A 45,914-nucleotide genomic window follows, 5' to 3' on the forward strand; every position below is an offset into this window, starting at 1 on the left:
CCCTTGTCCCCTTGTTCCCTCTTCCTCCGACTCCCGACTTCTACCTGCGGTACGCGGCGATGATACAGTTTCAAGCTGCTACTGTCGGGTAAAGCCCAAGTTTTTTGTAAATTGAAATCAGGGGACTGTTCCACGTACTGCACCATAGCACTTTGAGCATCTGGAACCGAACCTTGTTCGCCTGTTTTCGTGACAAACCAATCGAGCGATCGCCCGTCTTGGACAATTTGCTGTTGGCGCGTCCCTACTTGCCGTCCATAAACCTGAAAATTTCGTAATGCTCCAAAATAATTTAAGCTGTGTTGATTGACTTCTAACGTTGAAGGCAATACACCCAAATTGGATCTAATATTAGGCGCGGTTTGGACGATCTCTTCAATAACTTGAGCATGGGGATATTCTGAACCCATGTAAGCATAATGTGTGGCATTAGGACTGAGAATTGAAGCAACACGGCTACCTAATATTCCTCCTATAGGAAACAAATTTAACCCCGTGACTAACACTGCTAAACCCACCGTACTCCAGCGAACTTGCTGTCCCCAGCGCCCGCGCCAGCACGTCATCCCATAGGCAAGCAATAGCGCGACTCCAGGTAAATAAGGCACGACATAGCGGCTATCTTTATTAATGTTGAGCGAACAAAGCAGATAAGCTCCGATGAGGAAGATTGCAAGCCATATGAGGGAGTCGGGCTTCAGGTGAGGTTCTCTCCGCATCGGAGCCGCGTAGCCGGGAGTCGAATTCTTCTTTTGACTTTTGACTTTTAACTTTTGACTTTTATAAAGTAACAGTCCTACGATTGGTAAGAGCAACAGTACCCAAGAAATATGCTCGGGGAGTAGTTTCGAGTAGTAAGTCCAAGCATCAAGGGTATTGAGGGCTGGATCGCCTTCAGCTAGGGCAGAATCTATTGTTGCTCGTTTTCCCCCAGTTAGAATCAGCAACCAATTTGTCTGATACCACGGCATAAACACGATCGCCGATAGCAGTAGAGCGATCGCAAATTGGCAGATCCGCCCAATATGAGGTTTGCGAATCGTTTCAACCCCAGTCCAGACGATCGGCACGAACAGAAAAAACAACGCTGTCTGCTTGACTAACAATGCTAAACCTAGAGAAATGCCAAATGCGATCGCCCAAAACCAACTTGAAATTCGGAATTCGGAATTCGGAATTCGGAATTTGTTTTGACTTTTGACTTTTGAATTTTGACTCTTCCACACTGTCAGACACCAAAAACACAGTGTCACGACAGCCGTAAGGGGATAATCGAGTAAAAAGTCTAGGCGTAACTTATATAATCCTGGGATGAGTTGACATATGCCAGCTGCCCATAATCCGACTTCGGCGCTAAATAGTTGTATCCCTAGTCCGTAGACGGAAACAAGCAGGATGGCACTGAAAAATGAATTTACCAACGTAGCGCGATCGCCGCCAGTGCCAAAAATCAGTTGGGTAATAGCCGCAGCAATCTGCGTTAAGGGAGGGACTTTTGTGGAAAGCTGCCAAAAGTCAGTCCACCAATCGCTACTGAACCACTGAGGCTGTTGTAGTGCTTGCCAGTAATTCAACGAACTCGTAAGATATTCCGCCCGATCCCAATCTGGAACAGAACGATCGCAAGCAAACCAGATGCGATCGATCGCTACTCCCGCTAACCATATCAGCAGGAGAATGAGTAAATGGTGCTGTTTGAATTTAGCTAACACGAAATCAATAGGTTGAGCCTAATTTCTTCCTCATTTTGACATGGGGAATGCCAGCTTCTTCAAATACTGCTCCTTCTGGCTCAAAACCTAATTTTTGATGCAATCCCTGGATGTATTCTTGGGAGTGGATGACGACTTCTTGCATCTTTTTTTGGGCTGCCAGCTCGATCGCTTTTTCCATGATTAATTTACCAATGCCTTTCCCTCTAACAATTGGCAAGACCGCTAGCCTCTCAATTTTTGCCGTGCGATCGTCTAAATACCTAATTCTAGCAGTGCCGATTGGTTGGTCATTGATGTATGCAACGATCTGATCTGAGGTTTCATCTTTGCCATCAAAATCTAATTCTGGCTCTATTCTCTGTTCTAATTGAAAAACTGCCGCTCTCACCGATCGCATGGCTGAAAAATCTTCGGGTAATTCAGCAACTTTAATTGTTAAATTAATATCAAAATTCCTTGACATCTACTCAAGATAATTTCATTTACTACAGATTATCTTCAATAACTTTGTGTCTTTGCGACTTTGCGCGATCGATTTATTTTAAGCAAATAACGATGCGATCGCACAGGTAAAACCAGGTAATAAAGGTGAATTTAACTCATCTCCACTCATCAAAGTGGCAACTAAATTTAAAACCGCTTGTTCGCGCCGATAAACTTCAACCTGTTGCTTGCGCCAATCTACAATCCAATACTCTCTGACTCCTCTGGCTGAATAAAGCTTAAGTTTCAATTCGCGATCGCGCTTCTCATTTTCACTACCAGAAGATAGCACTTCTACAACTAATTCCGGTGCAGCAGTTAAATGTCCAGCTTCATCCAATAAGACAGATAATCTGTCGTTGCTAGCCCAAACCACATCGGGAATCACAGCATCAGTATCGGAAAAAATTACTCCAGGGGCAGGTACAACTTCTCCCAATCCTGTATTTTGCGACCATAGACCCAATGCAATAATAATTCTGGCACAAGCTTTTTGATGTTTCCAATGTGGCGCTCTGGTCACAAATAACTCTCCATCGATAATTTCGTAGCGATTGCCGTTATCTGGAAACAACTCTAAATCGGCAGTTGTCCAAATGACTCTATCGGTTATGGGTAAATTCATGATGGCAAAATTGGAAATTACAATTTGGGACAGGGCGGGTTGATTGATATTGTTGAATGGAAACAGAAATTTTTGGTGAACTTACAATTTGGGACAGGGCGGGTTTAGCAATATTGTTGAATGGAAACAGAAATTTTTGGTGAACCCGCCCCTACGATTATTTGGACACATCCACAATCGATTTATTCTGCACCTTCGATGGGGGCAAAACCCTGACGCTGAACGTTTTCCGTAACTGTACGCGGCTCCAAAAATTGTAATAAATAATCGGGACCACCAGCTTTGGAACCAACTCCAGACATTTTAAAGCCGCCAAAGGGTTGTCTGGCAACGATCGCACCTGTAATCGTGCGGTTGATATACAAGTTACCAACTTCAAATTGTTCCTGTGCCATCTGGATATGAGATGGGGTACGAGAATACAGTCCCCCCGTTAAAGCGTAGTCAGTACCGTTAGCAACGGCGATCGCCTCTTCAAAGTTCTTCACCCGAATCACCGCTACCACGGGACCAAAAATCTCTTCTTGGGCGATCGTGGCGGTGGGAGGCACTTCGGTAAAAATCGTAGGATTGACAAAATAGCCGTTATCTGGAGCAGGAATTTCTAACGCGACTTTTGCTTCTTGTCGCCCTTGCTCGATATACTCGCGGATACGTGCTTGCGCGTTACCGTCAATCACGGGACCAACCTGAGTGCTGGGTAATTCCGTTGCACCGATGTTGAGCGATCGCGTCGCTTCTACTAAGCGGTGAATGAAAGTATCGTAGACTGAATCTAAAACAATGACTCTTGATGCAGCCGAACACTTTTGTCCGCTGTAACCGAAAGCCGATTGCACCACACCCACCACGGCTTGGTCTAGATCGGCACTTTCATCGACAATCATCCCATTCTTACCACCCATCTCGGCAATGACGCGCTTCAGATGCTTTTGTCCTGGTTGAACTTTTGCCGCTTCAGCATAAATCCGACAACCCACTTCGCGGGAACCTGTAAATGCGATCAGATGGGTATCGGGATGGTTGACTAGGTGCGCCCCAACTTTAGAACCTTTGCCAGGGACAAATTGATAGACACCTTTGGGAAATCCGGCTTCAACCAAAATTTCCGTTAATTTTGCCGCAATGACTGAAGATGTTTCCGCAGGCTTGAGGAGAGTACAGTTTCCTGCTACCAAGGCGGCTACAGTCATACCAGTGGCGATCGCTAAAGGAAAATTCCAGGGAGAAATCACCACCGCAATTCCCCTCGGTTGGTAAAGGTAACGGTTTGTTTCTCCTGCTACGTCGTAGTTGTAACCTGCATCCAATCTTTCCATTTCCGCCGCATAATAACGACAAAAATCGATCGCCTCCGATACTTCTGCATCGGCTTCTTTGACGGGTTTACCAACTTCTAGCACGATCCAAGCCGATAGTTCGGCGCGGCGTTGTTCCATCAAATCGCCAGCTTTACGCAAAATACTTGCCCGTTGTTTGGCTGGGGTATTTTTCCACCCAGGAAACGCCGCCTTCGCCGCTTGCATTGCCTGTTCTGCTTGTTCGACGCTGAGGAGTCCAACTTTTCCCACCACCTCGCTGAAATTTGACGGATTCACAGAATCAATAATTTCTTCTGTAGAAACGTACTCGCCATTTACTAGAGGCAAATAGGTTTTGCCAAATAACTGTCGCACTTGTTGAAAAGCCTGTTGTGACATCTCTCTCGCCTCGACTGCGGCGTAGTCTGTATCTGCTGCTGGATGAAATGGTTTTTGTAGAGACGTTACATGTAACGTCTCTACATTTTTAACCATCGGTGGCGCGATCAATTCCTCAATCGGACGTTCTTCCAAATTTTGACGTAGGAAGGAACTATTTGCGGTATTTTCCAACAAACGGCGAATCAAATAAGCCATTCCAGGTAAAAGTTCGCCGTAGGGACAGTACACCCTTACCCGATAACCGCGATCGCTCAACGCTTTTGCCAGTTTATCGCCCATGCCATACAGCACTTGCATTTCAAAGCGACGACGAGGAATGTTGAGAGTTTCAGCGATCGCGATCGCATGGGCTTGCGATCGCACGTTGTGGCTACCTATTGCCGAATAGACGTATTCGTGATTTTCTAACAACAACTGGGTAATTTTTTCAAAATTAAGATCTGTGGCTGCTTTGTCATTAAATACGGGTTGCTGCCAGTGCTTTTGTTCGGCTTTAATTGTTTCCTGATCCCAGTAAGCACCTTTAACCAGTCTTACGGTTAAGGGATAGCCTCGCTGTTTTACCCAAGCGATTAAATCTTGCGTATCTCGTTCGCTATCGCGCAAATATGCTTGAACTGTGACACCAACATCTGTACGACTGCGAAATTCTTCTTCTTGAAGGACTTGTTTTAAAATAGAAAAAATCAGGTCTTTATAAGCGTATTGTTCCATATCAAAATGGATCGATACGCCTAATTCTTGGGCTTTTCTTAATACAGTACGAATGCGATCGCTAACTCTTGCCGCACTACCTGCCGCATCCAACGGATCGAACTGAGAGTAAAACGCCGTCAGCTTTACCGACACTTGTACCTGTGATAAAGCTTCCCCATCAGCTTCATCAATCTGTGCGACTGGCTTCCAATTCTTGCTAGCTGCTGCCAGCTGTGCCATTAAATCTAAATAGCGTTCTAAATATGACTGCGCTTCCGCTTCGGTAATGACTGCTTCACCCAAAATATCGATGGTGAACGCCATTTTTTCCTTGCGCAGCCGTTCGATTGTCTTTAATGTCTGCTGGATATTTTCTCCAGCAATATATTTATGCGCTAATGTTTCTACAGCTGTAGATACAGTCGTCGCTGCTACCTGTCCCGGCATAGAATCTGGGTTAGCAAAATTGAGCATTCCTTTCAAGGCAGTCGGAAGTTCTACCGACTCATCGCCAAGGTATTCTTGTAAATGGCGGGCAATTTCTGGCTTACTCCGTAAAGCAGGTAAACAGTCAATAAAACGAAATAGCTGCACCCGCAACCCAGGATTACTCATTGCCCAGGCGAGTAACTTGTCATCCCAGCGCATTTGGTCGCGAATTGAGGCAAAAAACGAACGATTTTCTCGCGTCGCCGCTAGCAATTGTTTGGCGATTTCTTGCGTTTTTGGTTCGTAGGTGGTTGGTTGTGCTTGTAATACCACAGATGGCAGACTCCCTGTTTAAGGCATTGAGGCAATTCAATTTCGATCTACGTGCGATAACTTGAAGGCGATCGCTCCCCTATTGAAAGGTTTTCACTCCCTCTTAACTTGATTTGTAGCATAAATAACCGTTTGCAGTTGTGAGTCATTATGTTCGGTCTATTAACCAGACATTTATATTTGTAGCCCTTGATAAGTTACGTTTTAATAACTATATTTTGACAGCAAATAAATTTTGACTGTCTTAAGGGTTAGCAACTGAAAACTAGAAATAAAAAGTAAAAGCTAAGAAGATGGGAAACCGTCCAAATGGAACAGCGCAACAAATATTTATTCTTGTCAGAATGGGAGTTGAAACTCATTAAGGGAAAATGCTATGACTGCTACGCTGTCTGCACCCCAAGCGATTGAGTCTTGGTTGGGTCAAGAAGCAGAAGACCTCCTCACGTACAAAGCTAAGGTTCCCAAAGATTTGTTACATCTGCCAAGCCCAGACATGGTAGACCGAATTTTCAGCATTAGCGATCGCAATCCGCAAGTATTGCGCAGCCTTCAACAACTCTACTCACACGGGCGATTGGCAAATACGGGTTATCTTTCAATTTTGCCAGTAGACCAAGGAATCGAACACTCCGCAGGGGCTTCGTTTGCACCCAATCCGATGTATTTCGATCCAGAGAATATCGTTAAATTGGCAATGGCAGCCGAGTGTAACGCTGTTGCTACCACGTTGGGCGTTTTGGGTATAGTGTCTCGCAAGTACGCCCACAAAATCCCCTTCATTGTCAAAATCAATCACAACGAGTTACTCACTTTTCCCAATCAATTCGATCAAGTTTTGTTCGGTTCGGTCGAGCAAGCTTGGAATTTAGGAGCTGTAGCAGTTGGGGCTACAATATACTTCGGTTCGGAAAACTCCACGCGCCAAATTCAAGAAATTAGCCGTGCTTTTGCCCGCGCCCACGAATTAGGAATGGCAACTATTTTGTGGTGCTATTTGCGTAACAACGCCTTTAAACAAGACAAAGATTATCATCTAGCTGGCGACCTCACCGGACAGGCAAACCACCTGGGTGTCACGATTGAAGCCGATATTATCAAACAAAAACTGCCAGAACTCGATCGCGGTTACGAAGCTGTTGCTAAAGCTAGCGGCAAAAGCTACGGCAAAACCAACGAAAGAATCTACACCGATTTAACGAGCGATCATCCAATCGATCTCACCCGCTACCAAGTTCTCAATTGTTACAGCGGACGAGTGGGATTAATTAACTCTGGTGGTGCTTCTGGTAAAAATGATTTTGCTGAAGCTATTCGTACGGCTGTAATTAACAAACGGGCTGGCGGTTCTGGCTTAATCTCCGGTCGCAAAACCTTCCAACGCCCCTTTGAAGAGGGAGTCAAGTTATTCCACGCGATTCAAGATGTTTACCTCTCTCCAGAAGTAACTATTGCTTGATGCTGTAGAAGTAGGACTTTGGATAGTTTTATCCAAAGTCCCAATTTGTCTTAATTGCCTTGTTTTTGCGGGTCTTCTTCATCCATAACCTGAGCCAGCATCCAAGGAACTGGCAAAGTTTCCCAGCGCGATTGAGAACGCTTGGGTAAAGCTAGCTGGCGATCGCGATTTCGTTTGGTCAAACGAGGACTTTTCATACTCTCATCCTCCAATTTTACAAATCGTAAGATTTACTGAGTTTAAGGAGAAATTAAGTTGCTCCTACTGCCCAGCATGACAAACCTGCATGAAAATCATTTAAATTCTGCATGAGAATCTTCTCATTAAATCGGTGCAGCGTTATTTGTTGTACGGCAGTTTTGACTCGCTCGAAAGGTAGCTTGGTAGTTAGGCGAGATGCCGGAGATTGCAGAAGTTCAACCCTTCGAGTGAAGTGAGTAACTTTACTAGAGCCAGTGTATGAGGAAGCACTTCTATTTCATCATCCAACTACAGGCAGAAGTCGTTTAAGAAAGCAGCAGAAAGGAGTCGTAGGGGCGGGTTTTGTCCTCAGATTCCTTACCCAAGTGGGAAATCTTTAGCTAAACGCGCCCGTACACAAATTAGCCGTCGCAAATCTGACGCTAAACGCGCCCGTACACAAATCAAAATTCTTAGCAGTAAAAGACACAAATTCAGACGTTTACTTTAAGATATGCTTAACTGAATTGGAGTTTTGCAATCGGTAGTGACAATGAAACTGGCAGCACGAGTGGGTAAGGTAACGCCTTCTTTGACCTTGGCAATTTCCGCCAAAGCCAAAGCCATGAAAGCTGAAGGAATAGATGTTTGTAGCTTCAGCGCCGGAGAACCAGACTTTGATACTCCAGAACACATCAAAGCAGCCGCAAAAAAAGCCTTAGATGAAGGTAAGACGAGATATGGTGCGGCGGCTGGGGAACCCAAGTTAAGACAGGCGATCGCTCGCAAGCTGAAAACAGATAATGGTCTAGACTACCAAGCTGAAAATATCATCGTTACCAACGGTGGCAAACACGGTTTATACAATTTAATGATGGCGCTGATTGACGTGGGAGACGAGGTAATTATTCCCGCCCCCTACTGGCTGAGCTATCCTGAAATGGTCATTCTCGCTGGCGGAACACCCGTGATCGTCCAGACGGATGCTAGCTGTAAAATTACTCCAGACCAGTTGCGTGCTAGCATTACGCCTCAAACTAAGCTATTTGTTCTCAACTCTCCTTCTAACCCTACAGGTGTCGTCTATACGCCAGAAGAATTGCAGGCACTCGCGGAGGTTGTAGTTGAGAAGGATATTTTAGTTGTCTCGGATGAAATTTACGAGAAATTACTATATACAGATGTAAAACACGTCAGTATCGGTTCTCTAGGTAAAGAAATCTTTGACCGTACCATTATCAGTCATGGCTTTGCTAAAGCTTACTCAATGACGGGTTGGCGTGTCGGCTATTTAGCGGGTGCGGTAGAGTTAATTAAAGCTGCGAGTACGATTCAAGGTCATAGTACGTCTAACGTGTGTACCTTCGCTCAATTTGGCGCGATCGCGGCTTTAGAGAGTTCTCAAGAATGCGTCGAACAAATGCGTCAAGCTTTTGCTAAAAGGCGAGAAGTCATGATGCAAAGATTAGATGCAATTCCAGAAGTGACTTATGCCAAGCCCGATGGAGCATTTTACATTTTTGTCGATATCAGTAAAACTGAGAAGACATCAATGGATTTTTGTCAAGAACTTTTAGAGTCGTACCAAGTTGCGGCAATACCTGGAATTGCCTTTGGATCGGGCGATCGCATTCGTCTTTCTTATGCTACCGATATGACATCAATTGAAAAAGGCATGGATCGATTAGACAAATACATCCGCTCTTTGTTTTAGCCACTACTTTTAGGCACGTACCAAAATTTATCTTGGCACTAAATTAGATTGCCTTCAGCCCCCCTTTTTAAGGGGGGTTGGGGGGATCGAGATCTGAGACTTTCTCGTACATAACTCTTATCAAGTATTTCATCCTCATTACCCAACTGGAGCCGGTGAGGAATTTTTACTAACACCTGCCAACGGGGGTTATAGATACTAGGCAGACAACCACCTAATACTATCTCCCCTCTTCTTGCTGCCTCACTATCTTTTGGACTCGGCATTCCATAAATTATTGGCAAAACTTTGACTTTTATACCGCTGCTATTTTCAGGGTGAAAAGCTACTGAAGCGTGCGTAAAAAATAGCATAGTTCCAAATACTAGCAAACCCATATTAACTACTTTATTTCTCACTATCAAAATTTCTGAATAAGTATTATAAATAACAATTTGTAGTAGGGGGCGTTAGCTTTTGGCGTAACGCACCCTACCAATACTATAAAACTATAGACTTGGCTTGGATTTATGCCACTCTGTAGCTTGTTCGTAAGCGTGAGCCACTTGAAATAATTGGTCTTCCCGCAACACATTTCCAATCAATTGCATCCCAATCGGCATTCCTTTCTCGTCAAAACCGCAGGGAATACTCAATCCTGGCAAACCTGCCAAATTTACCGTAATTGTCATCAAATCGGTTAAATACATACTTAGCGGATCGTCAGTTTTTTCCCCTGCTTTAAATGCTGTCATGGGAACTGTGGGGGTAACTAACACATCCACTTGCCCAAAAGCAGTTTCAAAGTCTTGTTTAATTAAAGTACGAACTTTTTGCGCCTTTAAGTAATAAGCATCGTAGTATCCAGCAGATAAGGCATACGTTCCTACCATAATCCGACGCTTGACTTCCTTTCCAAAACCCATTGCCCTAGTCCGAGCGTACATATCAATTAGATTCTCAGCATCAGGAACGCGCAAACCATATTTTACGCCATCGTAACGTGCCAAATTAGCTGAAGCTTCGCTAGGGGCAATGATGTAATAAGTTGGCAAACCATAGCGGAAACGCGGACAGGAAACTTCTTTAATTTCCGCGCCGAGTTGCTTTAATTGCTCGATCGCTTTATTAACAGCTTGTTCTACAGCCGGATCTAAACCCTCAGCAAAAGTTTCTCTCACGATCCCAATTCGCATCGATTTGAGATCGGGTTTGAGAAATTGGGTGTAGTCAGGGATTTCGACCTTCAAACTCGTAGAATCTTTCGGATCGTAACCCGCGATCGCGCCTAATAAAATTGCCGCATCTTCTACCGTGCGCCCAAAAGGTCCAATTTGATCCAAAGAGGAAGCAAAAGCCACCAAACCATAACGCGACACTAATCCATAAGTTGGCTTCATGCCCACAACACCGCAAAAAGATGCAGGTTGGCGGATCGAACCACCTGTATCGGAACCCAGGGAAACGACGCACTCATGCGCCGCTACAGCCGCCGCCGAACCCCCAGAAGAACCGCCAGGAACCCGTTCCAAGTCCCAAGGATTAGCCGTGAGTTGAAATGCGGAGTTTTCGGTGGAACTCCCCATCGCAAACTCGTCTAAGTTGGTTTTTCCCACTGTCACCGCCCCAGCATCCGCTAATTTTTGCGTTACCGTTGATTCGTAGGGCGGGACGAAGTTTTCTAAAATCTTGGAGGCGCAAGTCGTGGGAATCCCCTTGGTACACATATTGTCCTTCACACCCACGGGAATCCCAGCCAATAACCCAATCTCTTCTCCAGCCGCAATTTTGGCATCCACGGCTTTCGCTTGTTCCAGTGCTTTATCCGCTGTCACGCACAAAAAGCTGTGGATCTTTGGTTCTAGTGCTTGAATCCGATCCAGCACCTCTTGCGTAATTTCCACCGCCGAGCGTTCTTTCTTCACTAGTTGTCCGTGCAACTCGCGGATGATGGATGCCATCTCTCGCTTCCTCTTTGCTTCACAGTCCAAACTATAAGTATAGAGCGTCTGAGCGGAAACTAGGGGCTAATTTTATAGAGACGCGATCGCGTCTCTATAACTCTTTCACCGAGTCCGAAATATGTCCTGGGAAGAAATCTATGCCGACTGCTGATTTCAATAAGTAAGCAAATAATAAAATTACGCCGCTAATGACTAAGTTAGCTCCCAAAAGGAGCATAACAACCGCAATCGCATTACCGATTCTGGCAAGTCTTTCAGGTATATATTGCCGATTGCGTTTTCGACGATCTTTACCAACAAATAGAACTAAATAAAATCGAGAAAATATCAGATCGATATTAAATCTAAAATCTACAATTTTGGGTGAGGGTTGAGGGATTGCTTGAGTTAAAACATTTATTATACCTTGGAGCTGCTCTGTATTAAAACTTGCCAAAATATTTGGTTCGATCTGCTGTAAATAGTATTCTGGAGTTCTAGTTCGATAATTAGGCAGATTAACTTGCTCTTTAATAGGTGAGTCTTTCACAAATACCTCTAAATATGGATTGAAATATATTCTTAAAATTGAGAAATCAAATAAAAATCCAGAGATTTATTGTTTCGATTAATTCTCATTCGCTTAATTTAGGAATAATCCTTCGGCTAATATTCTGCCTATGCCTAGACCTACCGAAGTAAAGATTGCCAAAAACCAAAAGGCGAAATGTTTATTTAACCCCGCAGATAGTAACGCATGTTTTACTTGAGCTAAGGTCAAAATTAATCCTAATGCCATAATCCAAGTCATAGCTAAACCAAATGCCCAAGGCGGAATTCCTGCCCAAGGAATGCTTTGAGGCCAAGTCATAGCAAAAGCTCCAACCCAAACCAGTAAAACAATCCAAGCTACAGCCAAAGCAACAGCATCAAAACCAACCCAAGCTAAATGCACGGTAATGACTTGCGTGCCTGTCCAAGTAAACCAGTTCGCATTACAATCGGATAATAGCCAACCAGTGCCTATGTATCCAAGCAATAATACTAGTAAATAGAGCCTTGAAATTCCATTTAACCGCGATACTTTTACGTTCATTTCAAATTAAATTCAAAGGTTTTGCGCGCTTACTTGTTCTGATAAATGAAAAATGACAAATGACAGCCATAACGGTAGATATAATGAACCATTTAGAATCTGCGATATTATAAGTATTCCTATAGTTGTAGCGATCGCAAATCAGAAAAATTACTGATAAATAGGCGATCGCAATAAAGAGACGATAAAGTAGTAAAACTAAAAAATATTGATGACAGCTTCTGTTGTGAATTTGCATGTTTACGTCCAAGGCAAAGGCTTACCGATCCTCTGCTTGCACGGTCATCCTGGTTCTGGTTTGAGTATGTCCGTGTTTACTCAACACCTATGCCAACGCTTTCAAACAATAGCCCCCGACTTGCGAGGATACGGCAATAGTCGCACGCAGACTGATTTTGCCATGACCGATCACCTGTGTGACTTGGAAGCACTCCTCGATCGCTATCAAATTAGTGAATGTTTAGTTTTAGGTTGGTCTTTGGGTGGAATTTTAGCGATGGAATTAGCTTTAAGGCTTCCAGAACGAGTTAAGGGACTCATTTTAATCGCTACAGCTGCTCGTCCTCGCGGCAGTCATCCAGCAATTAGCTGGCAAGATAATTTGTATACTGGCTTAGCGGCGATCGCAAATGCTTTACAACCTGGCGATCGGTGGCATATAGATACTTTTGGTAAGCGCTCGCTTTTTCGCTACCTGGTTCAACAGCACACTCCCGCTACTTACGAATACATTGCTAAATATGCTGTGTCAGCGTATTTGCAAACTTCTTCTCCTGCCCAACGCGCTCTCTTTACGGCGCTTAAATCTGGTTACAATCGCCTTCAGGATTTATCGCAGATTCAGTGTCCTAGTTTAATTATGGCGGGAGCAGCCGACCGTCATATTACTCCAGAATCGAGTCAAGAAACTGCACAACATTTACCCAATTCTGAATGGATTTGTTACCCGAATACCGCACATTTGTTTCCTTGGGAAATTCCCGATCGCGTTTTGAGCGATATTGATAAGTGGTTGGTATTACATTCATTGATTTAATTCATGTAGAGATACAAAAATCCCCATCTCTCGAACTATAAAAATCTTTTTAACACCTCAACTGTAGCTAGTCCTGTTTTTCCCCAACTAAATTGACTGGCTCTGGTTAAACTTGAATTAGACAGCCGCGATCGCAGTTGACGATCGGTAACTATACTTTCCATAGCAGCAGTAATCTCCTCAATGTTGTAGGGATTCACTAATAAAGCCGCATCGCCTGTTACTTCTGGTAAAGAGGAAAGATTGGACGTAATTACAGGAGTACCGCAAGCCATCGCTTCGAGTACGGGTAAGCCAAATCCTTCCCACAAACTGGGAAAAACTAATGCGATCGCCCGATTGAGTAAAATTGGTAGTTGTTCGTAGGGAATGTAATCTAGAAACTTGACGCGATCGGCAATTCCTAATTCTATACTTTGTGCTTCTAGCTTTGGAGTATAGCGGCGATCGCCCGTTCCAGCTAGTAGTAAATCGCAATTTTGGCAACTCGACATTTTTGCAAAAGCTGCAATTAATCGATGTAAGTTTTTGTGCGGATCGTGACGACCAATATAAATAAAGTAAGGACGAGTTTCATTCTGCTGAGCTAAGTTGAGCCAGCGGAAATGGTTTGCATCATATGCTAAGGGTATGGGAGTAATTTTAGCGGCTGGGATGTGGAAAAAGTCAATAATATCTGAGGCTGTCGCAGTGGAGTTACAAATAACGTGCTGTGCTTGGCTGAGAACTTGGGGGATGTAATAGCGGTGATAGGGAGTTAAGGGTGAAAGTCTGGGAAAGCGCAAGGGGATGAGATCGTGAACTGTGACGATGTAGTGACAGCGCGTGTAAAGGGGTGCTTCTGGAACGGGAGAGAATAATAATTGCGATCGCAATTGGCGATAAATTTGCGGTAGTTGCAATTGCGTCCAGAATAAACGCCGCAAATGTCCGACTGTCCCTTGTTCTGGGGTTAAGTTAGCAGGAATGGGATAATATGTGTCTTGAGTCTGCGGTGTGGGTAGAAGACGAGCAGCAACAGGCGAAATTAGGAAGGTAGGATCGAGCGATCGCAAGTACGGAATTAAATTCAGAGCGTAAGTTGTAATTCCTGTCGGTTTATTGATGAGAAAAGATAAGTTAATTAGCATTCGCTGACAATACACTTGCTCAGACTTGCTCTACCCAAATCGGATTGCTCAGATACCATTGAATTGTCTTTAACAACCCACTATCAAAGTTCTCTTTTGGTTGCCAGCCTAATTCTCTAGAGATTTTGCTGCAATCTATAGCATACCTTCTGTCGTGTCCGAGACGGTCTTTGACAAAGGTAATTAAAGAGGAGTGACGAAAATTAGGTTTGGGAGCCAAATCGTCAAGAATAGCGCAAATTTTCTCAACGACTGCGATGTTAGTTTGTTCGTTTTTCCCCCCAATATTATAAGTTTCTCCTACGCGACTATGTTGTAAAACTAGATAGAGAGCTTCGCAGTGATCTGTAACATACAACCAATCTCGAATATTTTGCCCATCTCCATATATTGGTAAAGGTTGACCGTGTAAAGCGTTGAGAATGATTAAGGGGATTAGTTTTTCGGGAAACTGACGTGGACCGTAGTTATTCGAGCAATTAGTAATTAGAGTGGGAAAACCATAGGTATGACAGTAAGCTCGGACGAGATGATCTGAGCTGGCTTTTGACGCAGCGTAGGGACTATTTGGCGCGTAAGGGGTATCTTCTCGAAATGGCGGAGCTTTTGGTTCTAAAGAGCCGTAGACTTCATCTGTAGAGACGTGTAAGAAACGGAATTGCTCTTGTTTGTATGCAGATAGTTTGTCCCAATAGGCTTTGCTAGCTTCTAACAGTTGGAATGTTCCTACTATATTAGTTTGAATAAAATTTAAAGGAGTTTGAATCGAGCGATCGACATGGGTTTCAGCCGCAAAGTTAATAATTGCATCTGGCTGGTATTGGTCTAATAAATGAGATAATAGCTCGCGATCGCCGATATCTCCACGGATAAAATGATAATCGCGATCGTCCTGCAATTCGGCTAAATTTTGAGGATTGCTAGCATAAGTTAACTTATCTAAATTGACGATCCTTGCCCATTGCTTTTCTCTCGCTTCTAAAATGAAGTTAGAACCAATAAAACCCAAGCCACCAGTTACTAACAATGTTTGCATCTTCTTATAGGAGAGGTTAGCATCCATCATCGTGATGCGATCGCCAAGCCAACAATGATGCAGTTTAAACCAAATTCAATCGATACAGCCATTCTCAATTGGATAAGGTACATAGATCTGTAGGGGCGCACAGCTGTGCGCCCCTACGAATGCATTTAACCTACGTAGGAAACGCTATAACCAGAATATTTCTATACCAAGAGACTCCGGTAAGCCTTTAATGTTTCCCGTGCATTGTGCTGCCAAGAGTACTGTTTTGCTCTTGCTTTACCTTTCTGAATTAATTCATGTCGCAATTGAGAGTTATTAATAACTTCCCAAATTGCCTCGGCTAAGCTATTTGAATCGTTTGGGTCGATTAATATAGCTGCATCTCCCGCGATTTCTGGTAATGATGAAGTGTTAGAAGCGACTACCGGAGTGCCTAATGTCATAGCTTCTAGTACGGGTAAACCAAATCCCTCATAATAAGAAGGATAAACAAATACATCAGCTCTAGTATAAAATAGTGCCACTAATTCATCAGATAAATAGTCAAGATGGTAAATGTCTTGTTGATAAGGCGATGCCTCAATCGCCGCAAAAATGCTTTGATAATTCCATCCTTTGCGACCAATTAATACAAGATTGTGTTCGATCTTATATTTTTGTTTTAATTCATTAAATGCCACTATAATAGAAATGATATTTTTTCTAGGTTCTATGTTACTGACAAATAATAGATAAGGCTTGGAAAAATCGTAGTTAACTGACTGGCTGAGCTGTTCGAGATTTTGAGATGATAAGTAATTAGAACAGTAGCGACTTGCCAATGGTGTAACAAAAACTCGTTCGGCAGCAACATTGAGATATTGAATAATATCTTGCTTAGAACTTTCTGAGATGGTTAAAACTAAGTCCGTCCACCGCAGACATCGTTTGACTTTCTCTACATAACTTTTAGCGACTGCATTAACATATTGAGGATATTTAAGAAAAGCAACGTCATATATATTCATGACTTTGAAACTGCGATCGCAAGGATAAACCGAATAGTTAGTTCCGTGCAATATGTCTGGATTTCCCCAAGATTTTGCCAAGGATGACCAAATTGATTTGTAAGTAGGAAATAATAACAAATTAGAAACTCTAACTGGAATTGGTAGGAAATGAACTGAAGAATATTTCGTTAACACTTCAGGGACACTCCAATTACCGCGCAGCCAGTCTTTAATTCCAGGTTGATAGACAATACCTAACTCAAAATTTTCCTCTGCTTGCAGGGAGTAAAGCGATTGAATTAAGTTTGCTACCTGCAACCCGACTCCACTAGGTTGAGGAGTCATGGGAGTAGCATCAATGATGATTTTATGAACTGACACTGACAAAACGTAGATCGAAATAATTATTTCATTTTAGTCAGTTGTGCGGTCTATTGGTAAGCTTAGGCAACCCATTGCATATTCGTAAACATACCCACAAATTTCATTTGGAGTAACAATGAAGGAGTTGCCATCAACAATAGTAGGAAAACAATCCATTTTTGATTGAACAACCTGTAAAATTGCGTCCTAGATATAAGGTGAATCGTAGCTAGTACAAGCACTACATGTACGCAGAAAGTGTAGCGAACCATGCTCGTCATGGATAAGCTACTCATACCGCAAGCAGATAGATAAAACATGAGCCAGCCAGCTACATAAAATTCAGCTCTTTGTTTCCAACTCCCCTCTATCAAAAAAGGTGCTGCCTTCCGTTCGAGTAGAAAAACAATGAAAAAACTAATCAAAGCGAACGGTACTGAAATAGCATTAATTACACCAGGTAAATTCAAAATTTTAGGGTCAAGGAAAGCAAAATAACTTTCTGGCTTGAAAATGGCTAAATAGTTAGGTTTGACTCCCCATCCTATCGCTTGCGTTTGCATGTAGAAATTCCAAGCGCCAAACTTGAAATAGCAAAAGGCAAAGAATAAGAGAGAACCCAGAATAGAAACGGTGCTGACTAACAAATATTTGCTACTCTTTTGCCAAAACCGAAATGGTTTTGCTTGTCGATCTTTAGCGCTCAATAGCCAAAAATGAAATAGGGGATAGATGGCTATTGGTAGACCAACAACCCGTGTTGCAGTCATAACAAAGCCGTGTGTAGCAGCAAGAATCCAGGCAACGCGCTTTTTTGATGCAGTCCAGTAGAGAAAACCAAGCAACATCATTAAAAACAGCGATTCTGAGTAACCAGCGACTAAATAAAAAGCGGCTGGATGTACTAAAATTGCGATCGCACCGCAAAGGGATAGTCGATCGGAAATCCGCCAGCGTTGAAACAACAAAAATACATATGTCCAAAACCCCCAACAGGCTATCTGTGCGGCTAGTAGCAAAGCAGTTTGTGTGGGTAGATTGAAAATGTTCTTAATCGCCCCAGCAATGACAGGATAGCCAGGAAAAAATGCCACATTTGATAAATCTGGATTTTGCGGCGTGGGCGGAATTGTACTTCGATAGCCATGTTCGATGATATGCGTATACCAGTCACAATCCCATCGGCAAAGCTTAGAATAGCCCTCTACTAAATTTTGAGAATTTGAAAACAAACACCCGAAGAGAACTTGGATTAACGTAAATCCTAATCCTAAGCAGATAGCTTGGTAGATTTGCGGGTAACGTTTGAACCCAATGATATTTAGCACTGGCAATATCTTTTGATGTACGACAATTTATTCAGGCTTGCGAACAAACTCCTGTTGATTTGACGCAAAAGAATACATCTTGTGTCCCGTAAAGCTAAGTAGAGCTACGCAAGCAGCACTGACCAAACGGGCAGCAGTAGCATTCCAACCAGCATCGTCCATTAAAAGTTGTAACAATCCTAAATTTGCCAGCAAGCTGTTGAGGGCAACTGTGGCAAACACGGCATACTGAATTAGCCAGTTCTTCCAATAGATCCCGAAAACAAAGCGACGACTCAGCCAAAAATTAGTCGTCAATCCCATAAAATAGCTGACACACAAGGCTGAGACAGACCAAACGCCAGACTGAACGAGCAATGAAAAGATCGCGACATCAACGACTGTTGCGGCTCCACCTGTAAAGACATAGCCACCAAATTCTTTCAAGACTTTGAGTGTCTTTTGTTGGCGAGGTTTTTTCACCGTCTTATGTGTGGTGGTCTTAGCGGTGGCACTAGCTTCTTCTTGGTATTCGCTATCTGAATTAACCGACCAAAGATTGTGCTTGCCGGGACTCAAAACATTTTCTGCTGCTAGAATCCCCATCAATAAGCTATGGTCTTGATTGTTGTATTTAAATGCACCGTATCTTCCGACTAATTGAAGATTAGAAAATGGCTGCAAATACGACTGAATATCGCTTAGTGCTTGTTGATAGTTACCTGCATAAATGGGGTAAGTACGGGGTAAGCGAACGACAAATCCACCAGAAACTTTTTCGTGATGTAAAAGCCCAATTTTTCGCAGTTCTCGTTCTGCTCGCTCTAGCAATTCTGCTTCTGGTTGCTGCCACATCGGTTCGTCGTAGTTGCACCAATACTCGCAGCACAATGGTGTTTGATGCTGGTTTGGCAACATCTCAGGCGACCAGTTAGCAAAATTGGTGACTCGTCCTAATTGCACGCTTGGCTCGTTAATGTAAAGCCAGTTATCTGGGAATAAGTTATTGCCTTCAACGATTAAATAGACCAAAATTGTATTGCGAAACTTGAGAGACTTAGCAGCTGCGATCGCCTCTGATGGAGCAGGCGGATTCATTTGCTGCACCAACAGACTAATGGGTACGGAAGAAATTACACCACCGCAGTTGACTGTTGACTCCTCTCCCGTCTGGCGATTTCTTAAGGTGATTTGGGTAACTTGAGAGTTATCGTGGTGAACCTGGACGACTTCTGTATTTAACAACACGCTTTGATTGTGCTGGTGCAGGTATTCACCGATCTTTTCATACAATTGTCCCGAACCTAACCGAGGAAATTCAAAGCGATCGATTAGTGTTTTGACTTTGCCATCGTTACCCAATAAAGCACTTCGAGCTGCTTTCAATAAGGATAAGCCTTTAATCCGTTGTGCAGCCCAATCTGCACTAATTTCCGTACAGGGTATGCCCCAAAGTTTTTCCGTGTAAGCCTGAAAAAATATTTCAAATAGCCGCCGACCAAATCTACTTGTCACCCATTGGGCAAAATTGCGGGGATGGCGATTGGGAAATAACTGCGATTGAGCATATGAAACGAGAATCTTGACGCTCTCAATCGGTCCCATCGTCAGTAGAGCTTCTTTCGCTTTAAGCGGATAGCTGAAATACTTTCCCCCATAGTAGATGCGTGTCAAGCGATTGACAGTGACTCGATCTTTTCCTAAGACTTCACTCCAAAGTTTGAGTACGGGAGCGAGTTTGGTGAAAAAGCGATGCGGACCAAAATCTAGAATAAAGCCTTGATATTCAATACTTTTTGCTAATCCGCCTACCCTCGTATCTCTTTCTACTACTACGACTGGCTGACCTTTTTGAGTTAAGGTGTAAGCCGCTGCTAGTCCTGCTGGACCTGCTCCGAGAATATAGATTGGATTAGCTTTACTCATGTCACTCCACACTACACTAGACTACATATTTAAACTTTTATAAAGTTTCAGACAATATACCGTCATCGCGATCGCCTTGACAACCGCTATTTATTGTCAATATCTACAAATATGTCGAGTAGCTGAGCGTCAGCGTTAGCAAATCCACCAACTCTCTCTTACACCATTGTTTAGCATCAAGTATGCCTTTCCGTCTTTATAGATGGAACCCATAAAGCATCTCGCGATCGCATCTTTGGTTGTTTAAATATCGCAACTTCGCATACAGCACATATAAAAACAATATGACTTTTCTGGTCGATCGTTCAAAGCCTCACCACTAATAGCCTCCTCACAAAAATGTTTCATATCCAAGTTCTTATCAATAGTTTTAGACAGATCGATCAGACCTTTTGTTTCAACAATCTTAAAATTGTGCCTCTCTAAAATTTGGCACAAGTCACTGTAAAAGTATTCAATTTTATGTTCTGGATGAATATAACCTTTAGGACACTGTATTTGAGTTGCAGAACGATTGGGAGTATCCAGTGCCAGCTTGCCCCCTGGTTTCAACAACTTGTATGCTTGAGCAAACACTTTTTCAGCATCTTCTTGAGTTACGTGTTCGATCGATTGTCCCGACCAAATTAGATCGAAAGAACCTTCCTCAAATAAAGATAGGTCGCTCATGCTTGTATAGACATATTGAATCTCACAACTTTTGTATTTAATCTGTTGTGTCAACTCAGAAGCATTTAGCATCCTTTCATCGGGAGGTAAGTCGGCAATATATATTTTTTCTGGTAGATATGGATAACCAAAGCTTAACAAAGCACCACGAGCGTCACCCGTAGAAGCTCCTCCCAAGTCTAGAATAACTTTTGCTTCTGGAAGTACCGTTCTAATCAGTTTAAATCTAGCGTGATGAAGCTTGGCATTGAGTAGATGCCAATAGTCTTTACTACTCAATGGACGTAGTTGAAATTCAATAGAATCGACTAACATTCTCACTAAAGCAGTTCGACTCATACCCCTATCAAGCGCGTTCAACCAGTTTGCTAACCCCTCCGAGTCAATTTCGCGCTCAAAGATGATTTTATATGCCATTCTTAAATAGCTCTCATCAGAGAGCGTCTCCATTTCAGGCAAGCTTTCATGAGAGCAAGTTTGAGCGTTTAATTCGGGTTTAGCCAACTTTTTAACGATTGTTTTTACAGACTTGAGAGCTACTTTGGCAAAAATGTTTTTGGCATTCATCTTGCTAGCTTTTCGTTTTAAAATTTCAGATGATTCTTTCAAAGACCATCACCTTTTTTATCTACCTTAAGGCAGATATTATACTATTTTTTACTATGAAATGCTGACAATAAAAAACCCTAATTAGAGTAGCAATTACGCTACTCATATTCCGACCGAGCTTCTTATTGAACTCACAAAACTTTTGACGATCGCGAACTAATCCGCTCGGCGATCGCTACTGTTTTTTGTTGCTCTCCACGTTTAGAAAAAACAAAGTATGACTTTCTCGCAATCGATGTTTTTTCCATGTAAGCATCATACTTTTTATGTAAAACTTTTTCAACTTCTACTTCTCGGTGAAAACCATGCTGTTCAAATTGTTTTACCCACCAGTGCCAATCAGCCCAAATTAAATGTCCGTTAATCGGATAGCCGTCTTTATCGACGTGAAGCAGGTTAAAAGGCTTTTCTTCAGCAATATCTCGTTCCCACTCTTTAATATAAACAGGAAAAACTGTTCCAAAGATTGGATCTTCACCAAATGCCGGAATATTGCCAAATAAGTAACCGCCATCAACTAATATTCGATCTATGCGATCGAGATAGTCGTGTAGTTTGTTGGGGTTTAAGTGTTCAAATATATCCAAACCAAAAATGAGATCGTATTTTTCCGAAAGCTCTAGTTCTAACAAGTCTCCATGATGGATATTATTTTTGATGTCAGGAAAAGCTTTATCAATTGCCATCGAGCTAATTTCTATTCCTTCGCAATGGATGTTCATCTCATGCAAACATTGCAGAATAGTTCCATTAGCACAGCCTATTTCCAAAGCTCTTTTGGGTTGGAAGGCTGACATAATTTCAGCCATGACTTTCTTATCTTTATCAATTCTAAAACCCCATACACCCGGTTTTTCATAATAACCGTGTTTGAGAATCATGCTTTCTAGCCAATCAAAATCATTGAGGTTTTCTACAGAAAAGACCAAAGCATTATTAGGCTGTAAAAGATCTTCCACTGCGTAATAACGTTCTGGTCTGAGTTCCCGTAAATTTTGAATCCTAATATTATCTTTTAAAACTTTATTAATAAACTCATCCGACTGAACTAAGCTCATGAGTACGTCGGTTCTGCTGTAACCAGTTTGGAGAAGCTTAATGTAATGTTTTAACCCATCTTCATCAGCCTCTCGTCCTAAAAGTTTGCGATAAGCATCTACTAAAAATTCTCGGTCTGATAATGTTTCTGATTCTGAGGTGGAGCGTTTATTTGAAAGCGAATCAGAGATTTCCCCAATTTTTTTGCTAGCTTTGCTTGAGAGATTTAAGAGTTGACTCAGATAGCTCATGACTAAAATTTTCCTCCATCATTAGGACGATTTTATTTAACTTCTCAATAACTGCGGGAGGCGAAAACTTGTTTCGCTGTTGGCGCTGAGCAGTTATCACCTTTTCTCTTAACGGGTTATCTTTAACAAGAATCTTTGCCAGTGCTGCAATTTCAATCAAGTTTTCCTTATTGGTAAACATCAGCCCAGCTTTACCTAATGTCTCAGGAATAGCACTACTCTTATACGCCAGAATCGGCACGTCAAACCACATCGCCTCAACTAGAGGAACGCAAAATCCTTCATGTTCGCTCATCGACCAAAAGAGGTGAGCAGTACGATAAAAGGCTAAGAGTTGGGCATCGTTGACTTGCCCTGGAATCATCACGTAATTCGTGACGTGCAACCGATGCATCAAGCTCGTGACGTGGTGATAGTATGGATCGTTAATGTCACCGCCACCGATGAGAATCAATCTTGCCTCTCGATCCATTGTCAAGTAATGGGCAAAAGCTTCTAGAAGGTGGTCTTGGCGCTTGTGAGGCGAGACGCGCCCGACAAAGAGGAGATTAGTTTTCCCATCCTGTAACTGTTGCATTAACTGTGGATCTGCTGCCATATCCCATTTTTTTGGGTCTACGGGTATGGGCAGTACACCTGGTGCAGTAAATCCAGATTCCGCCAGTTCAGAGGCGTTATATGTGGAAACTCCAACTGAGAGGGGAAAATGTTGGGCAAGTTGGTTTAATTCAGCCCGACCTTGTTCTAACAGTTGGGCAACGTCGGGGCGATACGACCGGAAAAACTCAGCAGGCGTGATGTTGTGGTAAATCAGACACTTAGAACTAGGATGAGCGATCGCATATTCTGTGACTTCGCAGCCAATCGAGTGATGATAAATCAATCCAGCCTGTTGACCGATACTTTTAGCATGGGGTCTTTTGGCTTCATGGGTGGCGCGTGGGTCTAAATGTTCGGCAAAAATCTCCGACTTGTAACCAAGGGCTTGTAAATAGTTTCTAATCCACCTAGCATGGTTAGAAATGGCATCTCCGTAAGAAAAACCAGCCATCAGTTGATGAATTTCTTTTAGTTGTCTCTGTTGCGGTTGTGGGGAAGTGGCTGGAATAGCTGTCAGTCCTAAAATAGTTTCGTAGCGATCGATGACTCCATCCCAACTCGCATTTTTTCTAGCATAGTTTTGACCGTTTGCACCGTATTCTGCTAGCTGTTCCATTCCAGCGCGATCGATTTGGGCAAACATCTCTGCCCATTCAATTTCTGTTGCTGCTAGCCAACCTCCCCGCGCACTCTTGACAGCACTTGCAGTTGCCAAGCAATCTTGATGTACGACTACGGGTCGTCCGTAAAACCAAGCTTCCATCATGACGCGAGAGTAACTCTCATTCCGACTGGGTTGAAATAAAGCTAAGCAATTTGCCAGCAGTGCTTCTTTCTCGCTTTCTGACACCAAACCAAGATCGGTTAACTCTGGCGCAGCATCGTGAAATGATGTTTCTCCCGAACCAGCTAAAATTAATTGCAAACTAGAGTCTGGATACTTCTGCTTGAAAATAGCATAAGCTCTGACTAAGAAATCTGTATTTTTTGTTGCATCTCGGCGACCGAGATAGAGAATATAGCGATCTTTTTTGAGTGCTAAATTGCCAATATGACTTAGAGTTGGATCGTCATGCTGTCCGACTTCTATTCCCTCCCCAACGACATAACTTTTAGGAATAATCCCAGCACCGTATAGCTTTTTAGCAAGTTGCTCTTCACCTTCGCTATTAAATAATAACCCGCGTGCTAGGTGAAACATCTGCTCGACTTGCGGCAAATAAGCATATGCTTCGTCATGCAAACAGGGTTGTAAAAAAGCGCGATCGGCAACAAGTGACAGTCCATTTAAAATTGGACCGTATAGATAGGGTATGAATAAAAATGCTTGATATTGATGGTGATGAGTTTTGAGAAAGTGTAGTAGTTGAGGAGAACTGATACTCTCCGTGCAAAATATTGTGGCATCATCTAAGCTGACTGGACTGACTCCTGGCTTGAACTGCGCAGGCGGTACTCTCAGCATGAGATGATTGACTTGATTGAAAGCATCGTGGTCGGTGCGGACGACCTTGAACCGACGAATTGCAATCCCTTCCTCTTGACTCAATCCAGGCTTATGATGATTCTCTGCCCAGTTGCGATCGAAGGCTTGGCAGCAAGTCGTGATAATTTCAACTTTGTGTCCTCGTCGCACTAAACGAGAGGCGATCTGCCAAGCCTGTTGTTCTGCGCCGCCTTTTAAAGCTTTACCAAACCAAGGGATTACAATCGCCAGTGGCTTCATACTTTATATCCAATAAGGGCATAATCACGGGGACCAAAAAACCAGTTATGCAGGATTCGCATTTCTGGCTCTTCGCGATCGAAAGGACTAGATTCTACTGGGTTTAAGTGTAGGAGTTGGACGTTATGCAAGCCTTGATAGGTAAACAAGAATTGCATACTTTCTGGGTAAAGGGGTCTTTGGTGAGTCGGATCGGAATAAAAGTCACAAGCACCTACGAGTAAATTTTGCGGATTTGGCGTTTCAAAAATAGCGATTCCATTTGGTTGTAAAACTCGCAAGACTTCTGTAATTAAATTGAGCAACTGCGCAAAAGACAAGTGTTCGATAATATGAAAACCAGTCACGGCTCCCAAGCTATTTTCTGGTAGCGATCGCAGGTAAGTAATGACATCGGACTCGATCGCCTCCAGTCCCCTAGACTGACATTGTTCGATCGTGACTCGGTTAATATCGAGTCCTTTTGCCGTATATCCATTGTCGCGTAACAGTTCTAGCCATTCACCCCGTCCGCAGCCTACATCTAGAATTGGTGCGTCTGGCGTGCCTACGTTGGCTGCGGCAATCTTCGGCAAGTAAACTTTGAGTTTATTCGTAATGTCTTCCCGCGAGCCGCGAAATTGTTCTTCAAAAGCAGCATAAAAGGCATCTAACGAGTGCTGGTTTTCATCGAAAAAGCTGGTCAAATGCTCTTGACTAAAAGCTCCTGGTAGGCGTTGACGTGCTTCTTCGAGAAACAGAGTAATCAATCGCTTCTGCTGTGCTAAATCATTTTTGAGATAGCTATCGTTTCGGTTGTGACGGTCTTCGATCGCCAGCAAGTGAGCGTCCATGCTACTAATACGAATACCAATACCATTCAATCCTTCTTCAGTCAACTTGAGGCGATCGCTAAATTGCTCTAAGTTGAATTCGCTCGCATGGATGCGAGCGCTATTTTGACTGACCCGCTCCTCGCTGGCGTTTAAGCGTTCTCGGTTTTGCTTGACTTGCTCTTGAGTGGCATGAATCTGAGTTACTTGCTCTTGGGTGACGCTATTGAGCCGCTCTCTAATCCGAGCCAGCTGCGATTCACTCGAACCGAGGCGATCGCCTAATTGAGCTATCCGTGCTTCTGTAGAACTGAGGCGATCGCTCATACTACTCATTTGGATTTTCAACTCAGCTACTTGTTCGCTCAGCCGTTGCTCGATCGCCGCGACTTCTCTTAATCCTTGACTGAGAGAAAAATTAACGACTCGCTGCTCTTTCTGAATAAAGTTGTAAATTTTGAGGCTGTACTTTTTTAACCAACCTACATTAAAGGGAAAGCGATCGAACTTTTTGGGCCAATGAGTGCGGACTTGAGCTTTGAATTCCGCATTACTCGCTAATGCTTCTATGTGGCTGATATTGACCACTTCTTTAGCGATCGCCCCGTTGACATGGCGATCGTGCTGTAATACCGTCAGCAAATCTGGCTGTCGTCGAGAAACTTCCTCTGTAATTTTTTGTTTTAATTCCTCAATATTTATTTCTGGATTATTCGCTTCAATCATTGCGGACTAACTCTGAGATTAACCTACTATTTCTAGCTTAATTTTTTTGGATCTAACAACTCATCCGTAGGCGCGATTGTTTTGACTATTTTTGCCGGAACTCCCGCCACAATTTGATAGCTGGGAACATCGCCTTTGACAACTGCACCTGCTGCAACTACAGAATGCTTGCCAATCTTGCAAGGACCAATGACTGTAACGTTGCTAGCTATCCACACTCCCTCCTCAATCGCAATATCATTTCCTTCAATCGGAAAATCATACATTCTGGCTTTACCAAACTTGTTGTAATCGTGGGTTCCAGTAATCAAGCTCACGTTATGACCGAAAAAAACATCTTCTCCTATGCATATAGTGCCAGAAGATAAGTTAAATAGAGCATTATTGACCACACACGATGCCGATAGTTTAAGTCTTTGGGGATCGCCATAAACTAAATAATGATTCAATTGCACTTGCTCGATGCATTTCTCTAAATCGGCTTGAGATAACTTTCGATCCAAATAACTATCAATTTGTTCTTGCCAATCGCCTGGAGCTAGCTTTTGACTTAAATAATTATCTATCCACGCTTTCATCCAATTTTCTAATCTGGATTTTAAAAATTTACGATTTAAAAAATAATTTAAAAATTTATCGATTGTCCCGTACATGCGAGTTCCTCACATAGTCTGATCTGCCTACCTGCGACTTGGAATACACCATCGACGAAATCATTGACTGCTGCTTGGATGGTAGTCGCATTTTGAATCCAGTCGAGCATCTCTAAATTTTCGTGAGGACCATCGCCAAAGGCAATATCAAAGGCATAGCTACCTCCGGCGAGGTGGGGCCAAATAAACTCGAATTCGACTGTAGCTCTACCAATTTCCGATTTTGATAACCAGTAATCGGCAAATTCTTTATCTAAAAGTTCGGTACTCCAACCTGAAAGTACGGTTCGCAATCGATCTAATAGAGCAATGCCAACGTTAGGTTTTCTGACGATATCGTGTCTAAATGTGGTAATTCTGACTTTAACAATGTCGCCGGGATAAACTAATTGAATCGGGCGATCGTTTGCTCCTAACAAACAAACATCTTCTATTTCTGCTCGTCCCGTACCAAATCTTTCATAATTAGCAAACGATAAAAACTTTTTATTAGTAAAAGGATTAATTTCTTTAATTGTTATTTTCTTGATGTCGATATTTTCATCATTCTGATTGTTAATAGCTATACTATGGGGAACATCTGGGCGATCGTGGAGGTGTGAAGCAGTCCGTTTGTTCACCTCTTCGTGTACCCAAGCTTGATAATGCTTGCAGACTTCCGCTGGTTTACCGCTATCGACAACGATCCCTTGATTCATCCAAAGCGCTTTTGTGCAAAGGCGCGAGACTGCCCCCACGTCGTGAGATACATATAAAATTGTCCCACCATTATCTTGAAATTCCCGAATTTTTGCCATACACCGATGTACGAACACGCCGTCTCCTACAGCTAGTGCTTCATCCACAATTAAAATTTCGGGATTGACATTAATCGCGACAGCAAAAGCTAAGCGGACAAACATGCCACTAGAATAGGTTTTGACGGGTTGTTCCATAAACTCGCCAATCTCTGCAAAAGAAACAATCTCATCAAACTTAGCTTCTATTTCTGTTCTACTTAAACCTAGAATCTGTCCGTTGAAAAAGACATTTTGCCGTCCGGTAAACTCAGGATTAAATCCACTCCCTAACTCAAGTAAAGCTGAAACTCGACCGCTAACATAAACTTCACCTGTTGTAGGTGTTAGCGTTCCAGCAATAACTTGCAATAAGGTACTTTTACCAGAGCCATTTTGACCGATAATTCCTACAGTTTCTCCTTTTGTTACCTCTAGGCTGATATCTTTTAACGCCCAGAATTCTTGGGCGCGGCTCTTGCCAGGTAATAAAATCTCTTTGAGTCGATCTATCGGGCGGTTGTAACACCTGTAGCACTTAGAGACTTGTTTTACGAAAATTGCAATCTCACTCATCACACGCTGCTAGGCAAAACTAGAGGACATCGGCAAAAGCTGGACGTAACTTCTTGTATACCCAAAAGCCACCTGCGAATACAACTATAGAAACTATGCCAGCAATTGCCCACTCTCCCCAATGCTTCACTTCTCCCACTAACACCAAGCCTCGATAAGTTTCCGCAATTGTTGCCATTGGATTTAACCAGAATACCCAGTCTCTAATTTGAGGTGGAATAAGAGATTCGGGATAAACAATTGGCGCTAAATATAACCAGATATTTAAAACAACGGCTAGAGTTTGAGGAATGTCTCGCAAAAAGACTGTGAGTCCTGCGGCAATATACGCTAGTCCTGATGTAAATAGTATTTGAGTCAGCCAAAGCAAAGGTAGCAGCAATAGCGTGATGTGGATCGTTTTTGTGGTGACTGCTACTAAAAAAATCAATGCCATTAAACCAAACGTACTTTCTACAAATGCAGATAGCACTGGTACTAAAGGCAGGAGAGACAAAGGAAAAACAACTTTCTTAACTAGGTTAGTATTGTTGACAACTGAGTTTGAAGATTGTAACAGTCCGTTGGTAAAAGCTATCCAAGGCAACAATCCAGCAAACAACCACAAACCAAATGTCAAACTATTATTTTCTGGTAGCCCTTTTAAGTTAAGCCTGACCTTCATCACAATTGAGAATACATAAGTGTAAATTAGTAATTGTGAAAGTTGGTTTAACAAGGGCCATATGTTCCCTAAAATCGATCCTTTATACCGCGCATCTAAGTCACGCTGCACTAGAGTCCTAAGCAGGTAGATTTTTGTCCATAATTGAGGCTTAACTAACAGCGATCGCTTCAGCTCTTTAACTAAATTTTTAACTAGATAAATAACTTCTTTTACCGAACGCCGATGGATGTTCCCTTGCAGCAAGCCTGTAGCGATTGGTAGGAGTCCCAAAACGATGAGCGCAATCCTAATCTGGCGTAATAGAGGAGCATTAATTAGGTCATAGTAGCCTAACATGCCGATCGCGAGAGCGATGGCGATCGCAACTTTGCCGCTTGCCAGCAAAACATGGCTTTTTTTCCTGCTAGCAATTGGCGGGAGCAGGAACAAATAACCTCCTCTGTAGGCTAAAGTCGCCTCTAGTAAGATAGCTATTCCTAGAATCAAACCGAGCAGTGGAGTTAGCATTAAGCCCAAGCTATAGGAGTTTTGACAACACTAGAATAAAAAATTTGCTTGACAGCAACATCAGCCTTTAAATTGCGTTAGCTACGCTCAAAGCAAAAGTTGCCTTCGCCGAGATCGTTCTGATGACTAACGAATAAGACCAAATGAAGCATGAATTAGTTTCCCACAAAAAGTTACAAGATACTCTTTCACACCGTCGTTTCAAAGTCAAGTCAGTTGTCAGGGAGCGCACGAGCAGTGAAGAAAGGGTGTGGGGAGAATTCGGAATTCGGAATTCGGAATTCGGAATTCGGAATTAATGCGGGAATTTTGAATTGCTCCTCAGCTTCCTCAGCTCCCTCAGCTCCCTTGTCCCCCTTGTCCCTGACTCCCGACTTCCCATGTCCCAGAAAGCGCCCAATTCAGCTACACTGATTCATGGTTCGTGACGAATTGCAGTACTGGAATGGAAATCGGACAGAAAGTTAAAGTATATCGCCTGAGAGATAGAGTATCTCCCCCCGTTGTCAAGCGACTCGGACAAGTCGGTACTGTCAAGGGTTTTAGAATGACTGACGGTAGCGGCGTTGGTGTTGTAGTGCAGTTTGATGACAACTATAGCACCTGGTTTTTTGAAGACGAAATTAAACCTACGTGACTGGGAAGATGTCTGGAAGGGTTTTCGTGAGGGAAACTTGACCAGACATAACTTATTTGCACTCATCAGGAAAGCAAACAATGCCCCTCATTTTGACATTTTTGGGCAAGGGTGGGACTGGACGCACGACGATCGCGATCGCAGCTGCCAAGCGTCTAGCAAGTCAAGGACAGCGCGTTCTCTTGGCAACAGATGACAATCAACCAGGATTAGGGTTGTTATTAGATACGTCCCTAGCAGCTGAACCCCAAGCAGTAGCAACAAACCTGCAAGTCGTCCAGTTAAAAACTTCGACTTTGTTGGAACGCAACTGGGATGAGGTGAAAAAACTAGAGGCGCAGTATCTCCGCACGCCCATAATTAAGGATGTCTACGGACAAGAATTGGTCGTGTTGCCAGGAATGGATAAAGCATTGGTACTCAACGCTCTGCGAGAGTATGATGCTAGCGGCAAGTATGACGCGATCGTGTTTGACGGTAGCGGTGACTCGTCGATGCTGCGGGTGTTGGGAATGCCAGAAAGTCTCAGCTGGTATGCCCGTCGCTTTGGTAAGTTGATAACAGATTCCGACTTGGGGAGAACGGTATCGCCGTTTCTCCAGCCCCTCCTAGCCAGTATCTTTAATGTCAGTTGGACTGGTGACACCTTTTCCCAACCGACGAGTAAAGTTACGAACATCCTAGAGCAGGGAAAAGCTGCCCTTGCCGATCCGAAACGCCTTGCAGCTTATTTAGTCGTGAATGACAATCCGGCAAGTATGGCAACAGCACGTTATTTGTGGGGGAGTTCTCAGCTAATCGGCTTAACCATAGCAGGTGCGATCGCCAATCAAATGACTGCGACAGAAGCCCTTCAGTCTGAGTTTTCGCCTTTACCTGTCAATAGCGTTCCGACTGCGACTCCTGGCGACTGGCAATCCCTCATGGATGCTTTACCAGATTTTACCCAACCTGCACCAGCTCCCAAACCCCTAGAAATTGACGTAGCAGCACGTCAAGTTCGCGTCTTTTTACCAGGATTTGATAAGAAGCAAGTCAAGCTGACTCAATCGGGCGGTGAAATTACTATAGAAGCAGGCGATCATCGTCGCAATATTATCCTTCCCCCAGGTTTGAGCGGCAAAACTGTAACTGGTGCAAAATTCCAGCAGGGCTATTTGATCGTATCTTTGTAATTATGAGTAATAAGGACGCACAGCCGTGCGCCCTTATTACCACGACTCCCTACTCCCTATTTTTATGTCAGATCCAACTCCCTCTTCTGCGTTTCCAAATAGTAATTCAGAGCAGGCTGCTGAGCAAATTGGGTCTGCTACCAATCCTGTTGCTAGTTTACAAAGCGATCGCAGCGGTAGAACTAGGCAGCTACTAGGCATGAAAGGTGCAAGTCCTGGCGAAAGTTCAATTTGGAAAATTCGCCTGCAATTGATGAAGCCGATTACCTGGATTCCCTTGATGTGGGGTGTCATTTGTGGGGCGGCTTCTTCGGGGCAGTATACTTGGACGTTGGAACATGTTTTAATTGCTGCTGCTGCTATGTTGCTGGCGGGACCTTTGTTGACGGGTTATACCCAAACCCTAAATGATTTCTACGATCGCGAAATCGACGCAATCAACGAACCCTATCGTCCGATTCCCTCTGGGGCAATTTCCGTTCCCCAAGTCGTGAGCCAAATTATTGTGCTGCTGGTGGCTGGTTTGGGAGTTGCTTTTGCTTTAGATCTGTGGGCGGGACATCAATTTCTCACAATTACAGCGCTGGCAATTGGCGGTTCTTTCCTAGCGTATATCTATTCAGCTCCACCGCTAAAACTGAAGCAGAATGGTTGGTTAGGTAATTATGCTTTGGGAGCTAGCTATATTGCCTTACCCTGGTGGACTGGTCATGCTTTATTTGGCGATCTCAACTGGACGATCGCAATTTTGACGCTGATCTACAGCATGGCAGGCTTGGGAATTGCTGTGGTAAATGATTTTAAGAGTGTAGAAGGCGATCGCCAATTAGGGTTAAAATCTTTGCCAGTCATGTTTGGTATTTCTAAAGCAGCTTGGATTTGCGTTTTGGCAATCGACATTTTTCAGATGGGAATTGCGGCATATTTAGTTAGTGTTGGTCAGAACTTGTATGCGACCATTCTCATCTTTTTAGTCATTCCGCAGATCGTATTTCAGGACATGTATTTCTTGCGCGATCCGCTAAAAAATGATGTCAAATATCAGGCAAGCGCTCAACCATTTTTAGTATTAGGAATGCTCGTGACTGGCTTAGCACTAGGTCATGCTGGTATTTAAGCTAGGTAGGGTGGGCATTGCCCACCTTACAAAAATTACTTAACCTTCATACATCTGTTTGTGCTTTGCCATTAGCTGCAAGTACTTCTCATCTGTCTTAGCTTGCACCCATTTTTCCTTAAAAATTGCCGCAGACTCAGCTTTAATCGGATCGACTTCATAAGGCAAAATATCCTTTCTTGCCTGAAGCTGCGCATCTGGAGAAGTAACTTTTTGAGGATTGCTTTTATATTTTCTCCCACTTTTATGATTTGCATAACGACGCGATCGCGTGTAGCCCATTTGTAAAAACTTTCGCGCCATATCCGCACCAACAAAATCACCTTCTGCTAAATAATTTAGAAATAATTCATATATTTTTTGGCTGGATTCTTTAGCGATATCGGGAGTCTTAAATCGCCAGTACGGTAAGATTTCTGATTTATATGGTTCAACTAAAAGAACTCCTTGTTCGCCTTTACCTACTCGATACAACTCTGGGTGCTGGCGAAAATCTATGGTTTTAAAATCTAGAGAATAATCGAAAGCAGTCATATTTCGATTTTTATAAATGACTTCATGTAAGTTATAGCTGCCATGTGTCATTTGTCATGAGTCATTAGTAAGGCATGGCGTTGCTTTAGCTAAAGATGGGCATAGCTTAACACCTCGATTGCGTGCGTGACATTTGTAGGGGCGCACAGCTGTGCGCCCCTACAGATCGTGTGTTTACCCAATCGAAAACCGCTATCAAATCGCTACTTTTAGCGGGAGTGTGTCAGGATCGTGATGTTGCAATTCCTCGATCGCCGTTTATGCTAACTCAAACAGATACTTCTGTCATTCCCTTTCTCGGTGCTGATGTCGCAGCAAGTTACGATGCTGCTAAAGTCGTTGTCCTACCGATTCCCTACGAAGCAACAACAACCTATCGCCGTGGCTGCGAAAATGGTCCCGATGCCATTCTGGAAGCTTCCCAGCAAGTGGAATACTACGATGAAGAACTCGACTGGGAGATCGGCTGCGATGTCGGTATTTATACGTACCCTTCAATTGCCGATACTCGCGATCGCCAAGTTTCAGCAGAAGAGATGCTGAAAGCCACTCAAGAAACAGTTTACCAGCTAATTCAAGATAATAAATTTGTCATTGCTTTGGGTGGCGAACATAGCATTACGACAGGTGTTGTTGAGGCATATCGCCAAGCCTATCCAGACGAACCTTTTACCGTAGTGCAAATTGACGCTCACGGCGATCTGCGCCATGAATATGAAGGCTCGATCCACAATCATGCTTGTATTATGCGGCGAGTTGTTGATATGGGTTTACCAACCGTCCAAATTGGGATTCGAGCAATTTGCAAAGAAGAAGCCGAACTGATTAAAGCGAAAAATCTGACTGTATTTCGCGCCAGAGAAATTGCTAATCAACCCGATTGGATTGAAAAAGCGATCGCGTCTATTCCGACTCAAAAAGTCTTTCTGACTATCGATCTAGACGGGATCGATCCAACTTTGATTCCAGGGGTTGGGACTCCCGAACCAGGCGGTCTGAACTGGTATGCTCTGCTTTCCTTCTTGAGAAAAGTCATTGAAAAACATCAAGTCCTTGGCTTGGATATTATGGAATTAGCACCAGTTGCCGATTCAGTAGTTTCACAGTTCACGGCAGCGAAATTAGCGTATAAACTAATCGGTTATCAAGCATTAGTTCAGGACTGGAAAAGTAACTATAGCACTTCTAGATGAATCGTGAAATCGATTGTCCGTGTAGAGACGCTACATGTAACGTCTCTCCGCGGGAAACATTAACACATCAATTTGAACTGCTATGTTTAGTAGTTAATAGTTAATGATTTCTATTTGATGAATTATTAACTATTAACCGACGTTTAGATTAGTCATAAAGACATTTTTTATTTCAAAAGTAATGATTATTCAAACTAACATTCAACCTCCTAAAGTGCGCTATGCACCCGATTTTGAATTACGTGGTATAGATACTCAAGTCCACCACCTAGCCCGATATTTAGAGAATTTTCAAGCTGTGGGTGTTGTATTTATGAGCCATAGTTGCGATTACGTGCAGTCATATATTGAAAGATTAAAAATAATCCAAATAGAATTGCAAGACCAAGGTTTTACTTTAATTGGGATTAATGCCAATCAGAATCTCGAAGATCGTTTCGAGCAAATGAAAAACTTTGCCAACTACTATCAACTGAATTTTCCCTATCTCTGGGACTCTACCAGAGACGTAACGGAAAGTTTCGGGGCAAAAACAACACCAATGTCTTTTTTGATCGATACCGAAGGCTGCATTCGCTACCAAGGAGCGATCGACGATCGCCCCGCAGAACCAGCAGCAGTAAAACAGCCTTATTTACGCAAAGCTATTTTGGAATTGCTACAAGGACAACCCATTTCAATTGCTACTACAGAAACCATTGGCTGTACTCTGCAATGGGGAAACTAGAGACAGAGTTGCCCTCTACTGCTATCTTTAATGGGAGGCGAATATGAATTAAATTTCAGTTGTATGTTGAAACCTTACAAACGAGTTTTGCTCAAGCTCAGTGGCGAAGCTCTGATGGGTAACTTGGGTTATGGGATTGACCCAGGTGTAGTCGAAGGAATCGCAGGTGAAATCGCAGAAGTTGTTGCCCTTGGCGTGCAAGTCGCTGTTGTCGTAGGTGGTGGCAACATTTTTCGCGGTGTCAAAGCATCCGCATCTGGTATGGATCGAGCGACCGCTGACTATATCGGGATGATTGCTACCGTGATGAATTCCCTCACGTTGCAAGATTCGTTAGAACGCAATGGGGTACAGACGCGGGTACAAACTGCGATCGCCATGCAAGAAGTTGCAGAACCATATATTCGCCGTCGCGCCATCCGCCATTTAGAAAAAGGCAGGGTGGTGATTTTTGGTGCGGGTTCGGGTAATCCTTTCTTTACTACCGATACGACTGCTGCTTTGAGAGCGGCAGAAATAGATGCTGAGGTAATTTTTAAAGCAACGAAGGTAGACGGGGTTTACGATGCCGATCCTCATCTCAATCCAAACGCAAAACGCTATCAAAGCTTGACATACGGTCATGTCTTGGCTCAAGACTTACGGGTAATGGATAGTACCGCGATCGCCTTGTGCAAGGAGAACAACATCCCTATTCTGGTATTTGACCTCACGGTGAGAGGTAATATTCGCCGCGCTGTGATAGGAGAATCTATAGGGACGCTTGTGGGAGGTTTTTGTGAAGTTAGCTGAAGCTGAAAGTACAATGCAAAAAACCGTTGAGGCAACTCAACGCTCTTTTAATACTATCCGTACTGGTCGTGCTAATGCCAGCCTGCTCGACCGCGTGATGGTGGAATACTATGGTTCCCCTACATCTTTAAAATCGCTAGCTAGCATTAGTACCCCTGATGCAACTACGATTACAATTCAACCTTTCGATCGCAGCACGCTTAATTCGATTGAAAAAGCTATTTCCATGTCAGATGTGGGGTTAACTCCTAATAATGATGGTTCTGCAATTCGATTAAATATTCCTCCGTTGACTAGCGAACGCCGCAAAGAATTTATCAAACTAGCGGCAAAGTATGCTGAAGAGGGTAAAGTTGCCATTCGTAATATTCGCCGCGATGCGCTGGAGACGATTCGTAAACAAGAGAAAAGTAGTGAAGTGACTGAGGACGAAGCGCGAGATCTGCAAGACCAATTGCAAAAGTTGACCAATAAGTATATCGAGCGAATTGAGGAATTGCTAGCAGAGAAGGACAAAGAGATTTCGACCGTGTAGCTTGCCTCAAACAGACCAGGTTGTACCTGGTCTGGCTGCTTATTTTTATTTTTATGTGAGTTTTTGTATGGGAAGCGGGCAAAATTAGGTAAAGTTTTGTAAGGCTATCCGCCTTGATGTAGAGATAACCCATAGGAGTTAAATTGTAGTCTTATGTATGATTGCATCATCGTTGGTGCTGGTCCAGGTGGAGGATCGGCAGCCTATCATCTAGCGAAACAGGGGCGTTCGGTTTTAGTTTTAGAGAAAGAATCGCTACCACGCTATAAACCTTGTGGGGGAGGCGTATCGCCTGAAGTTGCCAAATGGTTTGATTTTGATTTTTCTCCAGCGATTTCGGTAAAAGTTAATACCATTCGCTACACCTGGAAAATGGACGACCCCGTACAGGCTGAGTTACGCACGCCAGAACCGATGTGGATGGTGCGACGGGACGTATTCGACCACTTCTTGATTCAGCAGGCACAAAAACAAGGGGCAGAACTGCGGGATAGTACGGAAGTGAACGGAATTGAATTTAAAGGCGATCGCTGGTACGTTAAAACTGCAAACCAAGTGTTTGAAGGACGCTATCTAATTGCAGCTGACGGCGCAAAAGGACCAATGGCGAAGTGGTTGGGCTTCAAAGAACGCAAGCGCCGCTTGGGTGGTGCTTTAGAAGCAGAAGCCCCCGCCAAGGTGGATGATAGTAACATTGCCCACTTTGAATTTGGGATGGTGAAAAACGGCTATATCTGGAATTTCCCCAAAGCTGACGGCTATTCTATTGGTATCGGCACGTTTCGAGGCGGAGAAGGACAGGACTTTAAACAAATTTTGAGCGAATATGCCACTTTATTTGGCATTGATGTCAAGACTTGCAGACAATACGGTCATCCTCTCTGTTTGTGGGATGGAACGCAAAAACTCCATACTCAAAATGCCATTCTCGCTGGGGAAGCGGCTTGTGTCGTCGATCCATTCACTGCTGAGGGTATTCGTCCCTCAATCTTTACCGGAGTCAAAGCCGCAGCTGCGATCGATCGCGCGCTTGCAGGCGATATCAATGCCTTAGAACAATATACCGACACCATTAACGAAGAATGGGGTAGCGATATGGCTTGGGCGCAAAAACTAGCAGGTGTATTCTACCGCATTCCTGGTATTGGCTATAAAGTTGGTGTCAAGCGCCCCTCTGCGACTCAGCGCATGGGACAAATTTTGTGTGGCGAGTTGAGCTATGGCGACGTAGCAAATCGTGCCTTAAAGCGTCTCAGTGGTAGTCTGATTCCTGGTATGGGTGGTTAACATTTTTATTTAGAGACGTTGTCATCCAAATTCAGAAATTAACCGGGCGATCATCAGTAGGGGCGCACAGCTGTGCGCCCCTACTGACGATCCTGCTGGTATGCTAGATACACTGCTTCTAAAAATGTATCAGGCTTGACAGCTTGAGGTAATTTTTCCAGGGCAATAATTTTTTTCGTTTGTTTAGCAAGTTCTAAACTCAGTTGCTCTTTAGCCTGTTTGGACATTACCTTGCGTCGTTGTAAATATTCGCGAATTACGGCAAAATCATCGGGTAAAAGTTGCGAAAAATCGGCTTCAGATTGCAATAACTGCGACATCAGATCGTGGGCTGCATCTGAAATGGAAAAGTTTGCAGATGTATGGGAAATTTCAGTTTGAATGACAATTGTACCTGCAACTAGATCGCCTAAACGTTTCTCGCGCTGACCAAACATAATTAAAAATGCACCGAGAAATAAGATATCGTCAAAAGGTCGCAGGAGCGATCGCAATATTGCTTGTTGAATGCTGACAAGTCTACCATCATCTCTGACGACGCGAATTTTAGCAAAACGTTTGCCTGGGGTTTGTCCTTGCCATAGAGTTTCAAATAGGACAAAGTAACCCGTATATAAAAAGAATGTTACTAAAAAGGCGATCGCTAGCATCCATAAGCCAACATCTGCATTCCGAAATATTCTGCTCCAGGCTTCTACAACTTGATAAGCAATAAAACTCCAAATAAATAAGAATCCAACGATGAGAAAGGTGAGAATATGGTAGTCGATTAACAATGCCCAGGCGCGGCTACCAATTCCTGCTAACGTGAATTCTAGTTCGACACTTTCGGGGGTTTGGTGGGTAATGCGGTTGAAAAAATGCATATTTGGTAGTTGGTAGTTGGTGGTTGCTATTACCCATCACTGAAATTTAGACATCGCGATCGCGTAATTTCAATCCTAGTCCTTCTCCTCGTGTCCGTAAGTCATAGTACACAACAGCTTTAATAACTTGCCAAAATGGCATAATTAAAATTCCTCCGGCAAAGCTTAGAACCCAAGAAATTAGATACACAATTGTGTAGGCAGTGGAGCCTTGTTCGAGACGTAACAAAAATATTTGAGGAATGTAGCTAGACACAGCTAAAATTGGAAATGTAACAATAAAAGTTATTAAAACAATTCCTTGAATGCGCCATATAAATGTTTGAGTTAAATTCCAACTTCTGCTGATACTCTGTGCGCCATTAATACTTTCTTCAACTGCTAGCGGTACTTCAGAGATAAACCAACGAGAGTATAACCATATTAGTCCAAATAATAAACTGCCAAGAAGAGCAACTACCACTAAACCAACAGCAATTGTACTACCTAGTTCGCCAAGAATTAAACGTAACAAAAATCCTAAAAATAAAACAGCTATAGTACCGATAATTGTGCCTGCAATAGCAAATCCTATATAAGCTAAGAACACGAAAATACCAACTCGGAGACCAACGAAAAAGAATGACCAAGTACGTGACTTAATATAGTTACGAGCAGTGCTAATACTTTCAGGTTGATTGACGAGTTCGCCAAAAGCCAAACGCGAAATCAGTCCAGCGATCGCGGCAAATTTTGCCCAGCCATAGATTGGAACTAAAACCCATAAATAAGCTTGTAAAGCTAACCTGAGATATCTTTTAAAATGAGATCTATACAGCCGTACTCCCGCAGTCACAACATTGCCGACATTCAACGGTTGCATCGAACTAGAAGAACTAAATTGAGACATGATGGCATTTTCCCCGATTTAAAGGTGAGATATAGCAGTTCTAAATGATTTGTAAAGTAGGCTTCTATCCTGCCGCAGGCTAGAAGCCCGATCCACGTTCATGAATCAAATAGGATTGCTATATGTAGCAATTTGTGCTGTCATGAATTTTTTCTAGTTGGTTATCATTGACCAATATCCATCGATCGCATCTACATCCCAATGACAAATGACCAATGACAAATGACAATTTTCACGAGTATTTCATGACTCAAACAGAATTACTATCTATAGTCTGCCCAAATTATTGCAGTTATCTTAAAGTAGCCAAGATCGACCTAGTTTAAAATTTATGAATGTTCAACGATGGATTGCTCGCCGAGAACCAAATTGGAAGCGTTTAGACGATTTATTAAGACAGGTTGAAAAAAAGGGGATAAAGGCACTTCACTCTAGTGAAATTAAAGAATTAGCCAGTTTGTATCGCTCTGTAGCCGCAGATTTAGCCCGCGCCCGGACTCAACAAGCTAGTCATATGATTATTCAAAATTTACAATCTTTAACAACTCGTAGCTATAACCAAATCTATCAAGGTTCGCGGCGACAGGAATGGCAAGCAGTATTAGACTTTTATCGCTGGGGTTTTCCTACCGCAATTCGGCATAATTTTGGTTGTATTGCCTTAGCTACAGGACTCTTTTTATTTGGTGGAATTGTAGCGTGGTGGTATGCGTGGCAAGACCCGACATTTCTATCATTAGTTGTACCCGATGATTTGATTAAAAAAGTCCAAGAAGATCGTCAATTGTGGATGGGTTCGATTGTTGGTGTCGAGCCACTGGCATCTACAAATATTATGACGAATAATATATCTGTTTCTTTCGCTGCTGTCTCTGGGGGAATTACCGCAGGATTATATACAACATTTCTACTAGTTTATAACGGTCTAAGTATAGGAGCAGTTGCAACTTTAGTCGGACAAAATAATTTAGCTTATCCCTTTTGGGCATTTGTATTTCCTCACGGCGCTTTAGAGTTACCCGCAATATTTTTTGCTGGTGGGGCAGGGTTTTTAATTGCTAGAGCAATTGTATTTCCTGGTAAATACAAACGGGGAGATGCCATAAAATTTTATGGCACTCAAGCCGCCCAGTTAGTACTGGGAATCGTTCCGATGTTAGTCATTGCCGGAATCATTGAAGGGTTTTTCTCTCCCAGTCCAATTGTTCCCTCACCTTTGAAATATCTGGCTGGAATTGGTTTGTTTGCGTTGTTGGTGATGTATTGTCAGCGGAAAAAAACATAATGATATTTGTAGGGGGCAGGGCGGGTTTACGGGAAAATTCTGTTTGAGTCAAAGTTAGTTGGTGAACCCGCCCCTACAACGTCTGCTCTCTAACACTCCTGTGTTCTTGTCTCAGCAATTTCTCAACAATTTATCACCCTTCACCCCTAACTTCTAATCCCCATCGACGATATATTATGGTTGCGGTGCATACTCAAACATAGTAGCGATCGCGCTTCAGTAGCAAGCAGTAGGTTGATATGGGGATTCAATTTGGGCGGGAAATCTGCGGCAACCTCGATATCGCGGAAACGCGAGAGTGGCTGGTGACAAACGGGATTGGCGGTTATGCCTCTGGTACGGTAGCGGGATTGCTGACTCGACGCTACCACGGGTTATTAGTCGCAGCCCTCAAACCGCCTTTGGGTCGCACGTTAATGTTAGCAAAGTTGGATGAAACGATTTTATATGGCGATCGCTTCTATCCTTTAAATACGAATCGCTGGGGGGATGGAATTGTCAGCCCTGAAGGTTATTTGTGTGTCGAGCAATTTTCTCTAGAAGGGACAGTCCCCGTTTGGCGATTTGCCTATGCTGATGCCCTGTTGGAAAAGCGGGTATGGATGCAGCAGGGAGCCAATACGACTTACATTCAGTATGCCTCAGTTCGCGCCACTGCACCGCTACAGTTGGGACTGAAAGCGATGGTTAATTATCGCGACTATCACGGCATTACTCAAGGTAACAGCTGGCAGATGGTATTAGATCCAGTCGATCTGGGAATTTGCGTTACCCCCTACCCTGGTGCTACACCCCTTTACTTGCTAGGTGATGGTGCAACGGCAACAATCGTTCACAACTGGTACTATGGCTTTGACTTAGCAGTAGAACGCTACCGAGGACTGAGCGATCGCGAAGACCACTTGCACGCAGCAACTTTTCAGGTGACGCTCAACCCTGGGGAATCTTTTACTTTTGTGGCGAGTACGGAAAGCCAACCAAATTTAGATGGCGCAGCAGCCTTGAAACTGCGTCACACCCAAGAACAAAAGCTACTCGGACAGTGGAAAGCCAGTCGTTCGATTAAAGCGAAAGAACCGCCGCAATGGATACATCAACTAGTTCTAGCTGCCGACCAGTTTATCGTCGATCGCCCCCTTGCCGACGAACCGCAGGGCAAAACGATTATTGCTGGTTATCCTTGGTTTAGCGACTGGGGACGCGACACGGCGATCGCCTTACCAGGTTTGACTCTTTGCACGGGGCGATCGGAAATTGCCCGTTATATTCTCCGTACCTTTGCTAAATATGTCGATCGCGGCACGATTCCCAACCGTTTTCCAGATGTGGGGGAAGCACCGGATTACAATACTGTTGATGCGACTTTGTGGTACTTTGAAGCAATTCGTGCCTACCACAGTGCTACAGAAGATGATGCCCTCATCCAAGAACTATTTCCAGTCCTAGCAGATATTATCGATTGGCACTGTCGCGGTACGCGCTACAACATCCATCTCGATGCCGCTGACGGACTGCTTTATGCTGGGGAAGAGGGATGGCAGTTAACCTGGATGGATGCCAAAGTTGGCGATTGGGTCGTCACACCTCGAATTGGTAAACCGATTGAGATCAACGCACTTTGGTACAATGCCGTGCGGAGTATGGCAAATTTTGCCCGTCGGCTAGGTAAGCCGCATCAAGAGTACGAGGCGATCGCCAACCGCACGCTAGCGAGGTTTTCTCGTTTCTGGAATCAAGATTTAGGCTACTGCTACGACGTACTAGATGGTCCTGATGGAGACGATCTATCCCTACGTCCTAACCAAATTTTTGCCGTCTCCTTACCCTTGGTGGGGGCGCAAGGCATTGCACCTTTACTTAATCCTACGCAGCAAAAAGGTGTTGTCGATGCTTGCGGACAGACATTATTGACTTCTTTCGGCTTGCGATCGCTTTCCCCCGAACATCCGCAATATCGAGGACGTTATGGTGGCGATCCACTGCAACGAGATAGCGCGTATCATCAGGGGACAACCTGGGGATGGTTAATTGGTGCATTTGTCTGTGCGCATTTGCGCGTTTATAAAAATCCCGTGCAGGCGCGTCAATTTCTCGAACCGATGGCAAATCACCTTTGCGATCGCGGTATTGGTAGTTTAAGCGAAATTTTTGACGGCGATGCGCCCATGACTCCACGCGGTTGCATTGCCCAAGCTTGGACTGTTGCAGAAGTTTTGCGGGCTTGGTTTGCTACGGAGGAATAGGGAGCAGTTATCAGTGACCAGTTATCAGTGACCAGTTACCAGCGATTGATTAATTCCGAATTGCGAATTGCGAATTCCTCTCACACCCCACACCCTTTCTTCACGCACTACGCACCACTTTCTTACCAACTACCAACTACCAATTACCCATTACCAACAACAGTACTAGTAAACGTGTAGCTTAGCGATCGCTGCGTGATGTTAAAGTAAAGACATTGAAACAATAGCAGCAATATTCACCGATTAATGATGAAGTTCTTGTCCCGCGATCGATCTCGCTCGGCGAACGGGATCGATCGCGGTTGAGGGCTAGCGGGTGTGTTATTTGTTTACGAATTCCTAACTTTACTGATGAAATGGGGTGCCTTCATATGCTCATCAGCTCAGATATTTCACAAAACCTAACCACTCAACAGCTTGTCAAAATTTGGGCAGAGCGATATAAGCCTCAAATCTCCTTCTCCGCGCAACATCATTTTGCCTCTGATGCTCTGCTTCACCTGATTTCGCCGGAGGGCAGACGTGAAACTGTTGCGAAGTTGCATCGATCGCTGATCGAGCTGAACTGCGAGTATGCTGCTAGTAAAGCGAGCGAACTGTATGAATGCATTCCATCGGCTACCAGTCCAAGTGAAGTTACCAGCATTGTGCAGTGTGCGGTTGAAATCTACTTAAATCTACTGGAGTTTTACAAGCAGCCATCGTACCTTCTCAGCGACACATTGCAGGGCGGCAAGGGCGATCGCGATCTGCGATTGGTTGGCTTGAGTAATACAGATCTGATCAAGCTAGCTAGCTTTATAGAACCACTGCTGCTAGAGTATCAAGAGCGTCATCAAATTTCTAATGATTGGGCGAAGCTAGGGTTTCTCACAACTAGCTTCAACTTTAGCAATGTGGCACTACTGGAAAATTTGAATGCTGCCGAGCAAATTTTTGTCAGACCTTACTTCAAGTTTCTAGAAGAGCAGGTAGCGTTGCCGTGGCTGCGCGTTTGCGAGGCAGCAAGTATGCACGATCTGAGTTCGCCTGCGTTTCAAGTGGTTCAACACATGCTACCAGAAGTCGAGGCGATTTCTCATCGGGTTTATATGAATCTCTTGCGACAGTTTCCCAAAACTAGCACACGGCGGGGAAGATTGGATCATCCTAGTGTGAAGCATTCGTGCCTCCGAGACTTAGATATGTTTCAAGCATACTTGTGGCTTTGCGTGTTGCAGGGTAACTTGGCTCCAATTGAAGATGAGCTAGTGCGTTTGTGTACGATGGTCATGCCACGGGTGGGTGCGACTTGGGAAATGACCGCTGTGTGGAACGTTCTATTAGTAGCAGAGATAATGAGTCGCACTTGGATGAGCGAGCAGAGATTTCTTAAGCCTTACACGAACGGGCTTATACGGGCATTCGAGCGATCGCAAAGTCTGTTTGTTGTAGAATCTTGACTAAAATCATCCTTTTAATTGATGGACTCGCTGCCATTCTTCCAGCGTGATTTTATAGTTAATCCCAGGAGCGCGAATTACAGGTAAATTGCTTAAAACGCGATCGTAAAGCAGTTCCGATCGCCTCAATGGTTGTCCTAACAATTTGCGAATACAACGAATTTTGACGTGAAGCTTACTATCAGCTTTACTAGAGTCGAGCCAATAGTCTTTATCAGGTAATTCTGTCAAAGCTTGTACGGGTTCGGCGACTTCGGCGATCGCATATATTCCCGCTTTTTCTCCTGCCATCCACACCAACACCCCATCACCTACAGCAATATCTTTGCTATAGCGAGTCACCCGCCACGGAATTGTTTCTAAATCCCGAATCGCATCTAAAATTCGGTAATATTTAGGGTTACCTTGAAATAGCCAGTAAGACATAAATTGGTAATTGGTAATTGGTAATTGGTAATTGGTAGTTGGCAATCGATGAGTGTTGAGTAGTGAGACAAGAGGCAAAAGAAAAACCTTGTAAATTCTAATTTTTAACTTTTGACTTTTCCCTTTTGACTTACTCATTACCTATTACCTATTACCCATTACCTACTAACAATGGTTGTACGTGCGCGGGAAATTTTGCAGTTCTAAGTGCTTCTACGGCGGTTCTACTATCTTGTACCCAATAACTACGACCGAGGCGCACTAATCGACGATTGCGGGCATCTTGAATAATAGCAAAAACTGGAATTTTTGCTTTTTCTTTCTCTTCTACTTGTTGCTGCAAAATTTCTTGTAAGCGATGCTGTTCTTGGATGTTTCCAGCTTGTAAGGGATCGAGTTCTACCATGACTAAACGGACGTTTTCTATTGGTTCCACATCTTCAATAATCATTTGTACTTTGTCGTCTCGCCGATCGACTTTACCCCAAACAATTAATCGCGTATCTGCTTCTAAAAGATGGGAAATGCGTTCGTAGGTTCTGGGAAAGACAACTGCTTCTGTCTGTCCGGTTAAGTCTTCTAGTTGTAAAATTGCCATGCGATCGCCTTTTTTCGTAGTCACGGGTTTCATGCTAGTTAGCATCACTACCGAACTCACAGAGGTTTCGCTATGGATATTTTCCAAATCGCTGAGGTTAATTGGAGACAAAATTTGTGCTGCTTGTCTAACTGCTTTGAGGGGATGATCGGAGACGTAAAAACCTAATAACTCTTTTTCTTTGCGTAACTTTTCTGATTGTTGAAAATCTGCGACTGGTGGTGCTTTGGGTGCAGAATCAAAGCTACTTTCTGACTGACTAGTATCCGTCAGTCCTCCCAAGTCAAATAAACTAAATTGACCGATCGCCCGATCTCTAGCACGAGATTGCGCCCAATCGTGGACTAGTTCTAAATCTTTTAATAATTGTTGACGATTTGGTTCGAGTTTATCGAATGCTCCACAATAAATGAGTGGTTCAATTG

Annotated in this window: 41 protein-coding genes; 16 read left to right on the forward strand and 25 right to left on the reverse strand. The window is 43.5% G+C overall.

The features are described from left to right. From C7Y66_RS12680 to pruA, 4 genes are all read right to left on the reverse strand, one after another. The coding region (locus C7Y66_RS12680; protein WP_146149781.1) for a glycosyltransferase family 39 protein at positions 1-1,712 on the reverse strand (1,712 nt) is incomplete at its 3' end. Between the two features lie 4 nt (positions 1,713-1,716). Next, positions 1,717-2,178 (reverse strand): GNAT family N-acetyltransferase, encoded by a 462-nt coding sequence (locus tag C7Y66_RS12685; protein ID WP_106545849.1) that lies wholly within the window; start codon positions 2,176-2,178, stop codon positions 1,717-1,719. A gap of 78 nt (positions 2,179-2,256) precedes the next feature. After that, positions 2,257-2,823, reverse strand: coding sequence for a Uma2 family endonuclease (locus tag C7Y66_RS12690; protein ID WP_106545850.1), 567 nt, complete (start codon positions 2,821-2,823; stop codon positions 2,257-2,259). Positions 2,824-3,005: 182 nt separating this feature from the next. After that, positions 3,006-5,984, reverse strand: coding sequence for an L-glutamate gamma-semialdehyde dehydrogenase (gene pruA, locus C7Y66_RS12695; RefSeq protein ID WP_106545851.1), 2,979 nt, complete (start codon positions 5,982-5,984; stop codon positions 3,006-3,008). A 376-nt stretch (positions 5,985-6,360) separates the two neighbouring features. On the opposite strand from pruA, the gene C7Y66_RS12700 reads away from it, so the two are divergent. Beyond that, positions 6,361-7,443, forward strand: a complete 1,083-nt coding sequence (locus C7Y66_RS12700) for a class I fructose-bisphosphate aldolase (protein ID WP_015157137.1) — start codon at positions 6,361-6,363, stop codon at positions 7,441-7,443. Positions 7,444-7,493: 50 nt separating this feature from the next. On the opposite strand, the gene C7Y66_RS31055 is transcribed toward C7Y66_RS12700, so the two are convergent. Beyond that, the gene (locus C7Y66_RS31055) at positions 7,494-7,640 is read right to left on the reverse strand and encodes a hypothetical protein (RefSeq protein WP_158265913.1); all 147 of its coding nucleotides are present in this window, start codon (positions 7,638-7,640) and stop codon (positions 7,494-7,496) included. A 536-nt stretch (positions 7,641-8,176) separates the two neighbouring features. Between C7Y66_RS31055 and C7Y66_RS12705 the strand changes: the two genes are divergently transcribed. Next, positions 8,177-9,337: a pyridoxal phosphate-dependent aminotransferase gene (locus tag C7Y66_RS12705; RefSeq protein WP_106545852.1), complete on the forward strand. Its 1,161-nt coding sequence runs from the start codon at positions 8,177-8,179 to the stop codon at positions 9,335-9,337. A gap of 488 nt (positions 9,338-9,825) precedes the next feature. Here the strand turns inward: C7Y66_RS12705 and gatA are convergent, their stop codons facing one another. From gatA to C7Y66_RS12725, 3 genes are all read right to left on the reverse strand, one after another. After that, entirely contained in the window at positions 9,826-11,277 is a 1,452-nt protein-coding gene (gene gatA, locus C7Y66_RS12715; RefSeq protein ID WP_106168108.1) for an Asp-tRNA(Asn)/Glu-tRNA(Gln) amidotransferase subunit GatA, read from the reverse strand. 94 nt (positions 11,278-11,371) lie between these two features. Continuing rightward, entirely contained in the window at positions 11,372-11,809 is a 438-nt protein-coding gene (locus C7Y66_RS12720; RefSeq protein WP_106545854.1) for a hypothetical protein, read from the reverse strand. Positions 11,810-11,902: 93 nt separating this feature from the next. Then, a complete protein-coding gene (locus C7Y66_RS12725) occupies positions 11,903-12,355 on the reverse strand; it encodes a hypothetical protein (RefSeq protein WP_106168106.1) in 453 nt (150 codons plus the stop codon). Between the two features lie 211 nt (positions 12,356-12,566). On the opposite strand from C7Y66_RS12725, the gene C7Y66_RS12730 reads away from it, so the two are divergent. After that, positions 12,567-13,391: an alpha/beta fold hydrolase gene (locus tag C7Y66_RS12730; protein WP_106545855.1), complete on the forward strand. Its 825-nt coding sequence runs from the start codon at positions 12,567-12,569 to the stop codon at positions 13,389-13,391. A 35-nt stretch (positions 13,392-13,426) separates the two neighbouring features. Here the strand turns inward: C7Y66_RS12730 and C7Y66_RS12735 are convergent, their stop codons facing one another. From C7Y66_RS12735 to C7Y66_RS12790, 12 genes are all read right to left on the reverse strand, one after another. Next, positions 13,427-14,521, reverse strand: a complete 1,095-nt coding sequence (locus tag C7Y66_RS12735) for a glycosyltransferase family 1 protein (RefSeq protein ID WP_106545856.1) — start codon at positions 14,519-14,521, stop codon at positions 13,427-13,429. Between the two features lie 19 nt (positions 14,522-14,540). Beyond that, positions 14,541-15,557 carry a dTDP-glucose 4,6-dehydratase gene (gene rfbB / locus C7Y66_RS12740; RefSeq protein WP_106545878.1) on the reverse strand — a complete coding sequence of 339 codons (1,017 nt, stop codon included), beginning with the start codon at positions 15,555-15,557 and terminating at the stop codon, positions 14,541-14,543. A gap of 191 nt (positions 15,558-15,748) precedes the next feature. Continuing rightward, positions 15,749-16,882 carry a glycosyltransferase family 1 protein gene (locus C7Y66_RS12745; RefSeq protein WP_106545857.1) on the reverse strand — a complete coding sequence of 378 codons (1,134 nt, stop codon included), beginning with the start codon at positions 16,880-16,882 and terminating at the stop codon, positions 15,749-15,751. Positions 16,883-16,980: 98 nt separating this feature from the next. Then, entirely contained in the window at positions 16,981-18,228 is a 1,248-nt protein-coding gene (locus tag C7Y66_RS12750; protein WP_106545858.1) for a hypothetical protein, read from the reverse strand. A gap of 27 nt (positions 18,229-18,255) precedes the next feature. After that, positions 18,256-20,133 carry a GtrA family protein gene (locus tag C7Y66_RS12755; protein WP_106545859.1) on the reverse strand — a complete coding sequence of 626 codons (1,878 nt, stop codon included), beginning with the start codon at positions 20,131-20,133 and terminating at the stop codon, positions 18,256-18,258. Between the two features lie 243 nt (positions 20,134-20,376). Continuing rightward, positions 20,377-21,411: a methyltransferase domain-containing protein gene (locus C7Y66_RS12760; RefSeq protein ID WP_146149782.1), complete on the reverse strand. Its 1,035-nt coding sequence runs from the start codon at positions 21,409-21,411 to the stop codon at positions 20,377-20,379. Positions 21,412-21,542: 131 nt separating this feature from the next. Next, positions 21,543-22,700: a methyltransferase domain-containing protein gene (locus C7Y66_RS12765; RefSeq protein WP_106545861.1), complete on the reverse strand. Its 1,158-nt coding sequence runs from the start codon at positions 22,698-22,700 to the stop codon at positions 21,543-21,545. Beyond that, complete coding sequence (locus C7Y66_RS12770; RefSeq protein WP_106545862.1) at positions 22,657-25,026, reverse strand: glycosyltransferase; 2,370 nt, start codon at positions 25,024-25,026, stop codon at positions 22,657-22,659. Before C7Y66_RS12770 ends, C7Y66_RS12765 begins: the two co-directional genes overlap by 44 nt. Beyond that, positions 25,023-26,564, reverse strand: coding sequence for a bifunctional 2-polyprenyl-6-hydroxyphenol methylase/3-demethylubiquinol 3-O-methyltransferase UbiG (locus tag C7Y66_RS12775; protein WP_106545863.1), 1,542 nt, complete (start codon positions 26,562-26,564; stop codon positions 25,023-25,025). The genes C7Y66_RS12770 and C7Y66_RS12775 overlap by 4 nt, the downstream gene beginning before the upstream one ends. A gap of 32 nt (positions 26,565-26,596) precedes the next feature. Then, the gene (locus C7Y66_RS12780; protein WP_233222656.1) at positions 26,597-27,142 is read right to left on the reverse strand and encodes an acyltransferase; all 546 of its coding nucleotides are present in this window, start codon (positions 27,140-27,142) and stop codon (positions 26,597-26,599) included. 47 nt (positions 27,143-27,189) lie between these two features. Beyond that, positions 27,190-28,569 carry an ABC transporter ATP-binding protein gene (locus C7Y66_RS12785; RefSeq protein ID WP_106545865.1) on the reverse strand — a complete coding sequence of 460 codons (1,380 nt, stop codon included), beginning with the start codon at positions 28,567-28,569 and terminating at the stop codon, positions 27,190-27,192. A 19-nt stretch (positions 28,570-28,588) separates the two neighbouring features. Continuing rightward, positions 28,589-29,437 (reverse strand): ABC transporter permease, encoded by an 849-nt coding sequence (locus C7Y66_RS12790; protein WP_370143938.1) that lies wholly within the window; start codon positions 29,435-29,437, stop codon positions 28,589-28,591. Positions 29,438-29,886: 449 nt separating this feature from the next. Here C7Y66_RS12790 and C7Y66_RS31060 point away from each other — a divergent pair, with 449 nt between their 5' ends. From C7Y66_RS31060 to chlG, 4 genes are all read left to right on the forward strand, one after another. Beyond that, positions 29,887-30,042 (forward strand): hypothetical protein, encoded by a 156-nt coding sequence (locus C7Y66_RS31060; RefSeq protein WP_158265914.1) that lies wholly within the window; start codon positions 29,887-29,889, stop codon positions 30,040-30,042. 146 nt (positions 30,043-30,188) lie between these two features. Continuing rightward, complete coding sequence (locus C7Y66_RS12795; RefSeq protein WP_015157157.1) at positions 30,189-30,380, forward strand: DUF2862 domain-containing protein; 192 nt, start codon at positions 30,189-30,191, stop codon at positions 30,378-30,380. 80 nt (positions 30,381-30,460) lie between these two features. Next, entirely contained in the window at positions 30,461-31,555 is a 1,095-nt protein-coding gene (locus tag C7Y66_RS12800; protein WP_106545866.1) for an ArsA family ATPase, read from the forward strand. A gap of 64 nt (positions 31,556-31,619) precedes the next feature. Next, positions 31,620-32,672 (forward strand): chlorophyll synthase ChlG, encoded by a 1,053-nt coding sequence (gene chlG / locus C7Y66_RS12805; protein WP_106545867.1) that lies wholly within the window; start codon positions 31,620-31,622, stop codon positions 32,670-32,672. A 39-nt stretch (positions 32,673-32,711) separates the two neighbouring features. Here the strand turns inward: chlG and C7Y66_RS12810 are convergent, their stop codons facing one another. Further along, positions 32,712-33,206, reverse strand: coding sequence for a DUF4385 domain-containing protein (locus C7Y66_RS12810; RefSeq protein ID WP_106545868.1), 495 nt, complete (start codon positions 33,204-33,206; stop codon positions 32,712-32,714). A gap of 260 nt (positions 33,207-33,466) precedes the next feature. On the opposite strand from C7Y66_RS12810, the gene speB reads away from it, so the two are divergent. From speB to C7Y66_RS12835, 5 genes are all read left to right on the forward strand, one after another. Beyond that, positions 33,467-34,399, forward strand: a complete 933-nt coding sequence (gene speB, locus C7Y66_RS12815; RefSeq protein ID WP_106545880.1) for an agmatinase — start codon at positions 33,467-33,469, stop codon at positions 34,397-34,399. Positions 34,400-34,580: 181 nt separating this feature from the next. After that, positions 34,581-35,126 carry a thioredoxin family protein gene (locus C7Y66_RS12820; RefSeq protein ID WP_106545869.1) on the forward strand — a complete coding sequence of 182 codons (546 nt, stop codon included), beginning with the start codon at positions 34,581-34,583 and terminating at the stop codon, positions 35,124-35,126. 63 nt (positions 35,127-35,189) lie between these two features. Next, a complete protein-coding gene (gene pyrH, locus C7Y66_RS12825) occupies positions 35,190-35,918 on the forward strand; it encodes a UMP kinase (protein ID WP_106545881.1) in 729 nt (242 codons plus the stop codon). Further along, positions 35,905-36,453: a ribosome recycling factor gene (gene frr, locus C7Y66_RS12830; RefSeq protein ID WP_106545870.1), complete on the forward strand. Its 549-nt coding sequence runs from the start codon at positions 35,905-35,907 to the stop codon at positions 36,451-36,453. The genes pyrH and frr overlap by 14 nt, the downstream gene beginning before the upstream one ends. A 153-nt stretch (positions 36,454-36,606) precedes the next feature. Beyond that, entirely contained in the window at positions 36,607-37,740 is a 1,134-nt protein-coding gene (locus tag C7Y66_RS12835; protein WP_106545871.1) for a geranylgeranyl reductase family protein, read from the forward strand. An 80-nt stretch (positions 37,741-37,820) separates the two neighbouring features. On the opposite strand, the gene C7Y66_RS12840 is transcribed toward C7Y66_RS12835, so the two are convergent. Further along, complete coding sequence (locus C7Y66_RS12840; protein WP_106545872.1) at positions 37,821-38,606, reverse strand: RDD family protein; 786 nt, start codon at positions 38,604-38,606, stop codon at positions 37,821-37,823. 46 nt (positions 38,607-38,652) lie between these two features. After that, the gene (locus tag C7Y66_RS12845; RefSeq protein WP_106545873.1) at positions 38,653-39,495 is read right to left on the reverse strand and encodes a hypothetical protein; all 843 of its coding nucleotides are present in this window, start codon (positions 39,493-39,495) and stop codon (positions 38,653-38,655) included. 331 nt (positions 39,496-39,826) lie between these two features. Here C7Y66_RS12845 and C7Y66_RS12850 point away from each other — a divergent pair, with 331 nt between their 5' ends. The 4 genes from C7Y66_RS12850 to C7Y66_RS12860 all read left to right on the forward strand — a co-directional run bounded on the left by C7Y66_RS12850 (position 39,827) and on the right by C7Y66_RS12860 (position 44,465). Continuing rightward, positions 39,827-40,780 carry a stage II sporulation protein M gene (locus C7Y66_RS12850; RefSeq protein WP_106545874.1) on the forward strand — a complete coding sequence of 318 codons (954 nt, stop codon included), beginning with the start codon at positions 39,827-39,829 and terminating at the stop codon, positions 40,778-40,780. 239 nt (positions 40,781-41,019) lie between these two features. Beyond that, entirely contained in the window at positions 41,020-43,023 is a 2,004-nt protein-coding gene (locus tag C7Y66_RS12855; protein WP_106545875.1) for an amylo-alpha-1,6-glucosidase, read from the forward strand. 27 nt (positions 43,024-43,050) lie between these two features. Beyond that, positions 43,051-43,203, forward strand: coding sequence for a hypothetical protein (locus C7Y66_RS31065; RefSeq protein ID WP_158265915.1), 153 nt, complete (start codon positions 43,051-43,053; stop codon positions 43,201-43,203). Positions 43,204-43,394: 191 nt separating this feature from the next. Next, complete coding sequence (locus C7Y66_RS12860; RefSeq protein ID WP_106545876.1) at positions 43,395-44,465, forward strand: hypothetical protein; 1,071 nt, start codon at positions 43,395-43,397, stop codon at positions 44,463-44,465. Positions 44,466-44,471: 6 nt separating this feature from the next. Here the strand turns inward: C7Y66_RS12860 and C7Y66_RS12865 are convergent, their stop codons facing one another. Beyond that, positions 44,472-44,891: an EVE domain-containing protein gene (locus C7Y66_RS12865; protein ID WP_106545877.1), complete on the reverse strand. Its 420-nt coding sequence runs from the start codon at positions 44,889-44,891 to the stop codon at positions 44,472-44,474. Positions 44,892-45,042: 151 nt separating this feature from the next. Further along, positions 45,043-45,914, reverse strand: an 872-nt coding sequence (locus C7Y66_RS12870; protein ID WP_233222662.1) for an OB-fold nucleic acid binding domain-containing protein, incomplete at its 5' end; no start/stop codon positions are given.

The organism is Chroococcidiopsis sp. CCALA 051, assembly GCF_003015105.1.
GTDB lineage: Bacteria > Cyanobacteriota > Cyanobacteriia > Cyanobacteriales > Chroococcidiopsidaceae > Chroococcidiopsis > Chroococcidiopsis thermalis.

Excerpts from the sequence above, each read along its gene's own strand:
- C7Y66_RS12685 (WP_106545849.1), bottom strand. The coding sequence starts at position 2,178 with ATGTCAAGGAATTTTGATATTAATTTAACAATTAAAGTTGCTGAATTA.
- C7Y66_RS12690 (WP_106545850.1), bottom strand. The coding sequence starts at position 2,823 with ATGAATTTACCCATAACCGATAGAGTCATTTGGACAACTGCCGATTTA.
- C7Y66_RS12700 (WP_015157137.1), top strand. The coding sequence starts at position 6,361 with ATGACTGCTACGCTGTCTGCACCCCAAGCGATTGAGTCTTGGTTGGGT.
- C7Y66_RS31055 (WP_158265913.1), bottom strand. The coding sequence starts at position 7,640 with ATGAAAAGTCCTCGTTTGACCAAACGAAATCGCGATCGCCAGCTAGCT.
- C7Y66_RS12705 (WP_106545852.1), top strand. The coding sequence starts at position 8,177 with ATGAAACTGGCAGCACGAGTGGGTAAGGTAACGCCTTCTTTGACCTTG.
- gatA (WP_106168108.1), bottom strand. The coding sequence starts at position 11,277 with ATGGCATCCATCATCCGCGAGTTGCACGGACAACTAGTGAAGAAAGAA.
- C7Y66_RS12725 (WP_106168106.1), bottom strand. The coding sequence starts at position 12,355 with ATGAACGTAAAAGTATCGCGGTTAAATGGAATTTCAAGGCTCTATTTA.
- C7Y66_RS12730 (WP_106545855.1), top strand. The coding sequence starts at position 12,567 with ATGACAGCTTCTGTTGTGAATTTGCATGTTTACGTCCAAGGCAAAGGC.
- C7Y66_RS12735 (WP_106545856.1), bottom strand. The coding sequence starts at position 14,521 with ATGCTAATTAACTTATCTTTTCTCATCAATAAACCGACAGGAATTACA.
- rfbB (WP_106545878.1), bottom strand. The coding sequence starts at position 15,557 with ATGCAAACATTGTTAGTAACTGGTGGCTTGGGTTTTATTGGTTCTAAC.
- C7Y66_RS12745 (WP_106545857.1), bottom strand. The coding sequence starts at position 16,882 with ATGACTCCTCAACCTAGTGGAGTCGGGTTGCAGGTAGCAAACTTAATT.
- C7Y66_RS12755 (WP_106545859.1), bottom strand. The coding sequence starts at position 20,133 with ATGAGTAAAGCTAATCCAATCTATATTCTCGGAGCAGGTCCAGCAGGA.
- C7Y66_RS12765 (WP_106545861.1), bottom strand. The coding sequence starts at position 22,700 with ATGAGCTATCTGAGTCAACTCTTAAATCTCTCAAGCAAAGCTAGCAAA.
- C7Y66_RS12770 (WP_106545862.1), bottom strand. The coding sequence starts at position 25,026 with ATGAAGCCACTGGCGATTGTAATCCCTTGGTTTGGTAAAGCTTTAAAA.
- C7Y66_RS12775 (WP_106545863.1), bottom strand. The coding sequence starts at position 26,564 with ATGATTGAAGCGAATAATCCAGAAATAAATATTGAGGAATTAAAACAA.
- C7Y66_RS12780 (WP_233222656.1), bottom strand. The coding sequence starts at position 27,142 with ATGAAAGCGTGGATAGATAATTATTTAAGTCAAAAGCTAGCTCCAGGC.
- C7Y66_RS12785 (WP_106545865.1), bottom strand. The coding sequence starts at position 28,569 with ATGAGTGAGATTGCAATTTTCGTAAAACAAGTCTCTAAGTGCTACAGG.
- C7Y66_RS31060 (WP_158265914.1), top strand. The coding sequence starts at position 29,887 with ATGAAGCATGAATTAGTTTCCCACAAAAAGTTACAAGATACTCTTTCA.
- C7Y66_RS12795 (WP_015157157.1), top strand. The coding sequence starts at position 30,189 with ATGGAAATCGGACAGAAAGTTAAAGTATATCGCCTGAGAGATAGAGTA.
- C7Y66_RS12800 (WP_106545866.1), top strand. The coding sequence starts at position 30,461 with ATGCCCCTCATTTTGACATTTTTGGGCAAGGGTGGGACTGGACGCACG.
- chlG (WP_106545867.1), top strand. The coding sequence starts at position 31,620 with ATGTCAGATCCAACTCCCTCTTCTGCGTTTCCAAATAGTAATTCAGAG.
- C7Y66_RS12810 (WP_106545868.1), bottom strand. The coding sequence starts at position 33,206 with ATGACTGCTTTCGATTATTCTCTAGATTTTAAAACCATAGATTTTCGC.
- speB (WP_106545880.1), top strand. The coding sequence starts at position 33,467 with ATGCTAACTCAAACAGATACTTCTGTCATTCCCTTTCTCGGTGCTGAT.
- C7Y66_RS12820 (WP_106545869.1), top strand. The coding sequence starts at position 34,581 with ATGATTATTCAAACTAACATTCAACCTCCTAAAGTGCGCTATGCACCC.
- pyrH (WP_106545881.1), top strand. The coding sequence starts at position 35,190 with ATGTTGAAACCTTACAAACGAGTTTTGCTCAAGCTCAGTGGCGAAGCT.
- C7Y66_RS12835 (WP_106545871.1), top strand. The coding sequence starts at position 36,607 with ATGTATGATTGCATCATCGTTGGTGCTGGTCCAGGTGGAGGATCGGCA.
- C7Y66_RS12840 (WP_106545872.1), bottom strand. The coding sequence starts at position 38,606 with ATGCATTTTTTCAACCGCATTACCCACCAAACCCCCGAAAGTGTCGAA.
- C7Y66_RS12845 (WP_106545873.1), bottom strand. The coding sequence starts at position 39,495 with ATGTCTCAATTTAGTTCTTCTAGTTCGATGCAACCGTTGAATGTCGGC.
- C7Y66_RS12850 (WP_106545874.1), top strand. The coding sequence starts at position 39,827 with ATGAATGTTCAACGATGGATTGCTCGCCGAGAACCAAATTGGAAGCGT.
- C7Y66_RS12855 (WP_106545875.1), top strand. The coding sequence starts at position 41,020 with ATGGGGATTCAATTTGGGCGGGAAATCTGCGGCAACCTCGATATCGCG.
- C7Y66_RS12860 (WP_106545876.1), top strand. The coding sequence starts at position 43,395 with ATGCTCATCAGCTCAGATATTTCACAAAACCTAACCACTCAACAGCTT.
- C7Y66_RS12865 (WP_106545877.1), bottom strand. The coding sequence starts at position 44,891 with ATGTCTTACTGGCTATTTCAAGGTAACCCTAAATATTACCGAATTTTA.